The organism is Phycisphaerae bacterium, assembly GCA_028714855.1.
Lineage (GTDB): Bacteria > Planctomycetota > Phycisphaerae > Sedimentisphaerales > Anaerobacaceae > CAIYOL01.
Window position 1 is genome coordinate 173,015 of sequence record JAQTLP010000002.1, and the last position, 57,671, is coordinate 230,685.

The 57,671-nt window shown below is 48.2% G+C and carries 51 protein-coding genes and 1 tRNA gene (1 of these 52 cut by a window edge); 20 read left to right on the plus strand and 32 right to left on the minus strand.

Translation table 11 applies throughout. The annotated features are described in order from the left end of the window. Positions 1–664: 664 nt before the first annotated feature. Genes PHG53_02520 through PHG53_02530 form a run of 3 tightly spaced genes read left to right on the plus strand, consistent with a single transcriptional unit; the run spans position 665 to position 1,756 of the window. Positions 665–1,099: a hypothetical protein gene (locus tag PHG53_02520; protein ID MDD5380500.1), complete on the plus strand. Its 435-nt coding sequence runs from the start codon at positions 665–667 to the stop codon at positions 1,097–1,099. After that, a complete protein-coding gene (locus PHG53_02525; protein MDD5380501.1) occupies positions 1,096–1,548 on the plus strand; it encodes a hypothetical protein in 453 nt (150 codons plus the stop codon). The genes PHG53_02520 and PHG53_02525 overlap by 4 nt, the downstream gene beginning before the upstream one ends. Next, on the plus strand, positions 1,535–1,756 hold the full coding sequence (locus tag PHG53_02530) for a helix-turn-helix transcriptional regulator (GenBank protein ID MDD5380502.1): 222 nt from the start codon (positions 1,535–1,537) through the stop codon (positions 1,754–1,756). Before PHG53_02525 ends, PHG53_02530 begins: the two co-directional genes overlap by 14 nt. Positions 1,757–1,773: 17 nt before the next feature. Here PHG53_02530 and PHG53_02535 read toward each other — a convergent pair whose 3' ends face one another. Further along, the gene (locus PHG53_02535) at positions 1,774–2,586 is read right to left on the minus strand and encodes a PH domain-containing protein (GenBank protein ID MDD5380503.1); all 813 of its coding nucleotides are present in this window, start codon (positions 2,584–2,586) and stop codon (positions 1,774–1,776) included. 840 nt (positions 2,587–3,426) lie between these two features. On the opposite strand from PHG53_02535, the gene PHG53_02540 reads away from it, so the two are divergent. The 3 genes from PHG53_02540 to PHG53_02550 all read left to right on the plus strand — a co-directional run bounded on the left by PHG53_02540 (position 3,427) and on the right by PHG53_02550 (position 7,640). Beyond that, complete coding sequence (locus PHG53_02540; protein MDD5380504.1) at positions 3,427–4,512, plus strand: carboxypeptidase-like regulatory domain-containing protein; 1,086 nt, start codon at positions 3,427–3,429, stop codon at positions 4,510–4,512. A gap of 92 nt (positions 4,513–4,604) precedes the next feature. Beyond that, positions 4,605–5,933 carry a ribosome biogenesis GTPase Der gene (gene der, locus PHG53_02545; protein MDD5380505.1) on the plus strand — a complete coding sequence of 443 codons (1,329 nt, stop codon included), beginning with the start codon at positions 4,605–4,607 and terminating at the stop codon, positions 5,931–5,933. Positions 5,934–6,008: 75 nt separating this feature from the next. Next, the gene (locus PHG53_02550; protein MDD5380506.1) at positions 6,009–7,640 is read left to right on the plus strand and encodes a carbon starvation CstA family protein; all 1,632 of its coding nucleotides are present in this window, start codon (positions 6,009–6,011) and stop codon (positions 7,638–7,640) included. Here the strand turns inward: PHG53_02550 and PHG53_02555 are convergent. The 3 genes from PHG53_02555 to PHG53_02565 all read right to left on the minus strand — a co-directional run bounded on the left by PHG53_02555 (position 7,637) and on the right by PHG53_02565 (position 9,975). Further along, positions 7,637–8,689, minus strand: a complete 1,053-nt coding sequence (locus tag PHG53_02555; GenBank protein ID MDD5380507.1) for a hypothetical protein — start codon at positions 8,687–8,689, stop codon at positions 7,637–7,639. The genes PHG53_02550 and PHG53_02555 overlap by 4 nt on opposite strands. A 54-nt stretch (positions 8,690–8,743) precedes the next feature. Then, a complete protein-coding gene (gene cdaA, locus PHG53_02560) occupies positions 8,744–9,604 on the minus strand; it encodes a diadenylate cyclase CdaA (protein ID MDD5380508.1) in 861 nt (286 codons plus the stop codon). Positions 9,605–9,702: 98 nt separating this feature from the next. Continuing rightward, the gene (locus PHG53_02565; GenBank protein ID MDD5380509.1) at positions 9,703–9,975 is read right to left on the minus strand and encodes a hypothetical protein; all 273 of its coding nucleotides are present in this window, start codon (positions 9,973–9,975) and stop codon (positions 9,703–9,705) included. Positions 9,976–10,362: 387 nt separating this feature from the next. On the opposite strand from PHG53_02565, the gene eno reads away from it, so the two are divergent. Together eno and PHG53_02575 are read left to right on the plus strand one after the other, a co-directional pair. After that, entirely contained in the window at positions 10,363–11,649 is a 1,287-nt protein-coding gene (gene eno, locus PHG53_02570; GenBank protein ID MDD5380510.1) for a phosphopyruvate hydratase, read from the plus strand. A gap of 49 nt (positions 11,650–11,698) precedes the next feature. After that, positions 11,699–12,211, plus strand: a complete 513-nt coding sequence (locus tag PHG53_02575) for a hypothetical protein (protein ID MDD5380511.1) — start codon at positions 11,699–11,701, stop codon at positions 12,209–12,211. Positions 12,212–12,571: 360 nt separating this feature from the next. Here PHG53_02575 and dnaA read toward each other — a convergent pair whose 3' ends face one another. Together dnaA and PHG53_02585 are read right to left on the minus strand one after the other, a co-directional pair. After that, a complete protein-coding gene (gene dnaA, locus PHG53_02580; protein ID MDD5380512.1) occupies positions 12,572–13,981 on the minus strand; it encodes a chromosomal replication initiator protein DnaA in 1,410 nt (469 codons plus the stop codon). A gap of 240 nt (positions 13,982–14,221) precedes the next feature. Then, complete coding sequence (locus PHG53_02585) at positions 14,222–15,595, minus strand: transcription antitermination factor NusB (protein MDD5380513.1); 1,374 nt, start codon at positions 15,593–15,595, stop codon at positions 14,222–14,224. Positions 15,596–15,701: 106 nt separating this feature from the next. Between PHG53_02585 and PHG53_02590 the strand changes: the two genes are divergently transcribed. Beyond that, positions 15,702–16,739, plus strand: coding sequence for a hypothetical protein (locus PHG53_02590; protein MDD5380514.1), 1,038 nt, complete (start codon positions 15,702–15,704; stop codon positions 16,737–16,739). A 22-nt stretch (positions 16,740–16,761) separates the two neighbouring features. Here PHG53_02590 and fmt read toward each other — a convergent pair whose 3' ends face one another. From fmt to lptB, 4 genes are read right to left on the minus strand one after another with little or no spacing between them, the layout of a single operon-like run. Further along, entirely contained in the window at positions 16,762–17,718 is a 957-nt protein-coding gene (gene fmt, locus PHG53_02595; protein MDD5380515.1) for a methionyl-tRNA formyltransferase, read from the minus strand. Beyond that, positions 17,715–18,224: a peptide deformylase gene (gene def / locus PHG53_02600; GenBank protein ID MDD5380516.1), complete on the minus strand. Its 510-nt coding sequence runs from the start codon at positions 18,222–18,224 to the stop codon at positions 17,715–17,717. Before def ends, fmt begins: the two co-directional genes overlap by 4 nt. A 2-nt stretch (positions 18,225–18,226) precedes the next feature. Beyond that, a complete protein-coding gene (locus PHG53_02605; GenBank protein MDD5380517.1) occupies positions 18,227–19,168 on the minus strand; it encodes a site-specific DNA-methyltransferase in 942 nt (313 codons plus the stop codon). A 46-nt stretch (positions 19,169–19,214) separates the two neighbouring features. Beyond that, the gene (gene lptB, locus PHG53_02610) at positions 19,215–19,997 is read right to left on the minus strand and encodes an LPS export ABC transporter ATP-binding protein (protein ID MDD5380518.1); all 783 of its coding nucleotides are present in this window, start codon (positions 19,995–19,997) and stop codon (positions 19,215–19,217) included. Positions 19,998–20,156: 159 nt separating this feature from the next. Here lptB and PHG53_02615 point away from each other — a divergent pair, with 159 nt between their 5' ends. The 3 genes from PHG53_02615 to PHG53_02625 are packed head-to-tail and all read left to right on the plus strand — an operon-like array spanning position 20,157 to position 24,228. After that, entirely contained in the window at positions 20,157–20,933 is a 777-nt protein-coding gene (locus tag PHG53_02615; protein MDD5380519.1) for a metallophosphoesterase family protein, read from the plus strand. Continuing rightward, positions 20,930–22,834: a YidC/Oxa1 family insertase periplasmic-domain containing protein gene (locus PHG53_02620; protein MDD5380520.1), complete on the plus strand. Its 1,905-nt coding sequence runs from the start codon at positions 20,930–20,932 to the stop codon at positions 22,832–22,834. The genes PHG53_02615 and PHG53_02620 overlap by 4 nt, the downstream gene beginning before the upstream one ends. 11 nt (positions 22,835–22,845) lie before the next feature. Beyond that, positions 22,846–24,228, plus strand: coding sequence for a GTP-binding protein (locus PHG53_02625; GenBank protein ID MDD5380521.1), 1,383 nt, complete (start codon positions 22,846–22,848; stop codon positions 24,226–24,228). A 36-nt stretch (positions 24,229–24,264) separates the two neighbouring features. On the opposite strand, the gene PHG53_02630 is transcribed toward PHG53_02625, so the two are convergent. From PHG53_02630 to PHG53_02715, 18 genes are all read right to left on the minus strand, one after another. Then, on the minus strand, positions 24,265–26,103 hold the full coding sequence (locus PHG53_02630; GenBank protein ID MDD5380522.1) for an amino acid permease: 1,839 nt from the start codon (positions 26,101–26,103) through the stop codon (positions 24,265–24,267). 136 nt (positions 26,104–26,239) lie between these two features. Next, on the minus strand, positions 26,240–28,180 hold the full coding sequence (gene dnaK / locus PHG53_02635) for a molecular chaperone DnaK (protein ID MDD5380523.1): 1,941 nt from the start codon (positions 28,178–28,180) through the stop codon (positions 26,240–26,242). Positions 28,181–28,376: 196 nt separating this feature from the next. Next, positions 28,377–29,501, minus strand: coding sequence for a protein arginine kinase (locus tag PHG53_02640; protein MDD5380524.1), 1,125 nt, complete (start codon positions 29,499–29,501; stop codon positions 28,377–28,379). Positions 29,502–29,541: 40 nt separating this feature from the next. Continuing rightward, positions 29,542–30,036 (minus strand): UvrB/UvrC motif-containing protein, encoded by a 495-nt coding sequence (locus PHG53_02645; GenBank protein ID MDD5380525.1) that lies wholly within the window; start codon positions 30,034–30,036, stop codon positions 29,542–29,544. Between the two features lie 139 nt (positions 30,037–30,175). Beyond that, positions 30,176–30,541 (minus strand): 6-carboxytetrahydropterin synthase, encoded by a 366-nt coding sequence (locus PHG53_02650; protein ID MDD5380526.1) that lies wholly within the window; start codon positions 30,539–30,541, stop codon positions 30,176–30,178. Positions 30,542–30,543: 2 nt separating this feature from the next. Further along, positions 30,544–31,032: a pantetheine-phosphate adenylyltransferase gene (coaD, locus tag PHG53_02655; GenBank protein ID MDD5380527.1), complete on the minus strand. Its 489-nt coding sequence runs from the start codon at positions 31,030–31,032 to the stop codon at positions 30,544–30,546. A gap of 138 nt (positions 31,033–31,170) precedes the next feature. Continuing rightward, on the minus strand, positions 31,171–32,796 hold the full coding sequence (locus PHG53_02660; GenBank protein MDD5380528.1) for an ATP-binding protein: 1,626 nt from the start codon (positions 32,794–32,796) through the stop codon (positions 31,171–31,173). Between the two features lie 66 nt (positions 32,797–32,862). Further along, complete coding sequence (aspS, locus tag PHG53_02665; protein MDD5380529.1) at positions 32,863–34,683, minus strand: aspartate--tRNA ligase; 1,821 nt, start codon at positions 34,681–34,683, stop codon at positions 32,863–32,865. 771 nt (positions 34,684–35,454) lie between these two features. Continuing rightward, complete coding sequence (locus PHG53_02670; GenBank protein MDD5380530.1) at positions 35,455–36,945, minus strand: hypothetical protein; 1,491 nt, start codon at positions 36,943–36,945, stop codon at positions 35,455–35,457. 285 nt (positions 36,946–37,230) lie between these two features. Continuing rightward, positions 37,231–37,668, minus strand: coding sequence for a hypothetical protein (locus tag PHG53_02675; GenBank protein MDD5380531.1), 438 nt, complete (start codon positions 37,666–37,668; stop codon positions 37,231–37,233). 13 nt (positions 37,669–37,681) lie between these two features. Beyond that, positions 37,682–38,299 carry a ParB/RepB/Spo0J family partition protein gene (locus PHG53_02680; protein ID MDD5380532.1) on the minus strand — a complete coding sequence of 206 codons (618 nt, stop codon included), beginning with the start codon at positions 38,297–38,299 and terminating at the stop codon, positions 37,682–37,684. Next, on the minus strand, positions 38,296–39,177 hold the full coding sequence (locus tag PHG53_02685; GenBank protein ID MDD5380533.1) for a hypothetical protein: 882 nt from the start codon (positions 39,175–39,177) through the stop codon (positions 38,296–38,298). Before PHG53_02685 ends, PHG53_02680 begins: the two co-directional genes overlap by 4 nt. Then, a complete protein-coding gene (locus PHG53_02690; GenBank protein MDD5380534.1) occupies positions 39,156–39,746 on the minus strand; it encodes a DUF488 domain-containing protein in 591 nt (196 codons plus the stop codon). Before PHG53_02690 ends, PHG53_02685 begins: the two co-directional genes overlap by 22 nt. A 40-nt stretch (positions 39,747–39,786) precedes the next feature. Then, entirely contained in the window at positions 39,787–40,422 is a 636-nt protein-coding gene (locus tag PHG53_02695; protein ID MDD5380535.1) for an ATP-binding cassette domain-containing protein, read from the minus strand. Positions 40,423–40,747: 325 nt separating this feature from the next. After that, positions 40,748–41,578: an ImmA/IrrE family metallo-endopeptidase gene (locus PHG53_02700; GenBank protein MDD5380536.1), complete on the minus strand. Its 831-nt coding sequence runs from the start codon at positions 41,576–41,578 to the stop codon at positions 40,748–40,750. Then, the gene (locus PHG53_02705; GenBank protein MDD5380537.1) at positions 41,575–42,153 is read right to left on the minus strand and encodes a type II toxin-antitoxin system MqsA family antitoxin; all 579 of its coding nucleotides are present in this window, start codon (positions 42,151–42,153) and stop codon (positions 41,575–41,577) included. Before PHG53_02705 ends, PHG53_02700 begins: the two co-directional genes overlap by 4 nt. A gap of 13 nt (positions 42,154–42,166) precedes the next feature. Continuing rightward, on the minus strand, positions 42,167–42,502 hold the full coding sequence (locus PHG53_02710) for a hypothetical protein (GenBank protein MDD5380538.1): 336 nt from the start codon (positions 42,500–42,502) through the stop codon (positions 42,167–42,169). Positions 42,503–42,742: 240 nt separating this feature from the next. After that, positions 42,743–43,183 carry a hypothetical protein gene (locus PHG53_02715; protein MDD5380539.1) on the minus strand — a complete coding sequence of 147 codons (441 nt, stop codon included), beginning with the start codon at positions 43,181–43,183 and terminating at the stop codon, positions 42,743–42,745. Positions 43,184–43,563: 380 nt separating this feature from the next. Here PHG53_02715 and PHG53_02720 point away from each other — a divergent pair, with 380 nt between their 5' ends. The 4 genes from PHG53_02720 (at position 43,564) to PHG53_02735 (ending at position 49,556) form a co-directional block, all read left to right on the plus strand. Further along, entirely contained in the window at positions 43,564–45,915 is a 2,352-nt protein-coding gene (locus tag PHG53_02720) for a PAS domain S-box protein (protein ID MDD5380540.1), read from the plus strand. Between the two features lie 33 nt (positions 45,916–45,948). Beyond that, positions 45,949–46,545 carry a response regulator gene (locus PHG53_02725; GenBank protein ID MDD5380541.1) on the plus strand — a complete coding sequence of 199 codons (597 nt, stop codon included), beginning with the start codon at positions 45,949–45,951 and terminating at the stop codon, positions 46,543–46,545. 427 nt (positions 46,546–46,972) lie between these two features. Beyond that, a complete protein-coding gene (locus PHG53_02730) occupies positions 46,973–47,923 on the plus strand; it encodes a ribokinase (protein MDD5380542.1) in 951 nt (316 codons plus the stop codon). 247 nt (positions 47,924–48,170) lie between these two features. Next, a complete protein-coding gene (locus PHG53_02735) occupies positions 48,171–49,556 on the plus strand; it encodes an AAA family ATPase (GenBank protein ID MDD5380543.1) in 1,386 nt (461 codons plus the stop codon). Between the two features lie 135 nt (positions 49,557–49,691). Here PHG53_02735 and PHG53_02740 read toward each other — a convergent pair whose 3' ends face one another. The 3 genes from PHG53_02740 to purE form a co-directional block, all read right to left on the minus strand. Continuing rightward, on the minus strand, positions 49,692–50,651 hold the full coding sequence (locus tag PHG53_02740) for a restriction endonuclease subunit S (protein MDD5380544.1): 960 nt from the start codon (positions 50,649–50,651) through the stop codon (positions 49,692–49,694). A gap of 3 nt (positions 50,652–50,654) precedes the next feature. Beyond that, on the minus strand, positions 50,655–52,457 hold the full coding sequence (locus PHG53_02745; protein ID MDD5380545.1) for an N-6 DNA methylase: 1,803 nt from the start codon (positions 52,455–52,457) through the stop codon (positions 50,655–50,657). 455 nt (positions 52,458–52,912) lie between these two features. After that, positions 52,913–53,389 carry a 5-(carboxyamino)imidazole ribonucleotide mutase gene (gene purE, locus PHG53_02750; GenBank protein MDD5380546.1) on the minus strand — a complete coding sequence of 159 codons (477 nt, stop codon included), beginning with the start codon at positions 53,387–53,389 and terminating at the stop codon, positions 52,913–52,915. 73 nt (positions 53,390–53,462) lie between these two features. Between purE and amrB the strand changes: the two genes are divergently transcribed. From amrB to PHG53_02765, 3 genes are all read left to right on the plus strand, one after another. Beyond that, positions 53,463–54,335: an AmmeMemoRadiSam system protein B gene (amrB, locus tag PHG53_02755; protein ID MDD5380547.1), complete on the plus strand. Its 873-nt coding sequence runs from the start codon at positions 53,463–53,465 to the stop codon at positions 54,333–54,335. Continuing rightward, positions 54,325–55,290: a hypothetical protein gene (locus tag PHG53_02760; GenBank protein ID MDD5380548.1), complete on the plus strand. Its 966-nt coding sequence runs from the start codon at positions 54,325–54,327 to the stop codon at positions 55,288–55,290. Before amrB ends, PHG53_02760 begins: the two co-directional genes overlap by 11 nt. 183 nt (positions 55,291–55,473) lie before the next feature. Next, positions 55,474–56,850 carry an HAD-IB family phosphatase gene (locus PHG53_02765; GenBank protein ID MDD5380549.1) on the plus strand — a complete coding sequence of 459 codons (1,377 nt, stop codon included), beginning with the start codon at positions 55,474–55,476 and terminating at the stop codon, positions 56,848–56,850. A gap of 33 nt (positions 56,851–56,883) precedes the next feature. Here the strand turns inward: PHG53_02765 and PHG53_02770 are convergent. Continuing rightward, positions 56,884–56,955: transfer RNA gene (locus PHG53_02770), tRNA-Thr, on the minus strand. 231 nt (positions 56,956–57,186) lie between these two features. Between PHG53_02770 and PHG53_02775 the strand changes: the two genes are divergently transcribed. After that, a protein-coding gene (locus PHG53_02775; GenBank protein ID MDD5380550.1) for an LTA synthase family protein crosses the window boundary here: on the plus strand, positions 57,187–57,671 show its start. Its footprint extends 1,513 nt past the window's final position; only the first 485 of its 1,998 coding nucleotides appear in the window; it begins with the start codon at positions 57,187–57,189; its stop codon lies off the right edge, out of view.

Genomic DNA, 57,671 nt, shown 5'->3' on the forward strand with positions numbered 1-57,671 from the left:
TCGGCCAATTACGGGGAACCCAATTCAGAAAACCCCCGTCTCTCGAATCCCCCACTTCTCAAATCCAGAATTTGTAAAAAGAATAGCTAAGTATCTTAGGTATTCCCCCTGTGAACTCTGCGGCCCCAAAAATCAATCAAAACCGTTGGTAGCTGGAGAGTAAAATCGGAAAAGCTGAAGAAATTTTTACTCCTTTTCTAACATCGAGTTACGAGGGCCGAGCCACAAGCGACGATTAAAATTTTCGCATCAATCGCGCATGTCCGTCCAATAGTAGAGAGGCTATCTCTCTTGAAAGGAATTACTAATGAGCGGTTACCAATAACTAATTAATACCTACAATTTATTTTTCTTTTTTTCTCTGCCTGTCTTAGACAGACGTGGAGATTGTCTGTTTATAAGGAAAAAATCAATCAAAATGAACAAATTATGCAAAACAAACCCAATTTCCGAAATGCCAAAAACAAGCTTAAATCCTTATTTGACAATTACTAACAACTACGAACCACGAACTATGAACTACTTAAAACAAACCCAAACAAAGCCAATTTTAGGCAGTTTACAGCAAAAAATTTTGCAAAAATATGTAAAATTTACTTGACATTGAGTAATGTATATATTACATCATGTTCGATATATATTACATAAGTCAGGAGAATCGGATATGAATAGAATACAAAAAGTGGCGTGGTGGATAGTGGTTTGGATATCAGTGGGGGTCGTTTCTGCTGTGATTGCTTTAGCGTTTATGTATTTCAAAGTTGGTATGCCGAAGTCACTGGCAGGGCTTGGATTCCTTGGCATTGCCGGGCTTGGCGGTTTAGGACCTCTGATTTTCGGAAAAGACAAAGGCAAAGTCACCTGTGATGAGCGCGACAAGCTAATCAACAGCCGGGCGGCTGTAGCGGGCTTCGGGGCGGCATACTTAGTCACAGGTCTTGCGTGCATGCTGCCGTTCTTCATATTAGGGCCCGACACAACAATGCGGGTCGGCTGGTTGCCGATGATTTTTGGGGCGGCAGGTCTCACATCGTTCTTTGTGCACTCGGTAGCGATTTTGATTCAGTACGGCCGGGGAAATAAAGGAGAAAAATCATGAATAGATGGCAGAAAATCGCATGGTTCAATCTGATTGTAATGACCATATGTCTCGCGGCTTGCCTCGTATTAGTGGTAGTGATGTCATTTCGGCAGGTTGCAACACCTCCCACCCCCTTGTCTTTGGTAATTATTCCATCATTGGTTTTCGTAGCAATATCGAAACTCCTTTTTCGAAAAAAAGAAAACCAAGTTGATTTCGATGAGCGTGACAGGCAAATTCACAAAAAATCTCAGTATGTGGGGCTGTGGGCATTCTTTTTGGCTACGACTATAGCGATAACCGTAGAAGTAATGATTTGTTTCTTCGCGGTCGGGCCCATGGGCATGCTGCCCTATCCTCTTGTTCTGCTTTTAACAATATGTATAGGGGGATGCGTTTGGATAGCTGTGGAATCTATAGCGATTCTGGTTCAGTACGGCTGGGGAGGTAAAGATGGCAAAGAGTGAAATTTCGAACCAGATTCGGAAATTACGATTTGAAAACGGCGAAATGACGCAACAGCAGTTGGCTGACAAAGTGGGTGTAACTCGTCAGACCATTCTTGCTATTGAAGCAGACAAATATTCACCATCGCTGATACTGGCGTTTAGAATAGCTAAGGCCTTCAACGTGCCGTTAGAAGAGGTATTTCAATATGAACAGAATAAGCCGTAGCCCCCGCGATAACGAAGCTATTCGAGGTGGACGACGCTGCTTCGGCGGTCGGCGTCGAGGCTGGCTTTTTTGATGGCATCGTAAAGTTTGCGGGGCCTTCGCACCTTTTCAAAAGTAAATTCGGGGTCGGATTTGTCGGTCGTCATTACCGTAACCGTGCCTATGCCGATGATGCAGTCGAGCAGGCTTCTGCGAAGTTTCAGGTCGATGATGCGGAACATATCGATGTTGTCCATTTTTCGGTTGAGAAGCCCCCTGCTCCACTCAATTCGGTCGGTGGAGACCTCGTAGCGGGTGGCTTTCAACCTGGCTATTTTTGTAAACAGCACGAGCATAACGAGAGCCGCGAGGCCGAGGCCGGCAAGGATACGATAGCGGTGGAGCATTAAAAGCTGCTGGTCGTTAAGCGCAAATCTGGGGGGCGACTTGACGGCGGGTTCGGTGATTTCGGAGTCAGGAGCGGGGGTTAACTCATCAGCAACAGGCGGCGTAACTTCTGTCGGGGCAAGTGGTTGCGACTGTTGAAGAAATGGAAGATTTTCGATGGGATAAAGTATCAGAAAGGCAGCGACGGCGAGAAAGAGAAGAGCTCTAATTGCCGAGCCGACCATCAATAAGAGGGATGGTCTGCCGACGAAGAGGATGCCGTCGGCGGGTTTTTTGTCGGTATCGGATTCGGAACCCGAGTTTGGGTCGGCTCGTAACGCCTTGGCTCTATTGGAGTTAAGGAATTCGTTGCAGAAGCGGCACTTGATTGCGGCGGCCTGGATGGTCTCGGCGCAGAATGGGCATTGCTTTGTCTGCGGCGGATTAAATGTAGTTGTTTCCATTCAGTATATATCGGAAGTTTGTCGAAAATTGTGGAAAAATGGTGATGTTAAAATATGCAGTGTGGGTAATTTGGGCTAGCACCAAACGCGCAAGTTTGCATTTTTAGGTGGGTGTAAAGTGGTAGAAATTGCTAAAATTAGCTAAAAATGCGCGCGAAAGTGAGAGAAAATGCAGATGAGTGGATGGGGCGATGAGTGAATGAGTAAAAAAGAAATCAGAAGACAGAAAAGTTTAAAAGCTGCCTAAGTTAACGCCGCCGGAGGCGGAGTAAATTAGTCGTTAGTGAATAGTAGTTAGCCAGTTGAATCTGGCAAGGCCGGTTTATCGAAACAAGACGCTGCGCGAAAGGAAAATTAACCACGAATGGACACGAATTAACACTGTTAGTTAGGGAAAAAATACAGAGCAAAAATCAAAAATATTTTTTCAACAGCCACGATGTTGCTGGTTTCCTTACACCAGTTTGTAGGCGATTTGTTCATCGAGGATATCTTTGACGGTAAGGGCGATTATGGTCTTGCCGGTTGCCATGGTTTTGGATTTCTTTTTCTTTCCCATAGCCATTAGTTTAAACCCTGCCGAATAATTTGCAAGAGGCAATAAAGATAAGGCATTCCTCACGCGGGCAACCCACGGCGGAGCCGTGGGCTATATACAAACGCCTAAACGACAGGCGTTAAAGGGAAAACCCTCGCAATAAATTGCGGGGCTAAATACTTTCCGTGCACTTACGCTTGCGGCTCCGTTGCGGGGTTTGTTCTTGATATTTGGCGGGGAAGGTGTATAATATTGCCGGTTTATGCGGGATTAATCTTATTGCGAGAGACAAAGGAGGAAAAATGAAAACGGTAATATTCTGCATTGTCGCATTTCTAAGCCTGCCAGTGCTGGCGATAGATTACAACGACTTTCCGCCTGCGCTTCAACAAATTCTCGACCAGAGAACGGATGAGCTGGCCTCAAAAGGAGAGATATTCGTAGCCGGAAATGTAACAGCGAGTGACGGAGCGTATTTCGGCAGCGGAAAGGAGCTCGCAGTAAATTTCTATCAGTGGGTCGATGCCCCTCTTGAGATATACGACAGCGGATGGTTTATCATGAAGCGCGCTTTAGAACCAATGCCGGACGATGACAGGCCGACAAAACTTATCCTGCGCGCTTTCGGATACGACCCGATTGACACGACCTTCGTCGCTTCGAAAGGAAAAGTAACATACGCGGAATTTGAAATGAAGAAAACTCCCGCCGAGGATTTGGCGACAATTACAGGGACAGTGACATACGATGATAACGAACCGGCCGGCGGGGTAAACATCTATTTGGTATTTCCACACGCTTATACCGAAGAACATCCACAGATGACGGTAATTACAGAGCCGAACGGGCGGTATTTGTTCGAGAATCTGTCTGCTACTGAATATCATCTTTACATCATGACAACACCAGAGCATGCAGGAGCCAGCGCCAATATCACACCAGCCAAGGGCAAAACCACGATAAAAGACATAGCGCTCTATCCGAATCTGAAAATTGTAATTGATTACGTTTACCAGGCGGACGGCAGCAGGAATTTTGCCGGCGGAGACCTTCAAACCGGAACAATTGAATGGGTCAACGGCAGCGACGGCATCGATTTCTCGGACGGCAGAGTGGAAGGCTACGAGCAGGAATCTACGCGGGACATAGATATGTGGCAGGCCCCTGACGGGCTGAGATTCAATATTTGCTACGGCAACGCACAACAAAAAGAACAACAAAACGGATATTACGATGCAGGGATCGCGGACTTCAACTCTGTTACAGAGGCCTCCGAAACCGGCTATTGGATGGATAGGAGGCCTTGTAAAGTAGGTCATACCTATGTAGTCAGAACCTTCGAGGGTAATTACGCGAAATTCGTTGTGAGAGACATTTTTGAAGAATAGCTAAACAAGCGAATATATCTGCACTTCAAATTGGGCAGCAATTCTGGTATAATTCCGGCCGGTAAATGGTAACTGGTGATAGGTAATTGATTATGGCTCTTCCTGTGGTAGCAATAATAGGCCGGCCCAATGTCGGCAAAAGCAGTTTGTTCAATGCGCTCGCGGGCGAGATGATAAGTATCGTCGAGCCGACGGCGGGCGTAACGAGAGACCGCGTAAGCGCTATTGTCAAAAAGGGAGAGAAGTATTTCGAGCTGATAGACACCGGCGGATACGGAATAGTCGATGCGCAGCAGCTAAGCGAGCATATCGAGCAGCAAATCGTTACGGCGATTGAATCGGCCGACATCGTGCTGTTTACGGTCGATATTCGCGAGGGAATTGTGCCGCTGGATGAAAGAATATCGCAACTTTTGCGGAGAGAGGGGCTGGCTGTAATCGGGGTCGCCAACAAGGCGGACGACGCCAAGATGTTTCCGACGGCGGGAGAGTTTTCGAGATTAGGCTTCGGCGAATTTATATGCGTTTCTGCGACGAACAATCTGAACAAGCAGGTGCTGCTGGAGAGGATTTTTGAAAAAATCGAGCACCTCGAAACCAAGCGGCCCGCGGCACCGGTGATGAAGATAGCGATAGTCGGCAAGCAGAACGTCGGCAAGAGCACTATGGTGAATGCTATGGTGGGTTCTGAGCGTGTTATAGTCAGCAAGACGCCTGGGACGACGAGGGACGCGATTGACGTGCGGTTCGAAAAGGACGGCAAGACCATCGTTGTTATCGACACGGCCGGGATAAGAAAGAAAAGCAGGATGGCTGACATTGAATTTTACAGTTTTGTTCGCGCGACGCGTTCGATTCAGCGGGCCGATGTGGTGCTGTTTTTGATTGATGCGACGGCGGATGTTTCGGATGTCGATAAAAGAATCGCCAGATTTATCGCAGACGAATACAAAAGCTGCATAATAGTGATTAATAAATGGGACCTTGCAACTAAAACGACTGTCACCGGCAGCTACGAGGATTATCTGACGAAGCTGCTGCCGGGTTTAAAGTATGCACCGATAGCTTTTACGACGGCAACGGAGGCGAAGAACGTTCAGAGCGTTCTGGATTTGGCGACGGAGATTTTCAGCCAGACAACAACGTGGATAACTACCGGCAGATTGAACAAGGCGTTCGAGGCGATAAAGGCAGAAAGTATGAGCGGCGGCAAGCACGGCGGAGGCGGCCGGCCGAACATTTTCTATGCCACGCAGGTGGCGGTCAATCCTGTTACGATACTGATGTTCGTGAATAAAACGGAACTTTTCGACGAAAATCATCGCAGATTTATTATCGGCAGACTGAGGGAACTGCTGCCGACAAGCGAGGTGCCGATAAAACTATTGGCACGTGCGCGCAGAAGGGAAAAAGAAACATAGGCGGTAACATGATATAATAATTTCGAGAGCGGAAGAGCTTTTATCCGCGATTTTAGAAATGTTCGGGAGTGTCATATGTTAGTGTTACTTCTTCTTGGGGCGACGATTCTGTTTTTTCTGGCGTATGTGATTTATGGAAGGTTTCTGGTAAAGCGATACGAATTAGACGACAACAGGCCGACGCCAAGTCACACGGATTACGACGGTATAGACCGTGTACCCGCACATAAGGCGGTGCTGCTGGGCCATCACTTTTCATCGATAGCCGGGGCGGCACCTATCGTGGGGCCCATCGTCGCCGCTCTGGCGTTCGGCTGGCTGCCGGTGCTGTTGTGGGTTCTGCTGGGCTCCATCTTCATCGGGGGGGTCCACGATTTTTCAGCTTTGATAGCGTCGGTTCGTCACAAGGCGAGGTCCATCGCCGAGATTGCAAAGGAATACATGTCCCCCCTGGCGTGGAAGCTGTTTCTGATGTTCATCTGGCTGGCACTTGTTTACGTACTGACGGTCTTTGCGGACCTTACCGCGGCCACTTTCACTGAAAACGGCGGAGTCGCCACGTCGTCGCTGCTGTTTATTACGCTGGCAATCGGTTTCGGCACAAGCGTGTATCGATTTAAGATTGGTATTCTGCCTGCTTCGTTAATTTTCGTGCCATTAGTGTTTTTCTCCGTATGGCTCGGCCAACAAATACCTATACAACCGGAGGTTTTCAGCCAAGTCGCCGGTCTGGACCCTAAAAAGGTCTGGGTGCTGCTGCTGATAGTATATTGTTTTCTCGCCTCGACATTGCCCGTCTGGTTTCTTCTGCAGCCGAGGGACTATCTGTCCTCGTTTCTGCTCTACGGCTCGGTTTTGGGAGGGTTCATAGGAATACTGTTCGGCGGGCTGCATGCCAACTACCCCGCGTTCAAGGGCTGGAACAGTCCGTCGCTCGGCCTGTTGTTTCCGATGCTGTTCATAAATGTCGCCTGCGGCGCATGCTCTGGTTTTCATTCTCTGGTCGCCTCCGGCACAAGTTCCAAACAATTAAATAAGGAATCCGATACAAAACTCATCGGCTACGGCGCGATGTTAATCGAAGGTCTCGTCGCAATTATCGCGCTGGCTACGGTGGCAATACTGGCAAGAAACGACTCCCTGGCCAACAAGGCACCTCTGGCCATTTACGGCGAAGGGATAGGCAGATTTCTGTCGGTATTCGGCATTCCGCACAAGCTCGGCTTTTCCTTCGGCCTGCTGGCTTTGTCGACGTTCATCTTAACAACCCTTGACACCGCCACCCGCTTAGGCAGGTATGCCCTTGAGGAACTCTTTCAGCTGAAGAATGCCAAGTGGCGATACCTGTCCACCATCGCCACGCTTGTTTTGCCGACCACATTTGTCCTTATTACGCTTAAAGATGCCCAGGGCAACCCCATACCGGCGTGGAAGGCGATTTGGCCTGTCTTCGGCGCAACTAACCAGCTGCTGGCTGGGCTGGTGCTGCTGGTCGTGGCGGTCTGGCTGAAGAAAACCGGCAGGAAAACCGGTTTTGTCCTCGGCCCAATGTTTTTTATGAATATAGTAACAGTTTGGGCTTTGGTGTTGCTGCTGCTAAGATACAGATTTTCAGCGGTCGGGATTATTGCAGCTGTGCTGCTGCTGCTGGCGATAGTTTTGATTATCGAGGCCTGCAGAACTATAAAGAAAGTAATTTTTACTTAAGGCGCCTCGTTTATATTACCTGCGCCCGGCGGAGTTTCGGAGGCGGTAATAGGTATCAGTTTAAATCTGGCCGTAACCGGCTGCTGATTAAGGCGAATCTCGTCTCTGCGAAGATATTCATCGGGGAAGTTATAAATAAGATTTCTTCTCAAGGGCTCGGCGGAAGCAGCGTCCTCATCGTCAATTTGCAAGGTGACCTGATAAGGCATTTTTTCGTATGCCCGTTTCGCATCTGGGGCGGCCCTGATGGTAATAGTACGTATCACCTCATCGAGATTGTCCACGATAACCCTGTATTTGCCCTGGATGTTTGGGCTTATGGAAAAGCGCAGCCTCGCAGTGGTTATAGTATAGTCGGTGAGGAGGTCTTCCTCTGGCGGCATTGTGATTTTCACGGTTTTTTGCAGCCATCTGATTTGCCCCGGAGCCAGCTCGAAGAAAGGGGCTTTTTCAACAGCCGACAACTTAGTCTGGTCGAGTTCCCTTCGAGTCAACTGAACGGTTGCGACGAGCTTCTCGCCGCTCCAGCCTTTCGGGACAAACGCATCAACCTGTTTCGGGTCAATGATTGCAGCTTTTATGGTGTTCTGCGTTTCATCGATGCACTTTACAGTCAGCAGCTTTTTATCAAGCTCAACAACTCTTACCGAGAGGGACTGCGGCTCGCAGGATTCGACTGTAAGGCCAAGTTTTTTTATCTGCTCGCTTTGCCGCAGGAAAGTCAGTAACGGCAGGGTGTGTTCGCCTGGTCCTGCGATTGTTTCGGTCTGCGCCGGGTCCAAAAGGAATTCAAGAACAAGCAAGCCATCTTTTAGTTTTCTTCTGACCTCCGCAACCTTCGATGCCGGACCTTTAAGAACCATCTTGTCGATAGAGACAGACGGTTTGTCGCCGAAACTTACCCAGAGGCCAGGGTTGGTAGACTTGGCGGTTATAACAACGCTGGGGACAGAGAATACTTCATCCAGGGCCAAGTCCGCCCAGACCCAAATCAAAATTGTTATAAAAATAACGACCAGTATTTTGCCGTAGTTGATTTTTTTTACCATTTTGACGAGCTGCCAAAGGCAATAAAAAGCATTTAGTGTCCTTAAGAACAGGTGCTATACAACATTTTCTTGTTTTCGGTTATTGTTTCTCCTGGGCAATCTCCAGAACCTATCGACAACCGGGGCCATCTCGACCATCGTGCTGATTAAGAGCTTTCTCAATTCAGCTTCGCTGATTTCCCTGGAGAGCAATCTGTTCCGTGCAATGGAGATAGTTCCGGTTTCCTCGCTTATCACGATGCAGATAGCATCGGAGCCTGTTGTTATGCCAATGGCGGCACGGTGCCTGGAGCCAAGCTCAACTCCATTCATGCTGCCTGCTTCAGCCAACGGCAGCTGCACTCCAGCGGACACAGCCCTGTCGCCTCTAATTATAACGGCCATATCGTGGAGCGGGGTACCGGGGTAAAAAATGGTTTTTAGCAGTTCGGAGGAAACCCTTGCATCGATTTCGATGCCTGTTTCTATAAATTCTCCCAGGGCGACCTTCCTCTCAATAACAATAATTGCGCCGGTTTTGGTAGCTGCAAGGCCGGTTACGGCGGTAATTATCTCCTCTGCGGTTCTTGACAGGAGGCGTGACGAGTGCGTCAAGAAACCGGTGCGTCCTATTCGTATGAGAGCACCCCTGATTTCGGGCTGAAAGGCAGCAACGGCAATAATCAGGACGGCAATTAAAAAGCCGCTGTAGAGATACTGGAGACGTTCGAAGGCAAACCGCCCAACGACCAGCTTTAAGATGAGAAAACCTGCGATGAGAATAAGTATTACGCCGTGGAACAATTTTTCTCCACGGGTTCCTTCGAGAAAGTTGACGGCCCAATAAACCACCAAGCCGATAAGAAACAACTCAATAACAATTACCCACCAATCATAATTCCCCACGCGGACGAAATAATCGATGAGCGTTCTCACAAATCAAATCCCTTTGCAGTTTCCCGAACGCAGTAAAAGGCGTTTAGGTTTCCTTCCGGCTACGGCACGCTTTGCCGAGACACATTTCAGTGCAACTATTAATCGCCGACAATCGGGGGTATCCTCTTGTCGGAGAGCGTGCTTGGCTTATCCATGAGCAAAACACGGTCTATGTCGGACATCATATTCTGTTCATTAATACCAAGATTGCGCAGATGCCTTCTGTGACCCTTAGCTGCAGTTTCGCCCGGCTGCTCAAAACAGCCTGTGAGCACAAAAACAGCAGCACACAGAAGACACGCCAGTAAAAAAGATGCGCGTTTGGCGCCCCCTGCGACACCTAAAATCGTCCAAACAAAAGATTTCTTCATTGTCCCATCCTTTTGAAATTAAACAACCGCGGCCTGCTCTGGCCAGCCGAGATTATTCCCAGAGTTCCCCCTAAGAGGGAACCCCCTTAACATCACCCAGGCAAATGTCTTTTGCCTCCGAAGCTATAACCATTATACCAGTCCGCAAAGGGGCTGTCAATGCAAAAAGCTGACCAGCTAAAGCAGGTTGATGAAAGGGTTTTTTTGTACCTGTAAAGCGAGATTTTTTGGGACGATACGGCAATGCCGGCTAAATAAGGCAATACATTGGAACTACTAAAAACAAGCAACAGCATATTGACGTGAGGGGTAAAAATGAGTAAGCTCCGTCAGAAGTGGCGAGAGCCAAACAGAGAAAATCTAACGGGAACAGTGAAAGGACGTGAGATGCTTACAACGATTATTGACGTAAGGGCAAGGGAAATACTCGACAGCCGAGGCAACCCAACAGTTGAAGTTGATGTATTATTAGAAGACGGCTCTTTCGGACGGGCGGCGGTGCCATCAGGGGCGAGCACAGGCGCTCATGAGGCGGTCGAGCTTCGCGACGACAAATCAAAACGATATATGGGAAAAGGCACTCTCGGTGCGGTGAAGAACGTCAATGAAAAGATTGCGCCGGAAGTTTGCGGGATGAACGCACTTGCCCAGGAAGAGATAGACAAGCTGATGATTAAAATGGACGGCACAAAAAATAAAGGCAAATTCGGCGCAAACGCGATACTCGGCGTATCGCTGGCAGCGGCAAAAGCAGCAGCTAATTCGGCGGGGCTGCCGTTCTACAGGTATCTGGGCGGATGCAATGCCAATATCCTCCCTGTGCCTATGATGAACATTCTCAACGGCGGAAAGCACGCAGACAACAACGTCGATTTCCAGGAATTTATGGTTATGCCTGTGGGAGCGGAGAATTTCCCTGAGGCGCTGCGAATGGGCGCAGAAGTATTTCATACACTTAAAAAAGTATTAAAGGAAAAAGGATATAACACCTCTGTCGGCGACGAAGGCGGGTTTGCGCCGTCGCTGAAAAGCAACGATGAGGCGATTGAGGTGATTTTAGACGCTATAAAGAAGGCGGGCTATAAGGCAGGCAAGCAAATCGCTATCGCACTCGACCCTGCAGCAAACGAACTATGGGACGAGGGGGCAAAGAAGTATAAATTTTTCAAATCAGCGCCGAACAAAAAAATCTCATCCGATGAGCTGGTTAAGCACTGGGCCAAATGGGTAAGCAAATACCCAATCGTAAGCCTCGAAGACGGACTCGCTGAGGACGACTGGTCAGGATGGAAAAATCTTACAGAAACGCTCGGTGACAAATGTCAGCTTGTCGGCGACGATTTGTTCGTAACCAATACCGAGCGTCTGGCCAAAGGGATAAAACTCGGCAGCGCCAATTCGATATTGATAAAGCTCAACCAGATAGGGACGCTGACGGAGACATTCGAGGCAATCAATATGGCGAAAAGGGCCGGCTGGACGGCGGTTATAAGTCACCGCAGCGGCGAAACAGAAGACACCACAATTGCGGATTTGGCTGTTGCCGCGGGCGTCGGGCAAATCAAGACCGGCTCAGCGTGCAGGACGGACAGAATCTGCAAGTATAATCAGCTTCTTAGGATTGCCGAAGACCTCGGTCCTGCGGCGCGATACGCCAACTTTATGTTCGAATAACCAAGGGCATAAGTATACAAGTAAATTTATCTCTTATGCGGTTGGTGCTATGCAGATGCAAAATATCCTGCGGACGTTTTTGTTTGTCGTTTTTTTCGGTATAGGCACAGCGGCGCTGACGGCGTCCAGTCTCTATGACGATTTGCTTCGGTACTATCGAAACCAGCAGCTTTTAAGGTCGGCGGAGGAGACCTTAAACAAACTAAAAGCACTCAATGCCGACTACGATGCGCTGCTGAAGCAGTTAGAAGAAAACCCCGGCCTTGTCAATCGTATCGCCCCCGCGACCCTCGGGATAGAATCTAACGACGCAAACACCGTTTATCCCAAAGTAACAGCCGAGCAGATGGACGCCGCCCGCAAGGTTTTGGCGGAAGATTCGAAGCAGCAAGGCGGAGCAGAAATACCTCAATGGATTATCCGATGCAGCGAACCATCCCGGCGAATAACCCTTTTTTCGGCGGGCGCCTTTTTAATTCTTATTTCGTTTGTATGCTTCGGAACATCTAAACAGGGCCACGTGAACAGAAAACCGCCTTTTAAGGGGCATAAAGGGCTTTAATTGAAAATTTTCCGCTATTTTCCAGAAATTTACCGAACCATTTCGTGAGGGCTGCGTAAGTAATAATAAATAAAAGAAATCATTTTTTCTCCTCCTAAAAACAAGACGGCGGCAGCACCGAGGGAATCGGTGCTGCCGTTTGGCTTTTATGGCCTTTTCGCCGCAGAACTATTAACCTTCAATTAAAGAGCCTGGTAATTTTCCGGAAATTTATGAAACCATCCTGCGGCACTGGCGTAAATAATAGTAGATGAAATGATGAGTTTTCCTTCCTTCTTTCGTGCTGAAACGGCAGCGCCGGGGGGTATTGACGCTGCCGCTTCTTTTTATGGTTTTTTGACCAGATAAATCTGCGTTTTGTCAGCCTGAGATGCTCTCTTCGAGGCGAGCGAGTACTGTTCTGGCTTTTGAGACTTTGTTCCCGGCGGGGCTATTCCAATGCAATTCCGCATTTCGCCGGATTTGCTCCTCGATGTTTTTGCAGGCCAAAAGCACAGTAGCGTGATTTTTATTGCCCATACATCGGCCAATTTCCGAGGACGACATCCTGGTATGCTTTCTGGCCAAATACATACTGAAATGCCGAGCAAGCGCTATGGTTCTGTCTTTCTTAGAGGAGTGTATATTGGCCGGGGTAATCCCGAAAAAAGTCGCAACAGCCGATTCGATATCCGATATGTGGACAATCGGGTCGCATCTTTCGAGGTGCTCGGCGAGGACCTCCTTGGCCATATACAGATTGACTTTTTGATTTTGCAGCTCACTATACGCGATTAATTTAAGCAGAGCACCTTCGAGCTCCCTGACGTTGGTCCTGAGATTTTCGGCGACATATTCTATTACGCTCTCAGGGACATGTTTTCGCATAGTTACGGTATATTGTTTGCAGATTTGACATCGCGTCTGGAAATCCGGCGTTTCAACTTTTACAACCATCCCTGAGACGAAACGGCTGATAAGTTTTTCGGAGAGCTGGCCTATCATTTTGGGATGCGCGTCAGAAGCGAGGATGACCTGTTTTCCCGCCAAATCGATTGTATTAAAGGTATGCAGGAATTCTTCCTGCGTTGAAGGCTTGCTGGCCAAGAAGTGAATGTCGTCGATAGCCAACAAATCCGTTTGTCGCATTCGGCTCCTAAAAGCTTCCAGTCTTTTTGTCTTCAAGGCCAGCACAAACTGATTGGCAAAGTCTTCCGCTGATAGATACAGCCAATTAGTTTGGGGGCGTTCTATGCCCACCGCATTGCAAATCCCTTGCAGCAGGTGAGTTTTGCCGACCCCGTATCCTCCGTGAATAAACAGCGGATTAAAAGGACTTTGCTGTTCTCTTATGACCGCCTTTACGGCGTTGTAAGCCAGCTCGTTCGACGAGCCGACAACAAAAGTATCCAGTGTTAATTTCAGCCGGGACCCTGAAAACGATTGTCTTCCCGTCCTCTTGCTGCGGGTTCGATTCTGAGTTTTCCCTACCAGTTGCGCCTGCGAATCGAGCTGCGTTCGTCTCTGGTGGCCGGAAAGCTCCGGGTCGATGGTAAAGGAAATCTCGCGTTCGGACCCGGTAACCGCCCGAACGGCCTGGCTGATTTCGTTTGAAAAATGATTTTCAATCCAGCTTGCTATGAAAAGGTTCGGGACGCCTATTTTTAAATACCTGTCGGTCAGGGTTAATTTTGTCGAATTCTTAAACCAGATGCTAAACTTCTGCGGCCCTACCTTCTCGGCAAGGGCCTCACTAACGGCACCGGTCTCATCCATGATTGTGCTTTGCATAATACTCTCCTCATTAAGAGCGTCTTGCTCTTTGGAAGCTGTAACCAAACATCCAACAGCAGTTATTATTGGCCGGTGGCAAAACAAATCAATCCCCTTTTTAGGAATTTCTTTTCCACCTGATAGAGGTCGTTACCTGCATTGATGTTGCGCACGAAAAAAATTTGTTTTTTAACAGGTTTTGCACATCGTAAGTTGATTTTGTGGAAAAGCTGTGGATTGGGTTTGCAGTGGATTGTCTTATTTTCCTGTGATGATTGCCGCGTATCCGCCATCGTTGTCAAAAGCCTGAGCTGACGGCAGTGTCAGCCGCTCAGTTTCAAGCTCAAAGCCTGGGTTTTTCTGCAGGAAATCTCTTACAAGCTCGCTGTTTTCGCACTTTTGGATGCTGCAGGTGCTGTAGCAGATTTTTCCCTTCGGCTTTATCATAGATGCTGCGGTTTTCAGCAGCCCGTCTTGTATTTTAGCAAGCTCTTTTATTGCCTTCGGCTTTATTCTATAGCGTGCCTCAATGCGTTTTGCCAATACGCCGGTATTCGAGCACGGCACATCCAGCAGGACCGCATCAAACTGAGAGGGTTTAGAATTCTCGAAAAGCTTTTCATATTCAACAACAGTTACACTTTTTATTCCGAGGCGGGTGGTATTCTCTCTGACTTTTTTCAGCCGCTCGCCATCAATGTCGGTCGCGACAATCTTTGCTTTATCAGCGGTCAGCTCGGCCAATTGCGTCGTCTTCGTACCCGGGGCTGCGCAAAGGTCGAGGATTGTCCATTGCTGTTTCGGCTGAAGAAGCCGCAGCGGCCGGGCGGCGGAGATGTCCTGAACGCTAAATAAGCCCTCCGCAAAGCCGGGCAGTTCCGTTATCGCCCGCGGGCTTTTGACTCTTATCATTTCTTCATCACACACTATTTCAAGGTCGATACCCTCCTCGCGAAGGGAATCAGCCAACGTCTGGATTGTTGTTTTCAGGGCATTAGGCCTGATGTAAATACCTGGTCTTCTATTGCTCGCAAAGCAGATTTGCCGAGCAAGTTCTTCGCCGTATTCGTCGAGCCAGTCGCTTATCAGCCATTTCGGCAGCGAGAAAGCGGCGCTGAGGAAATCTGCCGGTGAATCTTTCGGGTTTGGCAAGATATCAGCGTCAAATTCACAGCCGATTGACATCGTTTGCGGCAAGGCCCTTTGCGCATTGGTTTCGGAAAGTGAGATTTGGCGATTTCGTATATGCCTTGCGATTTGGCGCAGGACGGCATTAACAAAAGCGGTCTGCTTTTTGCCCGCAACGGCCTTGGCATTTTCGACCGCTTCGCTGACGATTGCGTACTCCGCGGTCGCCGGTGAATAAATAAGCTCGAAAGCGCCGACCCGAATAATATTCAATACACCAGACGGTATCCGCTCGACGGGACAATCCGCCAATTTTGCAATTGCCGCATCGATTGCACTGCGGTTTCTCATACAGCCTAAACAGATGTCGGTTGCCTGCTGTTTTTGCTCAACCCGGGCTAATAATTTGTCCAGCATGGGCCCGACGTAATTGCCGGTCGAATCAAACTGATTCAAGACGGTAACTGCTATATTCCGAGCGGTCTTTATTTTTCGGCCTGCCATTTTATTAATCCTTATTTCGATAGTATATCATAACAGAACTTACAAATTAGTACCGTTTCTTAATTCCCAATTCCCTTTTTTCGACAGGTCTGTTATAATTCCATCTATGGCGGAAATTAAGCAACAACTTATTACGTTAGTATTGGGAAGAGTTTCACGGGAACTGTCCGGAGAAGCGTTTAATCCGGCTGTTATTAAGAGCTCCCCCGTGTATTACAAGACTGCCGTACCCAAACAGGTAATCGTTGGGCAGGAAAATTTTACCATCGGCGGGAAAAACGTTACATTCCATCTGCGAGGTTACCAGCCCGACGTGCTTTTAATCCAGACGACGATAGAAGTAGAAGATATATTCCATAAGGCCGTCTTCGCCCTCGAAAGGCAATCTTACGAGCATTCATACCGCATTCTGAAAGAGTACGGCGGTGACAGCCTGTTCAGCGAGTCATACTCGGTTTTTGCAGTCTCCAATTACCAGGGAGACCCCGATCAATTTATGCGGCATAGCGACATCATCGCCTCGCTTTTGAAATCGGAAGAGCAAGTGCCGCTTGACCCGCAGGAAGTGCAATATACCCTGGCCAGCAGGATAAAATACAGCGATAATGACTTATCGATAATCGACTGGGACGGCGCATTTCTTTTTGACCCCAGCGGCGATATCGAGGAATATCTGGAACTGCTGACGCTTGCGAACCTGCAGCTTCTGCGATGCCGGATTCTCGACCATCAGCTTGACGGCAGACTATCCAGAATGGCTGAGCTGGTGCACAATATCCCTGCCGGCAAAACGTCTCTCCGCAGCAAAGACTTGTCGCAAAAACTAAAAGAGACCATAGAGATACGAATGATTTCTATTTCAGAACTACAGCGGCTGGAACGTGATATAAAACTCATCGGTGACTGGTACTCAGCCCGGTTTTACGAACTGGTCGCGGCAAAATTCAAAATCGACGAGTGGAGAAAAACCATTCGCGGCAAAATCGAATCGCTGGAGGACACTTATTCGCTGGTCGTTGAGAACTTCACGGTCTCAGCCAAGCATCGCGCCGAATGGGTGCAGATTGTCCTGTTCTTTATTCTGCAGCTCGGCTGGTTTGTTCTTATTATTATCGAATTTTTCTACTTTACCAGAGGAACGTAAAGATTAACAGTGTTTGGGGGCTTTAACAGCTATTGTGTTTAATAAATTTGTCGCCTGGACGCGTTTGCCGGCCGTTAACAAAATCCTTGAAATCCATAATGGCGGAGCCGTCCGGCTTGATTTTTATAATCTTCAATGCGTCTTCGCCGCAGATAACGTTTAGATTTTCGTCGAGCGTTCCCGGTGGCAGGCGAACAGGGCCGGTGGTTTTGACTACTTGCGCCCCTACGAAAGATACCCGCAGGGATTTGCCGGTTTTTTGGGAGACATAAACCGCTGACGCACCGGGCCAGGGGCAAAGGCCGCGGATTTTTCTTTGAAGAACATCGGCAGGTTCGGCAAAATCCAGAAAGCCGTCCGATTTTTTTAATTTTGGCGCCAAAGTTGCTTTTGAATGGTCCTGCTTTTCATAAACCGCGGTGCTATTCGCTATTTTGTCGAGCGTTTCCAGCAATAACGGCGCAGCTAATTCCGCCAGCCGGTCGTGAAGCTCGCCCGCTGTTTCGTCAGGTTTTATCTCTGTCGCGGCCCGGCCGAGGATTTCTCCCGCATCCATCTTTTCGGCGACGGTGATTATGCAGATGCCTGTTTCTGTTTCGCCCCTGATTATCACCCAGTTTATCGGCGCGGCGCCTCGGTATTTCGGAAGTAGAGATGCGTGGACATTTATGGTGCCTTTGGGGGGCAGTTTTATCAACTCATTGCCGATTTTCTGACCGAACGCGGCAACTACAATCAAATCCGGCTTGAACCCTGCTGTTTTTTGGAGTATTTCTGGGGTGTTTACATTCTCCGCTTCTATAAAAGGGACTGAATGAGCTTTTGCCCAATCGGCGACCGGCGTCGGCGTTGGCTTCCTGCCTCTTCCGGCCTGTCGAGGCGGCTGCGTTACAATAAAATCCAGACTGTAGCTTGACTGCGCTAAAGCATTCAAGCACTGGATGCCGAACTCTCCACCACCTAAATACACTATCTTCATTTTTGTTCTTCGAGTTTTTTAAGTTGTCTTCTATGTGCTATTTTAGCCACTTGGCCCATTCGATTGACTATGGTCGTTCCCTCGATGTGGTCGAACTCGTGCTGCAAAGCCCTCGCGTAAAGGCCCTCCGCCTCTTCGGTGAATTCCTTGCCGTTGAGGTCTGTGGCGGTAACGGCGCATTTTTTGTATCTTCGAATCCTGGTATGAACGCCCGGCACAGAAAGGCAGCCTTCCTCTATCGTGTCGAAATCTCCGCTCGGGGTAATGGTTGGGTTTATGTAGACCCTGACATTTTCTCTTGTTCCGCCGAGCGATATGATAAACAGCCGCAGCGGGACGCCGGCCTGCGGGGCCGCCAGGCCGATGCCTTTATTTTCGAGCATAATATCTGTCATCTTTTTGACGAGCTGCCGGATATTGTCGTCGATTTTCTCGACCGGCTTTGCCTGCCCTGCCAAAACTTGCGCCGGATAATGTGTTATCTTACATTTCTCAATATCAACCATTTTTATATCTCACAGGTTCTTGAATGTTTTAGAGCGTTTCTTTCCCAAAAGACCCCATCGCTGTACCCTTGAATAGCCGGGTTTTTCTCTGCCGCATGCAGTCTTTTCCGAGCGTAAAGACAATATTCCTCGTCTATCTCTACCATAACGAAATTCCGTTTTAGTTTCTTCGCTACTACGCCAGCGGTTCCAGTACCGGCGAACGGGTCGAAGATAATATCGCCCTCATTAGAACTTGCAAGGATAATTTTCGCAAGGAGCTTTTCCGGCTTCTGCGTCGGGTGCGGCGTATTTTCCGGCATCGACCAGAAAGGAATTGTGATGTCTGTCCAGATATTCGAGGGGGATGTCAGTCTGTATTTGCCGTCTTTTTCTTCCGCCCAGTCTTTCGGCAGGCCGTTTTCCCGATAGGGAGCGATTACTTTTCTTTTTAATTTTACAGCGCCCGCGTTAAAGGTGAAATTGTCGGAAACCGTGCAGAACCATATATCCTCGGAATTGTTTTTCCAGTCCTTTTTAGCACCCCGCCCCTTTTCTCTTTCAAATGTTATCCTGTTTCTGACAATAAAATACTTCTCGCCGAGCATCTGGATTGCCGCGGAAGACCGCCAGTCTCCGCAGATATATATCGACGCCGAGGGCTTGAGCAGTCTGGTGATTTTTTTCAGCCAGGATTCCATCCACTCGGCATACTGCTCTATCGACAACTGCTTAAAAGTATGGGAGTTGAAAGTTTTCGTCAGGTTATACGGCGGGTCAATAAATACGAGGTCGGCAAAACCGGACGGCAGAAAATCTATTACTTCAAGAAAATCCTGGTTTATGACCTTGTTGAGTATGTGTTCCAGTGGGACAGAATCTTTTATTTTCAATAAATTATCGCGGTATGTTTTTCTATCGTTGTCAAGCAGTGTAATAGTTCTATTTCGCGGTGCTGCCGTCATTTTGCCTTCTCATTATCAGAAGCAGTCTTCGCAGCGGCTGAACAATTTATTTGTCGTCGAACTCATCACCTTCGAAGATATTGCCGAGGTAGTGTTTTTTGACTGTTTCGTTTCGGACGATTTCGGCGGGAGTTCCGGCGCCGATTACCTTGCCGTGGTCGACTATGTATGCCCTGTCGACCACCTCAAGAGTTCTCTCGACATTATGGTCGGTAATAAGCAGGCTTACTCCGGAGGCAACGAGCCTGCGGAGCTCGTGCTGCAGTTCCCCGACGGCAATAGGGTCAACGCCGCTGAACGGCTCATCCAAAAGAATCAGTGAAGGGTCTGTTACCATAGCACGGGCGATTTCAAGTTTTCTGCGCTCGCCTCCGGACAGGAACCTGCCCTGGCTTTCGGCGACCTCGGTCAGCGCGAAATGCTCAATGAGCATTTCGGCTCTGCGGTCGCGTTCGGCTCTGGTTATGGACATAGTTTCCAGAATTGCATTGAGATTGTCCCTGACGCTGAGACGCTGAAAGATGCTCGGCTCCTGTGAAAGATAGCCGATGCCGAGCCTGGCACGTTTGTACATCGGCAGTTCAGTGATATCCATATCTTCAAAGATGACCTCGCCGTTGTTCGGGATAATCATACCCATAATCATCCTGAAGGTGGTGGTTTTGCCGGCGCCGTTGCGGCCCAGAAGACCGACAATACTGCGCCGGGCAATAGTAATGGATATCTTGTTGACAACAGCCCGGCCGGAATATTCCTTGACCAGATCACGAGCTTCAAGAAGGACCGTATCTTTAGGGATATCTGCCACGTTTTGTGCCTCGTTTATCATGAGCGGTATTATAACAACACCGGCAGTCAAAGCAAACAAATAGCGCACCACATAAGAGTTTCCGGCTTCGGCGGATAAAGTGGATAAATACTCTGGCGTTTCCGGGACATTTTTGCTATATAGACCTTTTTAGTTTGTTTTTGTAGTTGGAGCAAGCGTATGTTTGCGGTTATAAGCGATGTACATTCAAACCTGGAAGCCCTGACGAGGGTTCTGGCTGACATTGAAGAGCGAGGTATCGAGACGATTTATTGTCTTGGCGATGTGGTCGGCTACGGACCGAACCCCGGGGAATGTCTGGACTTGATTATCGAAAAGACCAAATGGTGCGTTCTGGGCAACCACGATTATGCGGTCTTTTACGAGCCGACAAACTTCAATTACGGCGCCGAGCAGGCAAGCTTCTGGACGCGCTTCAGCCTGGAAGATGAGCAGGAGGTTGCCAAGCGCAACAGGCGATGGGGCTTTTTGGGCGAGCTGCCGATGCGAAGAACACTAAAAGCAAAACTGGGAGCAAATCCGGCGGTGATAGACTTCGTCCACGCAAGCCCCAGAAAACCGATTAACGAATACATCTTTCCGGATGATGTTTATACCAATCCAATAAAAGTTCGCGTCCTTTTTGAGCGCGTTAAGCATGTCTGCTTTGTGGGGCACACTCATCTGCCGGGCGTGTTTATCGACGAGCCGGATTTTTACCTGCCTGACGAGCTGGGTAATGTCTATCCGATTATCGAAAGGGAAAAGGCAATTATCAATATTGGCTCAGTAGGCCAGCCGAGAGACGGGGACAACCGCGCCAGTTACGTATATGTCGAGGAAAACGAGGTTAACTTTGTCCGGCTGGAATACGATTTCGAGACCACCGCGAAGAAAATAATGGCAATCGACAAATTAGACAAGTTTCACGCCGAACGGCTGCGGGAAGGAAGATGAGAAAAGTCTGCTATTTGTTATTTATTGTTTACTTTTTATTTGCTGCAGGTAATGTAACAATCGCGGCGGAGGAAACTGCCGCTGCGGAACCGCCTGTGCTGAAAGCGGCCGAGATAATACAGCTCGGCGCAACCAACGCACCGGCAAAGAATGTTACTCTCGGCTCGACGGACCCCAAAAGCGGCTTTAAGTTCGAATTGGACCTGACCAGCAGGGGTGCGGCCATCAGCAAGGCCATCTTCAGCGAATTCGATAACCGCGACCCTGACCCTGAGGAACGTAAGAAGCTGGTGATTCTTTCGCCGGTAAAACTGTCCGAGGAAAGAGAAGTACTGTCGATGGCGAATAAGGAGTTCGTGTTCGTTAAGCAGCAGATGCGGCTGCCATTGGACAAACTTCACTGGCAGAGCTTCGACGTCGAGAGCCTGCAGGACGGCTCACAAACAGCCCGCTTCGAGGCGACCATAAAAGCCGAAGACAGCGGTTCGCCGGTAATAAAACTAATTAAGAACTACAAGGTCGTTCCGAACAGCTACCTTCTGGATTGTGAGCTTACAATCGAAAACCTCTCCTCTACAGAGCAAAAAATTCGTTTTAATTTGATGGGGCCGGTTGGAATCGACAGAGAAGACGCCAGCAGAGACGATAAAAAAGTTGTGGCAGGTTTCAGAAATTCGCAAGGCGGGATAATCAGCGTAAGACTCGACGCCAACAAGCTCCGCAAGGCAAAAAGCCCCGAGGATAGACGCTTGATGAAGCCCGGCGCCGATTTCCTCTGGACCGCTGCGGTCAATAAATATTTTGCCGCCATACTGGTCCCTATGCCGGATAAAGACAAGAATTTCTGTGACTGGGTAACAGACAAAGCAGGACGATTCTACAATCCGGATGGCCAGCCCGATACCGGCGATGAAACAGTTGGGGTCGAGTTGAAAATCGCGCCAAGCCAACTGGCAGCCGCCGGCTCGCCCGACAGCAACAGCACAAAAACGTATAGTTTCCAGCTTTATCTGGGGCCGAAGGATAAAAGCTTTTTCGATAAAAACGATATGTATCGCAACCTGGGTTTTGTCCAGACGATAGATTTTATGAGCTGCTGCTGCCCTGCGGCAATTATACAACCTCTGGCCTTCGGAATATTGGCGATTATGAAATGGATGTACGGCTTCATCCATAATTACGGCGTTGTCATTATCATATTGGTGTTCCTGATGCGGCTTGTTATGCATCCGGTTACCAAAAAAAGCCAGGTCTCGATGAGCAAGATGAGCAAACTTGCACCGAAATCTGAGGAGATAAAGAAAAAATATGCCAACGACAAGACCGAGCAGAACAAACAATTGATGGCCCTTTACAAAGAGCATGGCGCCTCGCCGATAATGGGCATGCTGCCGATGCTTGTGCAGATGCCGATATGGATTGCATTATACAGTGCGATTTACGCCAGCATAGACCTGCGGGGAGCAGCATTCCTGCCGTTCTGGATTACCGATCTTTCGGTGCCGGATGCCCTGGTCAGGTTTTCAACGGTAACAGTGCCGCTGCTTGGCTGGAAGATCAGTTCGTTCAATCTTCTGCCGATTTTGATGGGTATAGCATTTTACCTGCAGCAGAAGCTGATGCCTGCACAAACGACGGCGTCAACGCCGGAGGCCGCCCAGCAGCAAAAAATGATGATGATAATGCTGCCGGTGCTTTTCCCGCTGATGCTTTATTCGTCGCCTTCGGGGCTGAATCTTTACATAATGGCCAGCACCTTCGCCGGCGTCATTGAACAGTACGTTATCAAAAAACACATTCGCGAGAAGGAAGAGGCAGAATCACAAGGCCTGGTTGCCGTAACGAGCAAAACCGGCGGCAAAGTCAAAAAGAAAAAGCCTAAACCGTTTTTTAGAACATAGAATTCGGGACGATGTATGCTATTGGGGACACTATCGTAGCTATCAGCTCTTCGCCTTTGGGGGAAAGGGCGATTGTTCGCATATCCGGCCCCGACGCTATAAAAAAAACAAATCAGATTTTCAGGCCGACTGTCTCGTCCACCGCCCAACACCTGACGGCAGGCAGTGTAACTATCGATGACGAGTTGGAAATTGATGCGACGCTGTATTTATTCTTCTCCCCGTATTCCTATACTGGTGAGACTGTCGCCGAAATTCACCTCTATACAAACTCCTCTATAACAGGGGCCCTGGTGGAGGGCCTGCTGAATAAAGGTCTTCGAATGGCCGGGCCCGGCGAATTTACAGCAAGGGCATACCTTAATGGTAAAATCGACCTCGCCCAGGCGGAAGCTGTCAACGAAATCATCGTCAGCTCCAATAGATTTCAATTGGCCGCGGCCGAGAAGCTCCTTGGCGGCAGGCTGGCTGAAACAACGGAAAAAATCCGTTCGGCCCTGTTGGATTGTCTCACATTCATCGAAGCGGGATTGGATTTCAGCGGCGAAGATATAGAATTGGACGCCGGTGAGGAAGCGATTCAGAAACTTTCTGCCGCAAAAAGCGAGCTTGAACAGCTGCTTGCAGGCAGCATCACTTGTGAATCGACGCTTGATTTGCCGTCTGTGGGAATCGCAGGCGCACCCAACGCCGGAAAAAGCAGTCTGCTCAATAAACTGACGGGCTGCGAGAGGAGCATCGTATCTGCGCATCGCAAAACCACCAGGGACGTCTTAACCAGCATGCTGACCTTGAAGCACTGCCGATGCGTAATGTTCGATTGTGCGGGATTGGTTCCCGCCGCCGGGAACATCCTTGATGAACTGGCGCAGGCAGCTGCCATCGAAGCGCTGCGAAATAGTTCTGCGGCGGTATTCTGCGTCGATGTATCGAAGGCGGACTGGGCCGAGGATGTTTCTATTCGCAAACTGATATCGCCCAAAGTCCTGATACCGGTGGCGACAAAATGTGATTTGTTTTCAAAGGAAATGGTAGCTAATCGCATCGCAGGGCTGAACCAGCTATTCAATGCCGAATTTTTACCGACTTCTACAGAAACCGGCATCGGCATGGAACAGCTGCGCAATACAATCGATAAAAAACTAATCGAGCAAGCACTTGGCGACAATTGCGAGAAGGTATCCGGCGTCGCCCTTACCGCCCGGCACAAACAAGCGGTAACAGAGGCGATTGAGAACGTCGGCGAATCGATAAATGAATTGAACGCCGGCAACGACGAAGTTGCCGCAATGCTGCTGCGGGCCGCTTACCAGAACATCTCCGACATCGAGCAGCAGCACGTAGATGAAGAGATACTAGACAGAATCTTCTCCCGCTTCTGTATCGGCAAATAGCTATCCCCAGCCTGTAAATACACCGCGATGTAACGATTATGCAGTTTGGCGTTTGCGCTGGCCCAGCAGCACAATGTCTCGAATTGCCTCGACATCTTTCGCAGTGAGCCATCTTTTTTCAAAGTTAGGGTCCTGCACTATCTGTGCGATGGCGGAAAGCGAATAAAGATGAAAGTTCCGCTCGTCCCTGCTGCCTGCAATCACAAAAATCGCCTGCACCCGCCTGTGCGTATCCGAGAAAACGATGCCTTCTTTGCAGCGGGCGATAAGGACATCAAAGGCGTGTTCGCCTTCGATTACTATATGAGGTATCGCCAGACTATCGCTCAGAACGGTACTGCTTTCCTTTTCCCTGTCGGAAAGACGCTGATAAATATCCGTCTCCCGCACGCCGAGCCTGCCGGACAACTGCCCGGACGCAAGACGGAAGAACTCGTCAACGCTTACGGTCCTGTCTATATCCAGAACGACACACCGCTCCGCTATGCGGTCGAATCTGTCCCGGACAATTTCGTCGCGATGCCTGATTATTTCTCTAAGCTCTTTTTGGAGCGAGTGGCTGGTAAGTTCCCGGGAAGTAACTCGTTCAATCAGATGAAGCAGGGCGTATTCCCTTTTTGTCCTGATTCGTCCGTAGAACCAGTACACGAAAGTGCCAGCAACAATGAGCAGGAGGCTGACAAACAGAGCTTCTTTCCCCATTTTAAGGATTATAAAGCAGAAGCCGATGATTCCCGCAATTTGCATCCAAGGATACAACGGGACACGGAAGGTGGGGCGATAATTCTGAATACGGCTTTCGCGCAGGATTATAACGGACAGGCACGCAAGGATGTTCGTAAGGATCAGGACAACAGAAGCTGCTTCGACGAGAATCTCCAGTTTTAGAAACAGCGAAAAGATTATGAAGGCGGCAGTGACAATCAAGGCGTTTTGCGGCGTCCTGAAGCGAGGATTGATTCTGCCGATTATTTCCGGCATCAATCCGTCGTTGCTGAGCGGCACCAGACTCCTGGCAGCCGTCATAATACCGGCGTTTGCTGTGGAAAGAAAGGCCAGGATGGCCGCGATTGCCAATGCAATCTTGCCCCAGTGGCCCATAAACACCTCTGCTCCGTCCGAGACAGGCATGAGCGAGTGGCTAAGTTTGTCGCCATCGAGAACGCCTACGGTGACAAAGACCATAAACGCGTAAAAGACGCTGACCACGAGCAAAGAAATTATCATGCCCAGAGGAATATCACGTGCCGGATTTTTTATCTCCTCGGCGACACTGGCGATTTTCAAAAGTCCGGTGTAAGAAACAAACACGAAGCCGATCGTGAAAAACATACCCGAGAACCCGTGCGGGACGAAGGGTGTGAGGTTGTCGACCTTCACTTTCGGCAGGCCGACGAAAATGTACAGGAGCATAAAAGCAAGCAGACCGACGACAAGCACCACCTGAGTTCTGCCGGCTTCTTTGATACCAACAAGATTTATCCCCAGAAACAACAGGCAGAAGAATAAGGCAATGAGGTGTATATCGATATCCACAATCAGCCCGGTGAAAATCGACATACCCACAAGTGCAAACGCACTCTTCATTGCCAGTGCGAACCAGCTGAGCAGTCCCGCAACCGTGCCCACACCAGGCCCAAGACTGCGAATTATAGTGAAACAGTCACCGCCCGCTTTGGGCATAGCTGTCGTCATCTCAGCGATGCTAAGCATCCCCGGCAGCGACAAAAGACCCGCAAGAAAATAACAGACAATCACGGAAGGCCCGGCTTTGGCGTAAGCCATACCCGGCAAAATGAATAGCCCCGAGCTAATCATCGCACCGGAGGCTATGCAGAAAACATCAAGCAGACTCAGCTCCTGTCTTAGCTTCATAGTCCATTACCTCGGCTTTTCAGGCAAACTGTACGGATGATATGTTAATTTGTCCGGCCTGATTAGACAAGAGTTCATTTCGCAGCGTGTTGCGCGGCGGCGAGTAATACCAGATACAGGCAACGAAGACGACGGTTTATTTGTCTTTGGCCTCGAACTCCGCGTCGATTACGTCATCGCCGCCTTTTCGTTTGACCTCACCTTCGGGCGGAGGTTCGCTTTTGACACCGCCTTCTTTGCCCCCTGCGGAAGCGGCTTGTTTTTTGGCTGCTTCCTCATAGAGCACCTTGCCCAGTTCCTGGCCGGCAGTGCCGAGGTTTTCGATGGCCTTTTTTATGGCGTTGGCGTCTTCGCCTTTTATGGCTTCTTTCAAATTGTTAACCGCATTTTCGATTCCGCCGCGGGTTTCAGCAGAGACCTTGTCACCGTGCTCTTTGAGCGTCTTTTCTGTCGAGTAAATCAACTGGTCCGCCTGGTTCTTTAAGTCAACAACCTCTCTTTTTTGCTTATCTTCCCCAGCGTGGGCCTCGGCCTCTCTGGTCATCTTTTTAATCTCTTCTTCGCTCAGCCCTGAGCTGGATTTAATCTCAATTGACTGCTGCTTGCCCGTGCCGAGGTCTTTAGCGGAAACGTGCAAGATGCCGTTGGCGTCAATATCGAATGCGACCTCAATCTGCGGAATGCCCCGCGGGGCAGGCGGAATGTCGGCCAGCTGGAATCTGCCCAGCGTGCGATTGTCCCTGGCGAATTCCCTCTCGCCCTGCAGGACGTGAATATCGACGGTCGTCTGGCTGTCAGAAGCCGTCGAGAATATCTCTTTCTTGCTGGTGGGTATCGTCGTGTTGCGGTCAATCAGTTTTGTCATAACATTGCCCAATGTCTCAACCCCCAGCGAAAGCGGCGTTACGTCCAAAAGCAGAATGTCCTTCACGCCTGCGTCACCGGCCAGGACTGCTCCTTGCACTGCCGCGCCGAGCGCCACAACCTCATCAGGATTAAGACTTCTGTTGGGCTCCTTATTGAAAATGCCCTTGGCGATATCATAAACCTTCGGAATTCTCGTGGATCCGCCGACAAACAATACCTCTGCGATATCTTTTGGTGTAAGCTTGGCATCTTCCATCGCCTTGTAACACGGGCTTTTCAGCCGCTCGAATACCGGCTCGCAGAGCGATTCGAACTTGCTGCGGGTGAGCGTAATCTGCAAATGTTTTGGGCCTGAAGAATCCGCCGTGATAAACGGAAGGTTTACCGTGGCCTCAAGCTGCGTGCTCAGCTCGCATTTTGCCTTCTCAGCCGCCTCTTTGAGCCGCTGATGCGCCATCGGGTCATTGCGAAGGTCGATGCCCTCGGTCTTTTTGAATTCGTCAGCTAAATAGTTTATCAGCACCGCATCGAGGTCATCGCCGCCCAGGTGCGTGTCGCCGTTTGTGCTGAGAACCTCAAAGACATTGTCGCCGATATCGAGAATTGATACATCGAACGTTCCGCCGCCGAAATCGAAAATGGCGACCTTTTCGTTCTTTTTCTTTTCCAGTCCGTAAGCCAGCGCAGCTGCCGTCGGCTCGTTGATAATCCGCTCGACTTGCAGCCCCGCTATTTTGCCTGCGTCTTTCGTCGCCTGGCGCTGCGAATCATTAAAGTATGCGGGAACTGTGATAACTGCTCGTTCCACACTTTCGCCGAGATAATCTTCGGCGGTCTTTTTCAAATCCTGCAGAATCATCGCCGAAATCTCAGGCGGCGTGTATTCTTTGCCGCGGACGTTCACCTTGACTAATTCATCCGGCCCGCCGGTGATTTTATAAGGGACAATCTTTTCCTCCGCGGCGACTTCTTTATGCCGTCGGCCCATAAAACGCTTAATTGAGAATACCGTGTTCTCGGGATTGGTTACCTGCTGGTGCTTGGCGATTTGCCCCACCAGCCGCTCACCTTTATCAGTGAAACCCACTACAGATGGGGTTAGTCGGCCGCCGGAGGAATTAATCAAAACCTTCGGCGAGCTGCCTTCCATCACGGCAACCACCGAAAGCGTTGTTCCTAAATCTATTCCGATTATTTTATTAGTAGCCATATCGAAATTCCTTTCGTTTTTCTATTCTCGTTATATTAACGTGTAAGCACATCGCTGTAAATAAAATACGCAAAAGCCGTGCCAGCAGACCATACAATTGTAACTCCTGTCTATTTAAGTGGTTGCAGTTTTGGGGTTTATGCGACTATGCTCTTTTTATGCCATTTTGGCAGACGATAAGGTCTTGTGTCTGATGCTAACCGTTCAGTGCAGAACGGATTATTTTAGCTCTTAGAATGTCCCTGTGAGCGGCATCGAGCGTTTTCCCGCAGTTTAATTGCAGATGTGCCGGCTGAGTGAGCATAAATAGCCGGTTTATGGTTGTAATGGATAAGCTGCCTGGTTTATCAACCTTGCCGCCGGCGGCGCTAATATCGCAAAGTTTCTTTATCGCAGGGGTTGAAACACCCATACGCTCGTGCATATTGATGCCCATCCGCAGATGGCTCAGCAAAAATAACGCCTCCTGAGAGCTTATCAACTGTGCGTTTCGCAGCAGCGCCATTGCACGGGATATTTTGTCGTCGAGGATGTCGGGCTCCTTCGAGAGCAGCTGTTTTCTCGCAGCATTTTCGTATCCGACAATTTCGGGGATGATAACGTTTTCAAATTGTGCAACGACCTCCGCCTCTGAGACGCCAAGCGATACCTGATTTGAAAGCTGATAAAAATCACCTGCCGCCTCGGTGCCTTCGCCGAACAGGCCTCGCACGGCCAGTCCCATATCTTTTGAGGCGTTCAGGAATTTCTCTATTTGGCCGGTCATCTTCAGCGCAGGCAGATGCAGCATCACCGAGACCCTTATACCCGTGCCAAGATTGGTCGGACAGGCCGTCAGATACCCATAGCGCGGACTGAAGGCGTAATCTATCCTCTGCTCTATCATATCGTCGATGCGGTTTATCCGCTCGGCGCACTGTGCCAACTGCAGCCCGCCTTTCAGCGTCTGAATTCGCAGATGGTCCTCTTCGTTAATCATAGCGGTGAAAGATTCTCGCTGGGCGATAACTGCTCCGCGAGGTCCTTTGCCGAAGGCGTGGTGCCGGCTGATTAGATGCCTTTCCACCAGCAGGTGTCTGTCCAGGACAGGGGTCTTGTCCACAGCCAGGTAGAAGATTTCATCGCCGAGCTCCAGTGACACCAGAATATCTCTCAGCTTCTTGAGTATCTCGGATTTTTCTGCGACGGTGCATCGGCTCAGGAATTTATACCCTGCTATGTTCCTGGCTAAACGAATCCGGGAGGATATGACTATCTCGGACAGCGGACCCGACCCGTTAAACCATTCGTTTATGTCCCCACTTATATCCGTCAGTTTCATTTCTGTCTGATTAAACGGCAAATTAACAATTAACTAATTTCTATCCCTTCTGGCTTATTTCGTCCCGCAATTTGGCGGCCAGCTCATAATCCTCGCTTTGCACCGCTGCTTCTAACTGCTGGCGAAGCGCAGCAAGCTTCATTTGCTTTTTCGTATCCTTCGGCGTTTTCGAGGGGACCTTGCCGCGGTGGACCGTTTTGCCGTCGTGGGCCTTTTCGATAAGAGGCAGCAGCGATTTCTCGAAAACTTCGTAGTCGTTCGGGCAGCCAAGGACAGCCTCTTTGGTGAATTGTGCCAGCGTAAAGCCGCAGTTCGGGCACGCCTTCTCCTGCTCGGCGCCGCCTAACATCTCGTCATCGGAAGGCTGGGTCGCAAGCAGGCCGCTGAGCAGTTCGTTTATAGAAAGCTGGCTCTTGACGGCTATGCCCTCTTCCTGCGCACAATGCTCGCAAAGATGCATCTCGCTGCGCACTCCGTCAGTTATCTCGGTTAAATGAATGGTTGCTTCTTTTTTTTGACAAACCTGGCACTGCATAGCAATAAACCCTTTTCAGATATTATACCAGAATTACACCTCGATAACCATTAAATTCATAAGCCCCTCCTTGGATCAATTCGCGTAAACTGTTGAATATATATCGGCAAATCCAGAAAACCGCTGTAGGTGCAATTGTCTATTTGCTGAATTTCGCAGAACAGCCCGGCTCCTCGGCAACCCTGACACTTCGCAATTTCACCCCGTTCGGCAGTTTCGGTTCGAGTTTATCGAATATATATTTCGCCACGTTCTCCGCTGATGGATTGTTTCGCTGGAAATAATCAATCCTGTCAAGCTGAACATTATCGAACCCTGACGTTATTTCATCAACCTTCGCTTTGAGCTGCCCGAAATCCATAACCAGTCCCATACCATCAAGATTGTCGCCGCTGACCTTGGCGACAACCGCCCAGTTATGGTGGTGCAGCGGCTCTTTTGAACCGTCAGGCAGTGCCAACTGGTGCGATGCCCAAAAGCATGTTTCAAGTTTGATTGTGAACATCTTTACTTGCTAAGCCGCTTTTTTATTCGCCTATGAACATTTTCCGGGATGAGGTTTGACAAGTCTCCGCCTAATGAAGCTATCTGGCGGATTAATGTCGAGCTTGTGAAGCCGTACTGCTCACTGGTCAGAATAAATATGGTTTCGATGCCCGTCACGGCACGGTTGGTCATTGCAAGCTCGAACTCATACTGAACATCGGTAAGACTTCGCAAGCCGCGAAGGATAACGTCGGCCTTCTTTTGGGCGGCATACTCGACCGTCAGGCCATCGAAGCCTTCTACCGACACCCCGGCCATATCGGATACCAGCTCTGCTATCATTGCAACCCGTTCTTCGGGGGTAAACAGCGGATTTTTTATTGGGCTTCGGCCGACCGCTACGATAAGCTCGTCAAAAAGCTTCATGCCGCGGCGGATAACGTCTAAATGCCCGTTTGTAATCGGGTCGAACGAACCCGGGAAAATCGCCCTTACAAATTTTTTAGCCATTAGTGCACCTTTTCTTTCAGGCAGCTATTATACCTTAATCGCCCGGCCGGTCAATTAGTTCGTGTCCTGCGGTTAAACCAGGCTGCGAGGAGGAAACCCGCGGTGAGTCTTTTAGAATAAAAAAACAATATGCGGCTTCTATACGGCTTGTCCCTTCTCTTCGGCGAGCGTAACGGGGATATCGAGCCAGAACGTCGAGCCTTTGCCCGCTTCGCTTTCCACCCCGATAGCACCTGCGAGCATAGCAGCCAATTCCTTGCTGATGGCAAGGCCAAGCCCGCTGCCGGCCGACTGACGGGTTATGGAGCCGTCGGCCTGGCTGAACTTCTTGAATAGCTTTTCTTTGTCCAACTCGGCGATGCCGCAGCCGGTGTCGCTAACCGCAATACGCACCATTTGTTCGCCCTGCATATTGACGCGAATCTCAATCCTGCCCTTCTCAGGCGTAAACTTTACGGAGTTGCTTAGGAAGTTGTATAGTATCTGCTGGACCTTGCCGGCGTCTGTCGAAAGGACCGGTATGTTATCATCGACCGTTAATTTGACTTTGATTTTTTTCTTCTTCGTAAGCGCCGAGAATGAGCCCACCACCGCCCTGCATAGCTGCGGTATCGATGTTTTTTCTATGTGCATCTCCATTTTGCCCGCTTCGGCTTTTGCCAGGTTCAGCAGGTCGTTAATCATATTCAGAAGACTTTTTCCGCCGGTGATAATATTCTCCGCGTATCTTTGCCCTTTGTCTTTTCTCAGCAATTCCGGCTTTTCCCGCAGTATCTCTGCAAAGCCCAGTATTGCGTTCAGCGGCGTTCTGAACTCGTGAGAAATATTGGCAAGAAATTCGCCTTTTATTTTGTTGGCCTTGAACAGCTCAATGTTCCGCTCGGAAAGCTCTGCGATTTTTGCGTCGAGCTGCTTATTTGCCTGGCGAAGTTTTTCCTGAGCAGCCTGCAGCCCGTCCAGCATGTGATTAAATGCCTCGGCAAGTCTCTCGTATTCGTCGCCTGTTTGTATCGCGCTTCTGATATCGAGATTGCCCTCGGCGACGTTGTTCGCAATTGCCCGAAGCTGCCGGATTGGCCGAAGGATTACCCGTTGAGATATCACATAAAAAGCGACTATTGCTCCCGTGCCGGCAATCAGCCCCGCGATGATTATCCAGACCCTGTTCAGCAGCACCGTTCTGTTGATTTCATCGGCCGGTCTTTGGATTACTACCGCGCCTATCAGCTCGTTTTGGCTGAACGGCTTTGCCGGGCCTTGCGGATTGTGGCAGTTTATACAGCTCTCGGTCGCCCGGAAAATCTTTATATAATTGCTGTGAAGCACGCCATTATCTTTAGTCAGCAGAATATTGTCGCTTCTTCCAGCATCGGCTTTCAAAGATTTGATCATCTCTTTCTGCTCGTCGGTCAACGTTGCCAACTGGCTTTCCCCTTCTTTTGCGAACTGAATCCACTGCATATCAGGATTGTTCGCATCCATCACGGTCCCTCTGCCGTCTAATGCCGGCAGCGCCGTCTCGCCGCCGGCCTGTTTTCTCTGGAAGTGCCGGGACAGCAGCATCTCGGTTTTTGCCCGTCCGACATCGAGTGCGGCATTTTTTGTCAACTGCCCCATCCAGATATATGGCAAAAGAAGTGCCAGTATAAGCACCAGCACAACTGCCGCTCCGAACGCGACTCTGCACTTTTCCGCCAGCGAAAACGGTGACAAATGCAAAATCTTTAAAATCTTATGATAAATCTTATGTATATATTCCCACATAAACTCAAAACCTACCGCTGGCTATCCTGCTCTTTCTGCTGTTTATCGCCCTAACTTTGAACACAGCTATTGCTTTTGCTCTTCGGTTTTCTGCTCAGGTTTGTGCGAGTGTTTTTGTGTCCGCAGGTTCAGCTCGTCTAATTGTTTCTGGTCGACCTCGCTCGGCGCATCGGTCATCAGGCACTGTCCCCGCTGGGTCTTCGGAAATGCAATGACGTCTCTTATATTGTCCGTCCCCGTCAGCAGCATAATCATCCTGTCCAGACCGAACGCTATTCCTCCGTGCGGCGGAGCGCCGTATTCTAACGCCCGCAGGAAAAATCCGAACCGCTGCTCCGCCTGTTCTTTCGAGATTTTCAGCAGGCCGAATGCTTTCTGCTGGACTTTCGGGTCGTGGATACGAATACTGCCGCCGCCGATTTCATAGCCGTTGACGACGATGTCGTAGGCCTGCGAGCGGATATTGGCAGGGTCGCTGTCAAGCTTGTGCAGTTCCTCCGGCACAGGCGCCGTGAACGGATGATGCAGCGAATCGTATCGTTTCTCGTCCTCGTTCCATTCGAACAGCGGAAAATCCACTATCCAGACAAACTCGAACGCTTTTTCGTCGTAGATTTTCAGCTCTCTCGCTATTTTGCACCGCAGCGGCGCCAGCGCCTTATTAGCGTTCTTCTCTGCATCGGCTATAAGCAGGACCAGATCCCCGTCCTTGGCGCCGAAACGTTCGGCTACCTGCTGGAGCTGTTCGGCGCTGAAAAACTTCGCGATACTGCTGGTCAGCGTCATTTGGCCGTTTTCTTTTTTTGCCTTCAGCCACGCCAGACCTTTTGCTCCGTAGTCCGCTGCAAATTCCGTCAGCGTTTTTTCAATGTCGCTTCTCGAATATTTTTCACCGCCGCCCGGAACGCAAAGCCCTTTTACAATCCCGCCTTTTTCAACCGTTGAGGTAAATACCTTGAAAGTGCTCGTCTTTACGATATCAGTAATATCGCATAACTTCATATCAAAGCGCAAATCCGGCCTGTCGGTGCCGTAGTTGTCCATCGCTTCTTTGTAAGACATCCGCCGCATCGGCGCCTTAACATCGGTGCCAAGAATCTGCTTCCATATCTTCGCCACCAGATTTTCATGGACGCCGATGATGTCGTTGCTGTCGACAAAGCTCATCTCGACGTCAATTTGCGTAAATTCCGCCTGCCGGTCGGCCCGCGGGTCCTCGTCGCGGAAACATCTAGCTATCTGGAAGTATTTATCGACGCCGCCAACCATTAGAATCTGCTTAAATAATTGCGGCGACTGAGGCAGCGCATAAAAACAGTTCGGCATCAGTCTGCTGGGCACAAGAAAATCTCTCGCCCCCTCAGGCGTGCTCTTGGCCAGCATCGGTGTCTCAATCTCCAGAAAACCCAGCTGGTCGAAATAGTCGCGGGCAATCTTGGTTACACGATGGCGGACGCGAAGCTTCTCATGCATCTCAGGCCGGCGAAGATCAATATACCGGCTGGTCAGACGAACCTCTTCGCTGGTCTTTATCCCGTCTTCGATTTCAAAAGGAGGAGTCTTCGAGGCGTTGAGGATTTCTATTTCCTGCACAGCCACCTCGATTTGCCCGGTGGGCAGCTTCGGATTTTCCAGCCCATCACCTCTCGGCCGGACCGTGCCTTTGGCCGCTATTACCCATTCGCACCGGATTGCCCTCGCAACCTTGTGGATGTTCTGTTGAGTTTCAGGATTAAAAACCAGTTGCGTCAGCCCCTGCTTGTCGCGAAGGTCGATGAATACCAGTCCGCCGTGGTCGCGATAGGAGTGCACCCAGCCGGCTAAAGTCACTTTTTTGCCGGCGTCCTCGGACCGAAGCTGTCCGCAATTATGTGTTCTCTTGAGCATCTTGATATCTCTCTAAAAAAACGCTAAACGCTGGCAATAGTCTATCCCTGTAAGATAGGTTAGTCAACACTTGTCCGCCTTCAGCGGAACGCCTCTTTAAGATTCGGCCTCCGCCGGAAATTTAAACAAAATCCGGAGAAATTACGGATACTGGGAAGATTCTAATAATTTTTTTCCGAAACTGAACTTTTCACTTGCTCAAAACGTATTGTTTTTAGTATAAGTGCTATACTACGGGCTGGGGTTTTAACTCCTCTTTTCCTCCCTCCGACCTCAGCCCAATTTTTTTTATCCAATACGCCCTCCTGAAGAACGCTCATCAACAAATTCGAAAATTTTATCGACAAATAACTCCGGAGGTTATTTTCTGTGTTTTTCATCAAACCGTAAGTGCTTTTGTATAAACATGTTAGCGGAATGTGGATTGAACGTATGTAAAAAAAATTTAATATAGGCAAAATTTCACTTTACATTTAAAGGTAGAATAGATAAAATGCACTTAGTTGTAGTAGCTTCTTTAAGCGGATATTATTTTTGCAGGACACAAACATCGTTTAGCAGCAATGATATCGTTTCAAGGAAGTTTTTGGTGTAGAATTTTAATATAGCATTTAACAGGGCTGAGAAATATATCGCTTTTTCCTCTCCCTCCGCATCTCAGCCCTGTTTTTATGCGCTAAAATTGCTGTCTTCGCTACAGACCCACCTGATGACAAAAAAGACCTGCTCTTAAGTAGGTTTTGCAAGCATTTACCGCCTTTATGCCCTTTTTTAATACCGCCTGCTCGCGGTTTTGCCGGTACGCCTGTAATTGACGAAGAAATACCGCAGTGCGTCTATCGGGTGGTCGTATAGGCCGTCCTTGAGCGGAAGCTCGCCCGCCCTGCCGCCCTCAGGGTAGCGATAACACTCCATCGCCTCTATCAGCCGTTGGCACCTCGGCGAGATTAACAGCCTCTTTTTGCCGTCACCGGCCTTCAGGCTGCGGCGGATAAGCTCTATCCCCTCGAGGATTCCGCTTCGCCGAAATCGCGTAATTACCCCCAGCATCCGCAGCTCCCGAACTATACTTGTTCCCGTAACATCGTTTCTGTTCCCGCCCGAAGGGTCGCAGAACGTCGCCGCTACGCTTCTTTCCCCGGCTGGCGTTCGTCTTTTTATTTCCTCGGCGTGAACGTCTATTGTCGCCCTGCTGCGAACGTACTCGTCTATCACACGCACAACGCCGTCCGTATCGACCTGGACCCACAGGCACACGAATGGATTCACAAACCCGAAATCAAGAGCCCTGTACAATGGCAGATTAGGGTCGTAATCGACTCCCCGGATATGCTCGGCCGGCTCGAACTCGTCGAAGACCACATTCTCCCTGCTTGGTCTCTTGCAGAGCATTTCCGCCTCCCACCCCGCCCTGCTCGCTCGCCGCATCGCGGTTATACAATCGTCAACCTTCAGATAACCTTCGCTCTCCCTGGCCTTGCCCTCGCAGTCAACCCATAGCGGGCACTGCGAGCAGTTCCTCTCGGTGCATCTTTCTATCACCTCCCACAAGCACCATTTAAAAACCGGCGTAGCAAGCTGCCCCGCCGTGGAAACTATTTTCTGCATCAGCCCGTAAGGCCGGTGCATCGTGCTTATCATCTCCATCGCCGCCAGCAGCCCTGCTGTGCTTTGAGTGGTAAGCTTCGCCGCCGCGAAGACCTCCTCGTCGAAAAGCTCCACCTCATCACAGCGAAGTTTCTGAATATGCTGCCCGCGGACACTTCTTTGCGATTGAGTAAGTACCTCGACTGCCGAGCCGTTGATAAACCTGCATTTGCTCTTTCTGATAGGCCCTGCTAAAAATTCCTCGTAACCTCTCCGCAGAAAACCGGTCAAATATTCGTACATCCTCCCCGCCTGCTCGCCCGACCCGCTCAGAATCCGCACCTGGCACCCCGGCTTAAAAACGCAGTCCAGCAAAGTGGCAATCGCCGCCAATTCCGTTTTCCCGCCCCCGCGGTTCGCCCATACTATCGCGTCCCCGTTCGTGGGTCTTTCCGTCGCAAAATCGTAAAAATAGCTGTGCCATAGATACTCCATTGGGCTATTATGTCCCTTGCAGACTCTTTTATCGGGGATATCAACGCCTAAATAGACCTTAATGTAGTTTTTGATGTCCCTTCGTGTCACCGGCGCTGCCCGCCGCAAACTCGAATAGACCTCTGCTGCCTTCTCTATTACCTGAAAATTCGTTGAATTGACTAACGTCGGTTCTGCCATTACTATTACTCCTTAAAGGACTTATGATAGCGATGATGGGTGCGAAAAAAATATCAACTTTATTTGCATATTTTTTTGCCTCTCTCGATAAATGGAGTATATTCTAAATAGAGAGCTTTCAAAAATGAATCTGGCTTCGAGAGGTTGGTGTAGATGTTAAATATAAAATTTAGTTATCGTATAAGGGAGACAGACCAGACAAAATATAAATAAAAAAATCGGCCTGTGTCTCCCTTTTTGCGCAGATTTTTTATAAACCAACTTTCGCCTGTCACTTCAAACATTTTATAGGCCTCCTGCAGATTTCCCTTCCGCCAATACCGCCAAAATTCTGCTGGCTGTCTCCAGGGATAAGACCGTATTCGGCTGCTGCTTCTCGACGCTGCATTCTCGTCCATCTTCCATCTTCTTTCGTCCGTCGTTTTCCTGACTGATAATATCCAAACACGCCTTCCGCGCCGTCTCCGCCTTCTCAGATGCGGTCAGCTCCACCAATTTCGCCGCCGCAAGACAGCGGTACTTGGCCATTAAAAGCTCGCTTCGCCGTCTCATGTTATCTGCATACCGGCCGAACCGTTCCGCAAAAACCTCGTTTGCCAGCCACCTTTCATATACCTCCCGGCCGACCCCGTGCTTCTCCAGAACCCTCTGCTCATCAAGGTCGCTGTTAAACAAATCGTCTAATACCGCTAACTGCTTCCGCCTCAACTGCCCTTTTGCCATAACCCCTCCTGATTTATCTGCCCGCGATGGAAAGAAACTCCCCCGCTATTTGCGCCAGTGCCGCCGACCTCTTTGCTGCCCTTGTTTTTTCATTCTCTGTTCTTTCAGCTAACGATAGCGCACTCTCTATCGTCCTCTGCTGTGCGTCATTTACAAAAAATATCATCGGATTCGAAAAGCCCTTGGCCTCCGCCGGCCTGCTCGGCATCTTCAAATCTGTAAGCCGCTCAATCTGCTTCGCCGTTTGCGGCACCAGTCTTGCAAGCTCCCTCGACTCCATCCTTTTATTCAGCCGCTTCAGCAGTTCCAGCTTCCTGCCCAGCTCGTCCGTCCCGCATAGACGGTTGAGAGTGGCAAGCAGTATGTCCGCCTGCTCGTCGTCGATGTCCCACACTACGCAGTCTGCCGTTTTATACCCAAGCTTCGTTAACGCCTGGCAGCGGTGATGACCGTTGATTATCTGGAAATGCTTTCCCCTCAGCGGGTGCGGCCTCACCACTATCGGCTCATATCTGCCCGTCTTCTCTATATTGCGCACCAATTTCCGAAATGTCGCCTCGCTCATCTTGTTCGGATTATCCGGATGCGCAACAAGTTTATCTATCGCTATCGACTGAACTGAATTTGTCATACCTTAAATCCTGCCTTCTCATTAAACCAAATATAATACACCGGCCGTACCGTCAGCTTGCTCAGCACAAACCTCATTCGCTCCAGACCGGCCCCTTCGTATCGCCTTTCGCCGTAGCTTTGCAGAAAACGCCTGATCTCAAACTCGATAAATTCACCCTCCAGTTGCCCTAATTGCCCGATCCTCCCCTGCACCATTTCTGCATCGACAAGTTCCTCGCCTTCAACCCCGACCGCACCGAGCGCCTCGATAAGCCGAACGCATCGCACCGGCATATTCGCCGTATAAGAGTTCATCCCCGCCTTCTCGAAAAAGGGATTCACCGTCCCCATAACCGCCATCGCCTCGATTACCGGCACACCCATCTCCGGCATAGTCTCACGCACCAGTCGGCTCGCCAGTCCCAGCCCCCTAAACCTCGGCTCGATTATCACCCTGCTTATACAGCGTATGTTCTTATTGATAAGCGCCATCCGTGTCCGGCTGTCGAACCCGGCAAACAAATCTCCCGTCGCGACATTCCGCAGCTCCGCCCCCATACTCGGCATCGTATAAACTATTACCCCAACAGGCTCCTTGCTCATACCTCCGTCCCGCTTAATAACAAATATCGCCGTATACGCCCCCGGCCGGCTATCTCTGTAATGAAACCTCGCCAGCTTCTTATAATCCTCGAAACCCCCGCGAACTATCCGAAGGTTTTTAGTTACGCTGCATCCCCGCATCTTTACCCTTCCATTGTCATTCCGCACTTGATGCGGAATCCATTTCCTGTCATTGCGAGCCCCCTTAAAGGCGTGGCAATCTACCCTCAAATCGCAAATGGAAACACCGCCCACATTATGCTGCTCGAATATTATTTCTTCGCTCGACGGCACATTTTCTCAGCCTGCTGGTCGTATGCTTTCTCAACTGTTTCCGTGGATTCGAAAAGAGCTGGTTCTATTTTGAGCATCCCGACTAATCTGCGTTCAGCCTCGCTATGTTCCTCGATGCTGCCGTCGGCAAGAATGTGCTTTATTTGAACGTTGTGCTTTTTCAGGTTCCTCGATACGAGAATGCTCCTGTGGCATTGTAACGGGTCTTTCTCTGCACACATAAGCGCAATGCGATGCTTTGGAATATCCGCAAGCAAATGTTCAATCCCTCGTTTGAATTCCTCTCTTTCGGCTACGCGCCTGAAATCAACACAGCTATATTCATAACAGGCGGGGTCGTCTGGCCGGCCGCCTAATTCCTTGCCCATAAACATATACGTAATGCCCGCTGCCGCAAGTGCCGCCGCGAGAGTGTCTTTATTAAACTGCGGACAATACCTGCTGTAAGGCGCCGAGCGAACGTCCGCGATACAGGTAACTCCATGCCGCTTTAATAGACTTATGAAATCTTCTATCTCGTGGTTTGAATGTCCTATCGTATACAAAATGCTATCTTTTGACTCAACCATACTGTTTACAATAACTAAAACTCGTTAAATAAGAAATACGCTACTTATAAACAACTCGCGTCGCCCCCGACAATTCCTTGACCACTAATACATCAGGTGCCAAATCCAGCAGTATATCATCATGGCTCGATGCTAATATAAACGTTACCCCCTTCTGTTTTGCGTATTTGCGGATATTGTATGAAATCACCGCTGCGGTAATCCTGTCCAGCTCATTGCAGAATTCGTCCGCGAAAATATATTTCGCCCCCGATGATAGCGCAACTGCCAGCCGAAACCGGTACTTCTGCCCGTCGCTCAAATTCACCGGCCGATTCAAAACGCAGAACGCGTCGCCCAATCCCGCAACACTCAGTGTTTTCAGCCCCGTTACAAAATCACCATCTATGCAGTCTATCACCGACTTGTCCTCGGCGAGTTCTATTCTATTAAGGTTCACCCTCTCCGAATCCGGAATCGCTTTCTCTATTTCCCTTAGCAGCACGCTTTTCCCCGCCCCCGATGGCCCTGTAATATATACGATGTCCCCATCATTGATTTCCAGTTGGCAGCTAACGGCAAAGCTTTCCTGTGCGAGCCTGTCCGCCGTCAGCCCGAACATCCTCATCACCGATGCGTCCCTTTCGCTTATTTGCCCCGCCCGTCCGAAACTCTTTGAAATGTCATACCTCGCCATAATTTCCTTTAATTCAAAATACCCCCCCCATATATTGCCCGAATCTGCGCAGTTGATGCGAACTATGTTCACCTTTTCTAAGGTCTTTTCCCCCTAAGTGCTTATGTGGAAATGAATAAAAAATTTGTTAAATTTTTATATTTTTACCGTCCAGTACCTGCGCATTTGATTGAAATCCCTCTATGTTTTACTTTTAATCCACTATCCCTACTTAATAGCCGTACCTAAGCTATCTTTAAGATTGGCCTCAAGGGCATGCAAAATTTCCCTAAGTGAGCGGATGATAAATAAGCTACAAATCAGGAACATTTCAATGAACAATAAACTAAATCTGTACAGGAACAAAAAAACCAAAAATGTTGTATTTGTTAGTAAAAAACTCGGCATCAAACTTATATGGTTTTATTGAGATTTCTTTGTGTATACTATCTGTGATACCGATATTCGATGTCGACAGTTGAGCGACAACATCGGGAGGAGCCTTCCCTCGTACTTGTGTAAAATATTGGGTCTTAAAAGGCGGTGATGCAATACAGTAACGAACTTGCCAATTTTGTTCAATGTCAGGATCAATGCGACTTCTACCGGCTTCTTTTTCGAACACAACTAACATGCAATGTTTAAAGTTCTTTTCTACCAAACGACGAGCTATTGCTTCAAATGATACTTTATATTTTTCGCCTAATTGCTTTACCGTTTCGGCAGAAATTTTCTGGCTGTTTGATTCAAGGGTAAAGTTGTTTCCCATAAGCAACAAATCAATGGCAAATTCGTTTGCTTCTTTTTCTAATATGAGCTGAGTTGAAAAACTAAGCCCTTTATTGTCGCACAAATATAGTGAATGTTGATGGTTGGGAAGCACATAATGTGCAATTTCATGACACACACTAAATCGCATTCGCTTTTCGCTAAGCTCGTTGTCACTAGCAATCAGCCTGTCATGAAATGATAGCATTGCCCGCGGTTTTTCTCCTGTAAGAGTTAGTTGTGAAGAGAATATACTGTTAAAATCTAAAACCATAAGATTTAGTTTCAATAAATCTATAATTTTAGCAGGATTGAGGGCTTCGCGGCTTTCTTGGCCGCTCTCTATCAGTAGATACCGAACCAATTCACGTGGTTCAATTTCCAAATAGTTTGCCTTGAAATTGTTCATTTGTGTTTCTTATGTTGCAAGCTGGTGATTTTCTTTAAACACCTACTTAAGGCATCACAGAGGGAGGGGTCTAATTCGCTGCCGTGCCAAGCAAAGGCAACGCGGTTTCCAGCCTTGAAAGTCTCAAGACATTTAAAGTATTTTGATATTTCTTCCATTCGGTTTGGTTTACGTTGTGCCTCAAATTGATTTAAAAGCTCGGCTCTTTGTTCAAATAACCGAATAAGATTATCACTCGATTTGCTCTGTATCGATTTACCGGATTCCCATCTTGTATACGTCTTGTCACCTACTCCCAATTGCTGTGCCATTGCAACTTGGGACAAACCGGCAGCCTTCCGTATTTCTTGAATTCTTTTAGAAGTTAGCAAGCCTAAACGATGATAGCGTTCTTGTTCGAGCGCATGTTCAAGTGCGACAGGAATAATCCTTTCCCCACAAGTAGAACATTCTTCCCACTTACTATTGGGGATAATAATTACTCCGCCTTGTATATTGGGTGGCGGTTCAAACCTAAACTTACCACTGCACGTCTTAAGAGATAAATTCCCGCAGATAGGACATTTTTTAGCCATATATCAGTCCCTTTTAATGATGCTTATGTGCAGAAATAATCAGCAAATTTTCGTTACCTGCGTTACTTTTTTGAATTGCAACTTTTATATAAAACCCTACTCCCAGTAAGTCCGGCTTCACAACATAAGCAGGCTCGCCAATATGGCCGTCGGCGTATTTTGTGACAATTACCTGCACTCGTTTGGCCTCATCAATCCAATCGCAGATTGCGTCACAAATGTCAGACTTAGTTAACCCTGAACCCATTAAGTCGTAAAGCGATGATTGGGTAGTTTTAACCTTTTCAGGGTTACTTGCAAGCTGGTGAATAATTCTTATAACATCCAGGCTTGCTTCATTTTCTTTCATCCATACATTTTATATTATCGTCTAAAAAAGTCAATGTCAAGAGTTTTTTGTATTATTTAATACAAAAATGAGGCTATTTACTTGTGTTTTGGTATCAAATGACCTATAAACCTCTAAAAATGGGCTAAAATCCCCAATATCAGCCTTAAATCGGGTTATCCATAGCACAAAATGAATAACATGGAGAATCGCCCTGATTAATAATATACACCATCATAGGAGCAACTGTTCTCTGCTCGTTTACCGTGCGCTGATCGCCGTCTTTGCCTTTGGAAAGGCGATAACCGTCTGTATTTTCTTCAGAGTCTTGCGGACGCCGTAGTATGTCCAGTTGCGCTTTGCCGCAATCTTTTTTATCGATAGCCCTGTCAGAAAATAATCTTTCGCGATATCCATTTCGCCCTGGTTGAATTTGTCCCTGCTCCGCAGGCACATTATATATTCGCCGTTTATAAGCCGTTTTGTAACCCTGTGTATTCTTCTCGCGATGCTCGCCTCGCTGACGCCGACCAGCCTCGCCATCTGCCGAAAGCTGTTGCCGTTCTCCATATACATTGTCATCAGCACCTTGTCCTTGCCCTTAAGCAGGCCCACCCTGCTCCGAAGCAAATCTATCCTGTCGCGACGCTCCATCCTGACCTCAGAGTTGCTCTCGGAAACATTTTCGTGGACTTTTTTCATAATGAACCCTTCCCTGGCCAATCACCCCACACCTCGGGTTGACTTTGGGCTAATTTCCACCTCGGCTAAACCTCTCCGTCTTTTTGTCCTTAAAGATGCACATATTTTAACTATTTACTTAACAATAAGGGTATTTTAACATAATATACAACAAAAATCAAGCGTTTTGTAACATTTTTTGTAAATTTTATGTAAAGTTCACCATTTATCAAACATCCGCATTATAACCCCCTCTCGGGCCAAAATACCACCAGAATCATATTGATTTAGGCAGGCTAATAAGCCATAATTAATCGTCTATAGCGAAAAATATTAATTGTGGAGCAAATCTTCAGGAAAGCGTTAACCCGTTGAGGGCAACAGGTTTAAGGGAATAAACAATGCCGGCTAAAAGGAAAAAGTCCGCCGACCTGCAAAAGAAAATCAAATCTCTGCGCCTGCGTATAGCCAAGCTCAAGAGCAAGAAGCCCCGGCAGAAACAGACAGATGAAAATGCCCTTCTCTACCAGACATTGATGAAAAACATCAACCTCGGAATAACCCTCATAGATACCGAATACAGGGTAATTACGACAAATGCCGGGCAGGGCAAAATTTTAAAGAAGCCCCGTGGCAAGTTTGTCGGCAAGTATTGTTTCAAAGAGTTTGAAAAACGCAGCAAAGTTTGCTCACACTGCCCCGGCACGCGGGCTATGGCTACGAGACGTCCCGCGGAGGTCGAAACCACAGGCGTACGGGATGATGGCAGCCATGTGCTAGTTCGCATTCAGGCTTTCCCGATTTTTGAGAACGATGGCACTATAAAGGGTTTCCTTGAGGTTGTAGAGGATATTACAAAGCACAAACAGGCAGAGAAAGCACTCCGAGACAGTGAAGAACTCTACCGCACGCTTGTGGAAAATATCGGCCTTGGGATTAACCTGATAGATGCCAAATACAGAATAATTATGACGAATATCGCCCATGCTCATTTTATGAAGAAGGCTCGCGGTAAATTTTTGGGCAACTATTGCTTCAGAGAGTTTGCGAAGCGCAACACTGTTTGTCCGAATTGTCCCGGGAAAAAAGCCATGGCTACGAGGCGCCCTGCAGATGTTGAAACCGAGGGAATAGGAGATGACGGCAGCCGTATGCCGGTTCACATTCAGGCCTTTCCGGTTTTCGATGCCGATGGCACCGTAAAAGGATTCACTGAGGTCGTAGAAGACCTCACTGAACGCAGGCGGACAGAGGAAAATTTAAGAGAGTCCGAACAAAGATTTAAAGCTATTGTCGACAATGCCCCAGATGGGATACTTCTGGTAAATGTGGAAAGTAAAAAATTCTACCTCGGCAATAAAGCAATGTGTCGTACGCTGGGCTACGAACCGGAAGAAATCAAAAAGCTGGCAGTTCCAAATATCCACCCGAAGGAACACCTGTCTTATGTGATAGAACAATTTGAGAAACAAGCCAGAAAAGAAATTACGGTGGCCGAAGATATCCCTGTCAAGAAAAGGGATGGCAGTATTTTTTATGCTGATATTAGCTCATTTCCAATAACGTTTGGAGGAAAAACCTATCTCGCGGGCATTTTCAGGGATATCACTGAGAGCAAAAAAGCCAGAGAAGAACTCCAGCAGGCCGAGGCGAAATACAGAACCCTTGTAGAGCAAATTCCCGCAGTTACTTACACCACCGCCCTGGATAAGTCCTCGACAACTGCTTATATCAGCCCTCAAATACTCCAGCTCGCCGGTTTTTCTCCTGAGGAATGCGGTGCCGACCCCGACCTTTGGCGAAAGCAGCTCCACCCCGAGGACCGCCAGCGAGTTCTCAAGAAACTAAAACAATCTCAAAAAGGCAAACAGCCCTTCAATTGCGAGTATCGTTTGTTCAGCAAGGACGGCAGAATCGTTTGGTGCCGGGATGAAGCTGTCGTAGTGCGCGACAACTCTGGCAGGTCTTTGATGCTGCAGGGCGTTATGTTCGATATTACGGCTCAGAAACAGGCGGAGGAGGAGCTTAATGTATATCGCGAGAAAATGGCCCGGGCAGAACGGCTCGCTTCGCTGGGAACTTTGAGCGCAACAGTAGCCCACGAACTGACCCAACCGCTAACGGTTATTCGCCTCTCGATAGAAAACTCGTTAGAAGACCTCAAAGCACAATCTTGCCCGAAGGATGTTTTGGATATACTCAAGGACGGCCTTAATGAGGTTTCAAATGCCACTTCAACGATCGACAGGTTTCGCAATTATGCGAGGCAGTCTTCAGGAAAAACTTTCTGCAAAACAAACCTCAGTGCAATCGCCGGCAGGATTGTCTATCTGTTAGGCAAAACTGCCCAGAGCGCAAAGATGACCCTGCACCTCAAAGGCGTGGACAAGCTGCCGCCCGTATACTCGAACGAGAAAGACCTTAATCAGTTATTCTTCGCTCTGACCGAGAATGCAATACAGGCCGCTGACGGCAAAAAAACCCGCCGGCTTATTATCGCAGGCGACGTGAAAGGCGAGAATATCGAACTGCAGTTCTCGGATAACTGCCGCGGTATAGCCCCGGAAAATCTCGGCAGGATTTTTGAGCCGTTTTTCACCACCGGCAATGGTGATGAAAGAACAGGCCTGGGGCTTCCCATTGTTAAGCGAATCGTGTCTGAAAACGGAGGCAAAATCGACGTCAAGAGCCGGCCTGGAAAAGGCACAACTTTTTATGTTACCTTGCCGATTCATCCCGGGATGGCTAAGTAAGAAATTTTGATATTATGGTAAATTTGTCGAACTATGACTGCCAGTAACCAACATATCTTTTTCGTCGATGACGAGCCTGCTATATGCAGGTCTGTATCTCAGACCCTCACCCGCTCAGGATACACGGTTAGCTGTTTTACAGACGCCGACCTCTGCCTCCAGCAGCTACGATCGCAAAGTTGTGATTTGCTCATTACCGACGTGAGAATGCCCAAGATGGACGGCATAGAACTGGTTCGCAGGGCCAAACGCATTGTCCCGTGGCTGTCCGTCCTGGTGATAACGGGTTTCGGAGATATCCCAATGGCCGTCAAGGCTGTAAAGGCAGGGGCCGTTAATTTCATTGAAAAACCCCTGCAAAAACAAAGTTTCTTAGAAGCTATTCAAGCGGCAATAGCGCAACAGTACTCGGGCAATCTTCTTAAGGGCAAGCCGCTGACAGACAAAGAAGAGGCTGTTTTGCGCCTAATCTTACAGGGCCACAGCAATAAAGAAATGGCCCAGATATTGCACCGTTCTATCAGGACAATTGAAGACCATCGCCGGCATATTATGAGTAAGCTCAATGTGGACAGCGTAGTTGACCTTGTTAAAAGGGCTGCTGTTATGGGCCTGACCGGAACTCAATAAAACCATTGATGCCCCAAAGCCCTTCAATTCCCCGCCTGCCGGCGGATATCGTAACCCTCCTATTTCCAGCCTCCAAACCTATAAAAATCGAAAAATCCCGTAGTTCCCACGATTGACCAGATAGGCCGCAAAGGGTTATATTATTTTATATCCGCCTTAACTGAGGCAGGTTAATACTTGGAGAAAATTACGGTATTTCTTCCTTATTGGTTGGGTTTGACAGGTGGTTGGTCATCAATCGCATGTCAGACCCATTTTTTTAAACTATTGCTTTTGCAAGGCGTTTTGCATAAAAAGCGGGGCTAATACGATTTAGGGGTGGTCTCCATATTCAGCAAAAATCTGCTTCGATATTACTGCGAAAAAAATTTGCATTTAACTCTCGGCCGGCTATACTAAATCACCAAAAGAATCTACAGGGATAAAAATGCCAGGAAGGATTCCTAAGGTAGTTGTGGTAGGCGGCACCCACGTGGATATGGTGATAAGGTGCGACCAGGCCCCTTCTCCGGGGCAGTCTGTTGCCGGGGCTATGTTATCATATACCGCCACAGGCCCGGGGCCGAATCAGGCAGCCGAAGCTGCTCTGTGCGGCTGCCAGGTACATCTTATAAGCAAGGTTGGTGGTGACCCATTCGCTCAGATGGTCAAGGCAAGTCTCGCCGAGTTCGATATTAATACAGACTTCATTCGCACCATCGAAGCTAAGAATACAGGTGTCGTTGTAACCTTAGTTGACGCCAAAGGCGAAAATGCCAGCCTTACATACGCCGGCGCCAACACAGCCCTGCAGCCGCAGGACATCAACGAAGCCGAGCAGGTCATCTCCAAGGCTGATGTCTGTTTGATTCACGGTCAACTGCCGCACGATGCTGTCGCGGCGGCCATTCGATGCGCCAAGGTGCACGGCGTCAAGGTCATTCTCAATCCTGCAAGACCGATGGAGCATCTCGGCCGGGAGAACAATGCTCTGCCTGCCGATTATTTTTCAGCCGATATTCTGATACCAAATCTTTACGAAGCCGCCGACATCACCGACCAGTCCGACGCCAACATCCACGCCGCCAAACTCATCGGCTCTGATTTGGTCGCCCGCGGCGCCGATTCCGTAGTCATAACAATGGGCAGGCGCGGCTGTATGGTTGTTGACAGAAATGGCGCCGACCACATCCAGGCTTTCGAAGTCGAGCTTGTTGACCAGACCGGCAGAGGTGACGCCTTTGCGGGAGCACTAGCCGCCTCCTGCGCCGTGGGGGACGATTTAAGAAAAGCGGTTAAATTCGCCTCGGCGGCGGGAGCACTGACCTGCACGAAATTCGGCTCGCTTGAGGCATTGCCCTCAAAGGCCGAAATTATAGAGCTCCTGCAAAAAGAATAGGCTTAGAAGCCCTCGCCTCATTTTAAGGCAAGCACTAAGGCGAACCAGGATAACCATCCCTCATTTACAGTACTATTTTGGCACTTTTATCGGCAAGTCCAATAAAAAGGTAAAGTTTTCTGCTTTTCTTTGCCGAATAAAACAGTGGGCGTTCAGCCGCTTTTCAGTGCTGAAACCGCAGGTTTCGGACTGTATCTGTGATAAGTCCTTCTCTGAAGGGAATGGATTCTATGCAGGGAGATAATCTATGAGGACCATAGCAGTTGTTAATCAAAAAGGCGGATGCGGCAAAACAACTGTCTCGATAAACCTCGCAAGCGCCCTTGCTGAGCTTGGCCATAAAACATTACTGGTCGATATGGACCCGCAGTCGCATTGCGCCGTCGGCCTTGCCGTGCCGGAAGACCAGATTGAGCAAAGTATCTACGACGTCCTGATAAGCACAAGCAGAAACGAACCCATAAGGCTGGCGGAGATACTCTGGCAGATTAGCGATAAGCTCGAGCTGGCGCCTGCCAGTATAGACCTGTCGGCCTTTGAGCAGCAAATGGCCGGCATCGCCGAGCGCGAATCCTGCCTGAAAAGCGTCCTCGAAGGAATAAAGAACGAATACGAATACGCAATAATCGATTGTCCGCCGGCCGTGGGCCTGTTGACCCTCAATGCGCTAAGGGCGGCCACCGACGCCATTGTCCCCGTCGAAACAGGATATTTCGCACTGCACGGCCTCAGTAAGCAGCTTGAGACCCTTAGCATCCTCTGTAAACGATGCAGCCAGCAAATAGATGTCAAGGTCTTGGCCAGTATGTATGACTTAAGAACAAAGATGGCCAGAGAAATTCTGGCTGAATTGCGTTCCCACTTCGCCGACAAGATGTTCAAAACGATCGTTAACTTCAACACCAAAATCAAGGAGGCCTCCAGTTTCGGCCAGCCCATTTGCGAATATGACCCAGCCAGCAAGGGCCAAAGGGATTTTCGCGCACTGGCTGAGGAGCTTATTAATCCGGCCAGCGTCGAGACTGCCGGCCCCGAGCTTGCCGAAAAAGCTGCGGCCGCGGCATGGGCAATGCCAGGTCTTCGCGAGCAGGCAAAGCCGCCGATGCCCGTCATCCCAAGCGAAGGAGCGCAGCAGCCTGTGGTGAGTTCGCCTGCTCCGAGCGCGGTCGAGCGAGTCGAAGGGTCAATTCCTCGCACCGAAATTGTGAAATCATTATCCGGCCGGCTCGAAACAATCAGTGCAACCGCCGATGAATTGATGCAGTCTGTAACGCCTGCCGTAAAAGCCCCGCCGAAAGCTCCGCGGGTCGAAAAGCCGCAGCCGACAGAAACCGACATTAAGCTCTCTGAATATTATGGTGTCAGCCAGATAAATGATGCGATTGTTTTTGTAACGCTTTATCCTCGCGCCAACAACGTGCAGATTGCCGGCGATTTTAATAACTGGCAGCCGGCTAAGACCCCGCTGAAAAAAGTCGGCAGCTCCGGCGTATGGCAGACAATGATAAAACTGCCCGCCGGAAAATATCGCTACCGCCTCGTCGTCGATGGCCAGTGGCAGCAGGACCCCTACAACGAAACCAACGAATTGAATCCCTTCGGCGGATTCAACTCCGTCGTCGAAGTAAAATAAAACCGGAAAACAAACCGCTTTTTGTCTCATGTCATTCCCGCGAAAGCGGGAATCCAGCTTCTATATTCTTTGGTACAATAAATGGGGTAAGGAAGAGTAGCTTATTTTTTTAGAAAATATAACTAAATAAACAAGTTACAAATTTGAACTATATGGTAATGATTTTATATAATCTTCCATAAATTGCCAATCCGGATTTCCTTTTTCGTCAACTGGAAGTTTTACTTTTAGTTTTCTCATTCTTTCTTGACACGATTTTCTGCCGTAATTATATCTATATTGTTCCAAATTCAATATGGTAGTAAAAAACATTGCTATATATTTATTCAGTTCAAATTTTGGAATTAATTTTTCTACATGGTCACTGGCGGAAAAAGCCTGCGGCTGATAACTGCAATATCCTACAACTGCTGAATCAACAGTTAATACATTTCCTTCTTCTGTTTTAAAATTATAAAATCCCGAAACACCATTATTTGTGGCTTGTGTTGTTACATAAGGATATTCACCTACACCATATTCTTCTAATTTCTTTAGTGGTGTCGTTTTACTTCCTGTAATTTCAAACAAATCAGACAACTTGAAATGTTGCCATTTAGAAACGTCTAATTTTATCTTGGTTTCTTTAACAGGAGCACTCGAATCCTTTACAATATTATTTAAAGAAACTTTTTCAAGTTCTTTTGGCATTGCGATGGGAACCAATAAGTTATCTAATGAAACATTTGCTTCTCTGCCATGCGAACTATACTTAAATCTATTTTGCTGAATACATAAGCAATAAAAAAGCTTTTCGTTGAATGTTAAAGAATGTATTGGTTTTAAAACTTTAATATTTTGTGCAGTATAAAATTTATCTGGCTGAATAAACGAAGCTAATAAATAAGAACCCCCCAACGTGACAGTAATTAAACCAGCTTCATAGGGTTCATGCAAAGCATCTTCTTTGACTTTCCCTGTAATGCCAAAATTCTTGCTTGCTCTTGATATAAAGTTGATGCCGTCTTTTTCATCATCAGCTTTAACCATTTTATTAAAGTCCAGCTTATTTCCGTATTCAATATTAAATATACTATTTAGCGGAACTAATTTCATTCTTTAGTCACTCGTTATAATTGTAAAGGCGGCATATTTTTTTAATTCTTTAATAAAATTTTGCTCCATTAATTCAGAATATTTCGTTTTCATATATGCTTCTGCGCACCATTCATCTTCGGGTGCCACTTCTTTTAATAAACTTAATCCTTTTATTACTTTTCTATTTTTAAATATATCGACCCATTGTTTTTCTATAGCATCCCATTCCCGGCCGAAATCACCTCTGCCTTTATGCTTTTGTACTGTGTATCCATCATTCTTAAAATATCCGAACCACGTTTTTTTACCACGAGGATGTGGTTTATGTGCGGTAATTACTAAAACAGAAGTAACAACTCCTACATCGTTGTTATAAAATAATTGGTTGGGCATAGACATGGCAGCTTCTAAAGTATGCGACTCTAATATTCTTCGCTTTAGCTCGTATTCCTTCCCTTTAGACGCCAAGACACAACTAATCGGAATAATCGCAACACAAGGGCTATTGGGTTGTAATATTTCTAAATTATTTAGTACAAATTCTAATTCCAATGGATCTGTGTCTATATTGGGATATGGCGGATTTAAAAAACCCGTGTTTGGTCGAAATTCTTTAACTTGCTGGATAACTTTTCCATCAAAACAGCTACCATGTATTATATTAGTTTTTCCGTCTTGATGAATAAACATATTAGAGCACGCCAAAGCAAATATATCATCTTGCCATTCTATCCCGATTAATTGTTTGTTTTTTATTGATTCTACTTTCCTCTTGTCATCTTTTGCATCTTTTATCATTTTGCTCATAGCACTGATCAAAAAACCACCGGTACCGCAACAATTATCCAAAATTACACTGTCTTTATTTACGTCTGCTAATTCAGCAAATAAATGAGTGATATGATGGGGTGTTAAAACTATTCCCAATCCTTTATCGTTATTTGCATATCTCAGAAATTCGATGTAAAATTGTCCTAGCACATCAAAATATTTATATGTTTTAATGAAATGATTTATATGAGTGTCAATGTTATCAATTATATTAGACAATACATTTTTTTCACCTGAAAGAGCCGTATGAGTCCTAATGAAAGTAAAGGCTGTTTTTAAACTTTCTAATTTCTTACCATGAAGATTGGCATTTTTTAGTTCATTAGAAATAGTATCTGCCAGATTATTTGCAAGGTCTTCTGGTTTAGAATGTTTTTTATAAGATATTTCAAAAGCCGAATTTTCCAATGCAATCAATATGCCACTAATAAGCAAACTGCGTTGCGATTCTTTTACTTTTTTAGAGTGTAACTCTTCATTAAGTTCTTTGGAAAAATCAAGTAAGCTATCATAATCTTGTCTAAATTTTTCAGGACTCTTGACATATCCTTGTATGTAACTATCTAAATCTAAAAGTTTATTGGAAAACTTTGGAACAGCATTATTTTCCCCCTTAAGGTGCAAAAAATGAGAAACTTTCAATTCTCCAAAACTTTGTCCGCTTACGGCTATTGCTAAAACATCAAATTCTTTGGATAAATAAGAAGCATAAAGCAGTGCTCCATCTACAGCATATTCCGAATATTTATCACGATTTTTACTTTCATGTTTTTTAACACTGCTTTTGCATTCAATTACAATGATAAAATTTTGATTATCAGAAAATGAAATTATAAATTCAGGATAACCTGCGCCTTCTCCTTTTTTTGAAGCATTTTTTAATAATTTGTTTATTTTAGGATTTTCTGATTTTTGTTCTTCAATCAAACATTCTTTTTCAAACTTTGTAAAATGCTTTCTTACAATGTTTTCCGTTTTTCTTTCATTTGCCATTATAGATTCCTCTTAATCCGTACCACCCAGATATACGGTTACCACCAAATTCTCCACATTCTACCCGCATTTTATTCTCCCGCAATCATTAAAAACCGCGTTAATCCGTGCAATCTGTGGCTAATTTTCTTGACTTTTACCCGAAATTTGGTATAATTCCTCCCAGTTTATCAGCAGATAGACGTCATTCGTCCAGCAGGACAAATCTTTAGGCCGGCAGGGCCACTCAAATTTATTAAAATTCGTTTATATCGATTATCCGATTAAAATGCTTCGGATTTATCATCGAGGATTTTCTGCGCAGAGGGAAAAAATCAATCAAAATAAACAAATTATGCAAAACGAACCCAATTTCCAAAACCCCCAAAATGAATATAACTTTAGTGACAGCAACAACTAACAACTACGAACAACAAACTATGAACTACTCAAAACAAACCCAAACAAAGCCAATTTTACTTCTTCGCCAGTTGTTTTTTGAACTCAGCCAGTTTCCCGGCAAGGCCTTTGTCAGACAGAGCCAGGATTTGCACAGCCAGTATAGCCGCGTTCTTTGCGCCGGCTTTTCCAATCGCCACCGTCGCGACCGGCACGCCCGGCGGCATTTGGACCGTGCTCAGAAATGCGTCAACCCCCTCTAAGCCTGAGCTTGAAATCAGCGGCACGCCGATGACCGGCAGCGTAGTTCTGGCCGCCAAGGCGCCCGCCAGATGCGCAGCCATGCCGGCAGCCGCGATTATCACCTTTATACCGTCTTTGGCGGCGTTTTCCGCAAATTCCGCCGCCGCCTCCGGCGTCCGATGCGCCGACATCACCCGCACCACCGGCTCAATACCAAAGCCGCTTAACTGCTCGACGCAGCTTTGCATTACCGCCATATCGCTGTCGGAACCCATCACCACCGCTACAGCACTTTTCATATCTTTAGCCATTGTTTTCTCTCAGCCTTAAGGTTAAAATATCCTTCGGAATTCGTTTTAAAATAATAACAGCCAGGTGTTCCAGATGCAAACAAGAAAACCCGTCGTTGCAGGTCAGTTTTACCCCGGCGATCGCGATTCCTGCATTGCCGAAATCAGCGAATGCCTTCAAGAGAAACCCCCTGTCAAGTCATTGCCCGAAACAATAGTTGCCGGCATTGTTCCGCACGCCGGCTGGACCTTCAGCGGCAGTTTGGCCGCAATGGTATTCTCGGCAATAAAACAACGCTGCGATAAGGTTGATACCTTCATTATATTCGGGGCGGCGCACGGCTATTACGGCCCTTCGCCTGCTGTTTATGATAGCGGGCGATGGTTAACACCTTTGGGCGAGGCTGCCGTCGATGAAGAATTGGCCGACGCCGTACTGGAAACCGATGCTGCCGTCAGTGACGCCTCGGCACATCTGGATGAGCACAGCATTGAAGTTCAGGTGCCGTTCATACAGCATTTATTCGCCGGCACAAAAATCCTGCCGATTCTGACCCCGCCGAACAAGCAGTCGATTTCGCTGGGCGGGTTTGTTGGTGATATCATCAAACTGCAGAAGAAGAAAATTATCTGCATCGGCTCAACCGACCTGACCCACTATGGTCCGCGCTATGGCTTTGCTCCTATGGGGACAGGCACCAAAGCTCTGCATTGGGCAAGCGACGTTAACGACAAGGAATTTGTCGATTTCGCCCTGCAGCTCCAGCCGCAGAAGATGCTCGCAAGTGCCGCCGAGAACTTTAACGCCTGCGGCCCCGGTGCAGCAGCCGCGGCGGTTGCTGTCGCTAAAAAGCTCGGCAGAACAAAAGGTGTTCTGCTTGCCCACACCAACAGCAACAAAGTCATGCTCGAAAAAATGGCCGTTGCAAGCGCAGATTCCGTCGGATACGCCGCTATTGTGTTCTAAATTTTTTATGAAGGTCGAACTAAAACAGGATTTGCATATTCCCCGCGGCTCTACTATGAGCAGGCAGCAATATATAGATTTCCTCATTGAAGCATATAACCTGATGAAAGAAATCCCATCGTACCTGGCGCCGGCGGAAGATATAAATTGTCTCGAACTGGCCCATCTGATCCCTTCGGTGCCGGAAACAGTATTGGCGATTTATGTCGGCATCAACGATGCCGTCTGCAACAAAGGCCTAGTATCGCCATTGCTGCCTCGTCACGGCCACAATAACGTGTTTGTTTTCGACCCGCAGGTGTACCCGGGCGGCGAAAATGTGCCGGCCGGAACAGCCGACGCCCGGAAGATTCTTGCGGGATTTGAGCCGCCAAATAAAACCTGGAACAGAAACTGGACTTACGTAATGATTCAGGACCCCGCTCGCGGCTTTGAAAGTCTTTGGGCCGAGAAGGGCTACATAGATACGATTGCCGCCAAGTTCGAAGACTTTACTATGTTGACAGATTCTTCGAAAGGTATGTTATGTATTTTTATTGACGCCAAGGCCTTCGAATACCCGATCAACAAATCTCGCGGATACCTCAAAGCCGCCAGGGCCCGCGGCCAAAAGCACGCCTCTGAATTTCACATCCCCGATTCCATAAGTGACGAGTTCGATAGTTTAGTGCCGGTGATGCTGAACCGGGGCGAAAAATTATATGTCGCAACAACCGATTTTGGCCCCTGTGCCCACGGCTGGAGCAATATCCACAAAGACAACTCTGGGTTAGCCGTGGTAAATGAAAATTCCGCCGTGCCTTTGAATTTGGTGACGGCCAAACCGCCGGTGCATCCTAAATATGCAAAGTCACTCACTCCTGCCAGGGGTTCTGCCGATATGACCACAGACTGGTTTTACCGCGGCCGTTCGGTTTCAAGGCTTCCGCTGCTGACAGGTTTGTTCCGAGGTTGATGTTTTTCAATCCTGCCGATGAAAAATCGACTTTTATCGAGAAAGCCGAAATGAAATAAAAAAACCGGCGGTAGTACAAGTTTATCACTGGCTTTTGATGAAATTAAGATGTAAAATGAACTGTCGCAGCAAGCCGGCGTATAAGGCAAACGTAATAAGCGTACAATTTCGGTAATAATACTCATGAATGTATCTGTAATTATCCCTGTTCTGAATGAAGAGAGTACAATCGCCGCTGTAGTTAAGATTGCCAAAAATTGCAGTCGCGTCGATGAGATCATAGTCGTCGACGACCACTCGGTTGACAGCTCGGTTGCGCAGGCAAAGGCCGCGGGGGCAAGTGTAATTACAAGCACAAAACAGGGCAAAGGCATCTCTATGCTCGAAGGCCTGCTCATCTCGAAAAACCCCATCGTGGTATTTCTTGACAGCGACATTGACAGTTACGCCGCCGATGTAATCGATAAAATGACTCGGCCGATAATTGACGGCCGGGCCGACTTCGTAAAGAGTACTTTCGAACGAGAGGCCGGCAGAGTTACAGAGCTTGTCGCAAAACCTCTGCTGTCGCTGCTTTTCCCGGAGGCGGACAAATTTGAACAACCCCTCAGCGGGGTTATCGCCGGCAAACGCGAGTTCTTTGAAAAAATAAAATTCGAAGAACGCTACGGCGCGGACATAGGCATCCTGATTGATATGATTCAGATCGGCGCCAGAGCTACCGAGGTCAACATCGGTTTTATAACCCACAAGACGAAACAGCTTCATCAGCTCGGAAAAATGTCGAACGAAGTTACAGCGGCAATATTGAAAAGGGCAAAAAATCTCCCCTCTTACAATCTCGATACCCTCGAAACCACAAGCTTTATTCTCGACCAAATGGAATTTGCGGTCAGGCAGAACCTGATGCCCTTGAATAAAATGGCTATCTTCGATATGGATAACACGCTCCTGATGGGGCGGTTCATAGATAAAGTGGCGAATAAGTTCAATTTAAACAAGGCGCTCTCTGATATTATAACAGCCAATCAGGAATCGTTCCTTATAGCAAAGCTGATAGCGCGCCTCCTGAAGGGCCTGAAAATATCACAGCTTATCGAAACCCTTGATGAAATCTACCTCGTGCCGGACGCCGTCGAGGTAATTGCGGAATTGAAGAGCCGCGGCTACATCGTCGGAATCGTCAGCGACAGTTATGAGTTCACCGCGCAGCATATCCGAAACAAGGTCGGCGCAGACTTCGCCATAGCTAATGAGCTGGAATTCTCCGACGGCGTTGCCACGGGAGAAATCAAAATCCTCTCCTATTATGCGCGAACAGACAAAAGTCTCTGCAACCACAACTTCTGCAAAAGCAACGCAATGCTCCACCTCAGCGAAAAGTACGACATTCCGTTATCGAACATGATAGCGGTCGGCGACAGTGACTATGACGCCTGCATGGTCAAGCACGCCGGCTTGGGGGTTGCCTTTTGCTCCAACAGCCGAATTCTCAATACGGTGGCCGACAAAGTAATCGACTCCCGAAGTTTCGAGTCGATACTAGATTTTGCCCCTTAAGATAACACGGCTGCGTTTTATTGCCCCCAAAACAGCCAACGGTCGGATTCGAACCGACAACCCCCGGTTTACAAAACCGGAGCTCTACCATTGAGCTACGTTGGCGTTTGAAAAAATGATAACAAAAACTCGTCTTTCAGGCACTCATTTTTTCGGTGCTATTTCCTTCGTTGCGGCCTCCATTTATAGCATTTTCGACAGAACTTATCAATCCTCCGTCTTAAAGGCCTGCACCTCAATGAATAAATAAAACTCCCGATAGCCCGCCCTGCTACAGAAGCGATTCCCGCGCTATTCCCTTGTTTTATGCAACAGCTTTTAGTATTTTGGCGGACTATGATTGCCAGGCCTTCACAATTGGGTCTAAATGCAAAACTGTTTTCGCCGGTTCGCCGCTTGTACGGCCTCCTGGCTCCGCGCGCCTATAGCGTCATTATGTTCGGCGCCTTGTTTTGCACCCTTACAGTAAAGTTCTTTCACGCCCACCGTATCGACCTGCTCGATGAATACCTTAGCTGGATATTCGCCGACATCTCTATCCTTTTAGGTGTCGAAGTTGTATTAGCCCTGCTCTGTTTTCGCTGGCCTCGTAAATGGCTCGTACGTGCCGCTTGTATTTGTGCCGCTGTTATATGCACGTGGTCTGTTATGAGCGCAGGCTGGCTTGTAAGAACCGGAACACAGCTCCTGCCTACCGTCCTTTTGCCGTTATTTCGCGACCCGATAAACGCATTATGTATTGTCGGCATCAATCTCTCAAAATCGCCGGCCGCTGCCGTCATCCTCCTCGGTCCCAGCGCCATTGCTCTTGCTTTTTTCTT

Excerpts from the sequence above, each read along its gene's own strand:
- PHG53_02670 (MDD5380530.1), bottom strand. The coding sequence starts at position 36,945 with ATGGCAGAACCGACGTTAGTCAATTCAACGAATTTTCAGGTAATAGAG.
- PHG53_02535 (MDD5380503.1), bottom strand. The coding sequence starts at position 2,586 with ATGGAAACAACTACATTTAATCCGCCGCAGACAAAGCAATGCCCATTC.
- PHG53_02675 (MDD5380531.1), bottom strand. The coding sequence starts at position 37,668 with ATGGCAAAAGGGCAGTTGAGGCGGAAGCAGTTAGCGGTATTAGACGAT.
- PHG53_02525 (MDD5380501.1), top strand. The coding sequence starts at position 1,096 with ATGAATAGATGGCAGAAAATCGCATGGTTCAATCTGATTGTAATGACC.
- amrB (MDD5380547.1), top strand. The coding sequence starts at position 53,463 with ATGCAAACAAGAAAACCCGTCGTTGCAGGTCAGTTTTACCCCGGCGAT.
- coaD (MDD5380527.1), bottom strand. The coding sequence starts at position 31,032 with ATGGCTAAAAAATTTGTAAGGGCGATTTTCCCGGGTTCGTTCGACCCG.
- PHG53_02765 (MDD5380549.1), top strand. The coding sequence starts at position 55,474 with ATGAATGTATCTGTAATTATCCCTGTTCTGAATGAAGAGAGTACAATC.
- PHG53_02615 (MDD5380519.1), top strand. The coding sequence starts at position 20,157 with ATGTTTGCGGTTATAAGCGATGTACATTCAAACCTGGAAGCCCTGACG.
- eno (MDD5380510.1), top strand. The coding sequence starts at position 10,363 with ATGCTTACAACGATTATTGACGTAAGGGCAAGGGAAATACTCGACAGC.
- PHG53_02715 (MDD5380539.1), bottom strand. The coding sequence starts at position 43,183 with ATGAAAAAAGTCCACGAAAATGTTTCCGAGAGCAACTCTGAGGTCAGG.
- PHG53_02605 (MDD5380517.1), bottom strand. The coding sequence starts at position 19,168 with ATGACGGCAGCACCGCGAAATAGAACTATTACACTGCTTGACAACGAT.
- PHG53_02730 (MDD5380542.1), top strand. The coding sequence starts at position 46,973 with ATGCCAGGAAGGATTCCTAAGGTAGTTGTGGTAGGCGGCACCCACGTG.
- PHG53_02740 (MDD5380544.1), bottom strand. The coding sequence starts at position 50,651 with ATGAAATTAGTTCCGCTAAATAGTATATTTAATATTGAATACGGAAAT.
- PHG53_02680 (MDD5380532.1), bottom strand. The coding sequence starts at position 38,299 with ATGACAAATTCAGTTCAGTCGATAGCGATAGATAAACTTGTTGCGCAT.
- der (MDD5380505.1), top strand. The coding sequence starts at position 4,605 with ATGGCTCTTCCTGTGGTAGCAATAATAGGCCGGCCCAATGTCGGCAAA.
- PHG53_02720 (MDD5380540.1), top strand. The coding sequence starts at position 43,564 with ATGCCGGCTAAAAGGAAAAAGTCCGCCGACCTGCAAAAGAAAATCAAA.
- PHG53_02640 (MDD5380524.1), bottom strand. The coding sequence starts at position 29,501 with ATGAAACTGACGGATATAAGTGGGGACATAAACGAATGGTTTAACGGG.
- lptB (MDD5380518.1), bottom strand. The coding sequence starts at position 19,997 with ATGATAAACGAGGCACAAAACGTGGCAGATATCCCTAAAGATACGGTC.
- PHG53_02690 (MDD5380534.1), bottom strand. The coding sequence starts at position 39,746 with ATGGTTGAGTCAAAAGATAGCATTTTGTATACGATAGGACATTCAAAC.
- PHG53_02735 (MDD5380543.1), top strand. The coding sequence starts at position 48,171 with ATGAGGACCATAGCAGTTGTTAATCAAAAAGGCGGATGCGGCAAAACA.
- PHG53_02530 (MDD5380502.1), top strand. The coding sequence starts at position 1,535 with ATGGCAAAGAGTGAAATTTCGAACCAGATTCGGAAATTACGATTTGAA.
- PHG53_02620 (MDD5380520.1), top strand. The coding sequence starts at position 20,930 with ATGAGAAAAGTCTGCTATTTGTTATTTATTGTTTACTTTTTATTTGCT.
- PHG53_02625 (MDD5380521.1), top strand. The coding sequence starts at position 22,846 with ATGTATGCTATTGGGGACACTATCGTAGCTATCAGCTCTTCGCCTTTG.
- PHG53_02650 (MDD5380526.1), bottom strand. The coding sequence starts at position 30,541 with ATGTTCACAATCAAACTTGAAACATGCTTTTGGGCATCGCACCAGTTG.
- PHG53_02590 (MDD5380514.1), top strand. The coding sequence starts at position 15,702 with ATGGCGGAAATTAAGCAACAACTTATTACGTTAGTATTGGGAAGAGTT.
- PHG53_02700 (MDD5380536.1), bottom strand. The coding sequence starts at position 41,578 with ATGAACAATTTCAAGGCAAACTATTTGGAAATTGAACCACGTGAATTG.
- aspS (MDD5380529.1), bottom strand. The coding sequence starts at position 34,683 with ATGCTCAAGAGAACACATAATTGCGGACAGCTTCGGTCCGAGGACGCC.
- PHG53_02710 (MDD5380538.1), bottom strand. The coding sequence starts at position 42,502 with ATGAAAGAAAATGAAGCAAGCCTGGATGTTATAAGAATTATTCACCAG.
- PHG53_02695 (MDD5380535.1), bottom strand. The coding sequence starts at position 40,422 with ATGGCGAGGTATGACATTTCAAAGAGTTTCGGACGGGCGGGGCAAATA.
- def (MDD5380516.1), bottom strand. The coding sequence starts at position 18,224 with ATGGTTGATATTGAGAAATGTAAGATAACACATTATCCGGCGCAAGTT.
- dnaA (MDD5380512.1), bottom strand. The coding sequence starts at position 13,981 with ATGCAAAGCACAATCATGGATGAGACCGGTGCCGTTAGTGAGGCCCTT.
- PHG53_02660 (MDD5380528.1), bottom strand. The coding sequence starts at position 32,796 with ATGTGGGAATATATACATAAGATTTATCATAAGATTTTAAAGATTTTG.
- purE (MDD5380546.1), bottom strand. The coding sequence starts at position 53,389 with ATGGCTAAAGATATGAAAAGTGCTGTAGCGGTGGTGATGGGTTCCGAC.
- PHG53_02550 (MDD5380506.1), top strand. The coding sequence starts at position 6,009 with ATGTTAGTGTTACTTCTTCTTGGGGCGACGATTCTGTTTTTTCTGGCG.
- fmt (MDD5380515.1), bottom strand. The coding sequence starts at position 17,718 with ATGAAGATAGTGTATTTAGGTGGTGGAGAGTTCGGCATCCAGTGCTTG.
- PHG53_02705 (MDD5380537.1), bottom strand. The coding sequence starts at position 42,153 with ATGGCTAAAAAATGTCCTATCTGCGGGAATTTATCTCTTAAGACGTGC.
- PHG53_02630 (MDD5380522.1), bottom strand. The coding sequence starts at position 26,103 with ATGAAGCTAAGACAGGAGCTGAGTCTGCTTGATGTTTTCTGCATAGCC.
- dnaK (MDD5380523.1), bottom strand. The coding sequence starts at position 28,180 with ATGGCTACTAATAAAATAATCGGAATAGATTTAGGAACAACGCTTTCG.
- PHG53_02645 (MDD5380525.1), bottom strand. The coding sequence starts at position 30,036 with ATGCAGTGCCAGGTTTGTCAAAAAAAAGAAGCAACCATTCATTTAACC.
- PHG53_02555 (MDD5380507.1), bottom strand. The coding sequence starts at position 8,689 with ATGGTAAAAAAAATCAACTACGGCAAAATACTGGTCGTTATTTTTATA.
- PHG53_02575 (MDD5380511.1), top strand. The coding sequence starts at position 11,699 with ATGCAGATGCAAAATATCCTGCGGACGTTTTTGTTTGTCGTTTTTTTC.
- PHG53_02540 (MDD5380504.1), top strand. The coding sequence starts at position 3,427 with ATGAAAACGGTAATATTCTGCATTGTCGCATTTCTAAGCCTGCCAGTG.
- PHG53_02520 (MDD5380500.1), top strand. The coding sequence starts at position 665 with ATGAATAGAATACAAAAAGTGGCGTGGTGGATAGTGGTTTGGATATCA.
- PHG53_02565 (MDD5380509.1), bottom strand. The coding sequence starts at position 9,975 with ATGAAGAAATCTTTTGTTTGGACGATTTTAGGTGTCGCAGGGGGCGCC.
- PHG53_02725 (MDD5380541.1), top strand. The coding sequence starts at position 45,949 with ATGACTGCCAGTAACCAACATATCTTTTTCGTCGATGACGAGCCTGCT.
- PHG53_02585 (MDD5380513.1), bottom strand. The coding sequence starts at position 15,595 with ATGGCAGGCCGAAAAATAAAGACCGCTCGGAATATAGCAGTTACCGTC.
- PHG53_02745 (MDD5380545.1), bottom strand. The coding sequence starts at position 52,457 with ATGGCAAATGAAAGAAAAACGGAAAACATTGTAAGAAAGCATTTTACA.